At 56.6% G+C, this 57,671-nt stretch carries 51 protein-coding genes, 1 tRNA gene and 1 pseudogene (1 of these 53 running past the window's edge); 37 read left to right on the top strand and 16 right to left on the bottom strand.

All coding sequences use genetic code 11. The features are described from left to right. Positions 1 to 542, top strand: partial view of a 4-hydroxy-tetrahydrodipicolinate synthase gene (gene dapA, locus CLV88_RS15530; protein WP_106609332.1) — the 3' portion only. Its footprint begins 334 nt before the window's first position; the window shows 542 of its 876 coding nt (coding positions 335–876); its start codon lies off the left edge, out of view; the stop codon is at positions 540 to 542. Between the two features lie 128 nt (positions 543 to 670). Here dapA and CLV88_RS15525 read toward each other — a convergent pair whose 3' ends face one another. The 3 genes from CLV88_RS15525 to ubiE all read right to left on the bottom strand — a co-directional run bounded on the left by CLV88_RS15525 (position 671) and on the right by ubiE (position 4,184). Further along, positions 671 to 1,834 carry an NnrS family protein gene (locus CLV88_RS15525; RefSeq protein WP_106609407.1) on the bottom strand — a complete coding sequence of 388 codons (1,164 nt, stop codon included), beginning with the start codon at positions 1,832 to 1,834 and terminating at the stop codon, positions 671 to 673. Between the two features lie 68 nt (positions 1,835 to 1,902). Then, positions 1,903 to 3,435 carry a 2-polyprenylphenol 6-hydroxylase gene (gene ubiB / locus CLV88_RS15520; protein WP_106609406.1) on the bottom strand — a complete coding sequence of 511 codons (1,533 nt, stop codon included), beginning with the start codon at positions 3,433 to 3,435 and terminating at the stop codon, positions 1,903 to 1,905. Beyond that, the gene (gene ubiE / locus CLV88_RS15515) at positions 3,432 to 4,184 is read right to left on the bottom strand and encodes a bifunctional demethylmenaquinone methyltransferase/2-methoxy-6-polyprenyl-1,4-benzoquinol methylase UbiE (RefSeq protein WP_106609331.1); all 753 of its coding nucleotides are present in this window, start codon (positions 4,182 to 4,184) and stop codon (positions 3,432 to 3,434) included. The genes ubiB and ubiE overlap by 4 nt, the downstream gene beginning before the upstream one ends. 129 nt (positions 4,185 to 4,313) lie before the next feature. Between ubiE and mutM the strand changes: the two genes are divergently transcribed. The 3 genes from mutM (at position 4,314) to CLV88_RS15500 (ending at position 6,466) form a co-directional block, all read left to right on the top strand. Next, a complete protein-coding gene (mutM, locus tag CLV88_RS15510) occupies positions 4,314 to 5,165 on the top strand; it encodes a bifunctional DNA-formamidopyrimidine glycosylase/DNA-(apurinic or apyrimidinic site) lyase (protein WP_106609330.1) in 852 nt (283 codons plus the stop codon). 64 nt (positions 5,166 to 5,229) lie between these two features. Continuing rightward, positions 5,230 to 6,006, top strand: a complete 777-nt coding sequence (locus tag CLV88_RS15505) for an enoyl-CoA hydratase (RefSeq protein WP_106609329.1) — start codon at positions 5,230 to 5,232, stop codon at positions 6,004 to 6,006. Between the two features lie 28 nt (positions 6,007 to 6,034). Beyond that, complete coding sequence (locus CLV88_RS15500) at positions 6,035 to 6,466, top strand: glycosyltransferase (protein ID WP_106609328.1); 432 nt, start codon at positions 6,035 to 6,037, stop codon at positions 6,464 to 6,466. A 13-nt stretch (positions 6,467 to 6,479) separates the two neighbouring features. Here CLV88_RS15500 and CLV88_RS15495 read toward each other — a convergent pair whose 3' ends face one another. After that, positions 6,480 to 6,818 carry a hypothetical protein gene (locus CLV88_RS15495; RefSeq protein WP_106609327.1) on the bottom strand — a complete coding sequence of 113 codons (339 nt, stop codon included), beginning with the start codon at positions 6,816 to 6,818 and terminating at the stop codon, positions 6,480 to 6,482. Between the two features lie 304 nt (positions 6,819 to 7,122). Between CLV88_RS15495 and rpsT the strand changes: the two genes are divergently transcribed. The 9 genes and pseudogenes from rpsT to CLV88_RS15440 all read left to right on the top strand — a co-directional run bounded on the left by rpsT (position 7,123) and on the right by CLV88_RS15440 (position 17,663). Continuing rightward, entirely contained in the window at positions 7,123 to 7,386 is a 264-nt protein-coding gene (gene rpsT / locus CLV88_RS15490) for a 30S ribosomal protein S20 (protein ID WP_106609326.1), read from the top strand. A gap of 477 nt (positions 7,387 to 7,863) precedes the next feature. After that, positions 7,864 to 9,234, top strand: coding sequence for a chromosomal replication initiator protein DnaA (gene dnaA, locus CLV88_RS15485; RefSeq protein WP_106609325.1), 1,371 nt, complete (start codon positions 7,864 to 7,866; stop codon positions 9,232 to 9,234). Between the two features lie 224 nt (positions 9,235 to 9,458). Then, positions 9,459 to 10,577 (top strand): DNA polymerase III subunit beta, encoded by a 1,119-nt coding sequence (gene dnaN / locus CLV88_RS15475; protein ID WP_106609323.1) that lies wholly within the window; start codon positions 9,459 to 9,461, stop codon positions 10,575 to 10,577. Between the two features lie 53 nt (positions 10,578 to 10,630). After that, complete coding sequence (recF, locus tag CLV88_RS15470) at positions 10,631 to 11,737, top strand: DNA replication/repair protein RecF (protein WP_106609322.1); 1,107 nt, start codon at positions 10,631 to 10,633, stop codon at positions 11,735 to 11,737. A gap of 94 nt (positions 11,738 to 11,831) precedes the next feature. After that, complete coding sequence (gene gyrB, locus CLV88_RS15465) at positions 11,832 to 14,249, top strand: DNA topoisomerase (ATP-hydrolyzing) subunit B (RefSeq protein ID WP_106609321.1); 2,418 nt, start codon at positions 11,832 to 11,834, stop codon at positions 14,247 to 14,249. A 553-nt stretch (positions 14,250 to 14,802) separates the two neighbouring features. Beyond that, positions 14,803 to 15,512 (top strand): annotated as a pseudogene (locus tag CLV88_RS15460) (IS6 family transposase). Positions 15,513 to 15,596: 84 nt separating this feature from the next. After that, a complete protein-coding gene (locus CLV88_RS23790; protein WP_207797077.1) occupies positions 15,597 to 15,746 on the top strand; it encodes a catalase-related domain-containing protein in 150 nt (49 codons plus the stop codon). 747 nt (positions 15,747 to 16,493) lie between these two features. Further along, positions 16,494 to 16,958 carry a MarR family winged helix-turn-helix transcriptional regulator gene (locus CLV88_RS15445; protein ID WP_243403683.1) on the top strand — a complete coding sequence of 155 codons (465 nt, stop codon included), beginning with the start codon at positions 16,494 to 16,496 and terminating at the stop codon, positions 16,956 to 16,958. Then, positions 16,959 to 17,663 (top strand): MOSC domain-containing protein, encoded by a 705-nt coding sequence (locus CLV88_RS15440; protein ID WP_106609320.1) that lies wholly within the window; start codon positions 16,959 to 16,961, stop codon positions 17,661 to 17,663. Positions 17,664 to 17,922: 259 nt separating this feature from the next. On the opposite strand, the gene CLV88_RS15435 is transcribed toward CLV88_RS15440, so the two are convergent. The 5 genes from CLV88_RS15435 to CLV88_RS15410 all read right to left on the bottom strand — a co-directional run bounded on the left by CLV88_RS15435 (position 17,923) and on the right by CLV88_RS15410 (position 27,470). Then, a complete protein-coding gene (locus CLV88_RS15435) occupies positions 17,923 to 19,599 on the bottom strand; it encodes a thiamine pyrophosphate-binding protein (RefSeq protein ID WP_243403682.1) in 1,677 nt (558 codons plus the stop codon). A 204-nt stretch (positions 19,600 to 19,803) separates the two neighbouring features. After that, positions 19,804 to 22,215, bottom strand: a complete 2,412-nt coding sequence (locus CLV88_RS15425) for a GcvT family protein (RefSeq protein ID WP_106609317.1) — start codon at positions 22,213 to 22,215, stop codon at positions 19,804 to 19,806. Next, positions 22,208 to 24,643, bottom strand: coding sequence for a GcvT family protein (locus tag CLV88_RS15420; protein ID WP_106609316.1), 2,436 nt, complete (start codon positions 24,641 to 24,643; stop codon positions 22,208 to 22,210). The genes CLV88_RS15425 and CLV88_RS15420 overlap by 8 nt, the downstream gene beginning before the upstream one ends. Beyond that, positions 24,640 to 25,929 (bottom strand): aspartate aminotransferase family protein, encoded by a 1,290-nt coding sequence (locus tag CLV88_RS15415; RefSeq protein ID WP_106609315.1) that lies wholly within the window; start codon positions 25,927 to 25,929, stop codon positions 24,640 to 24,642. Before CLV88_RS15415 ends, CLV88_RS15420 begins: the two co-directional genes overlap by 4 nt. After that, a complete protein-coding gene (locus tag CLV88_RS15410; RefSeq protein ID WP_106609314.1) occupies positions 25,926 to 27,470 on the bottom strand; it encodes a trimethylamine methyltransferase family protein in 1,545 nt (514 codons plus the stop codon). The genes CLV88_RS15415 and CLV88_RS15410 overlap by 4 nt, the downstream gene beginning before the upstream one ends. A gap of 107 nt (positions 27,471 to 27,577) precedes the next feature. Between CLV88_RS15410 and CLV88_RS15405 the strand changes: the two genes are divergently transcribed. Beyond that, positions 27,578 to 28,444, top strand: coding sequence for a LysR substrate-binding domain-containing protein (locus CLV88_RS15405; RefSeq protein WP_106609313.1), 867 nt, complete (start codon positions 27,578 to 27,580; stop codon positions 28,442 to 28,444). Between the two features lie 80 nt (positions 28,445 to 28,524). Here the strand turns inward: CLV88_RS15405 and CLV88_RS15400 are convergent. The 4 genes from CLV88_RS15400 to CLV88_RS15380 form a co-directional block, all read right to left on the bottom strand. Then, a tRNA-Leu gene (locus CLV88_RS15400) sits at positions 28,525 to 28,611 on the bottom strand. A gap of 211 nt (positions 28,612 to 28,822) precedes the next feature. Further along, a complete protein-coding gene (locus CLV88_RS15395; protein WP_106609312.1) occupies positions 28,823 to 29,344 on the bottom strand; it encodes a CBS domain-containing protein in 522 nt (173 codons plus the stop codon). Between the two features lie 266 nt (positions 29,345 to 29,610). Further along, positions 29,611 to 29,862: a (Na+)-NQR maturation NqrM gene (gene nqrM / locus CLV88_RS15385; RefSeq protein WP_106609310.1), complete on the bottom strand. Its 252-nt coding sequence runs from the start codon at positions 29,860 to 29,862 to the stop codon at positions 29,611 to 29,613. Positions 29,863 to 29,886: 24 nt separating this feature from the next. After that, complete coding sequence (locus CLV88_RS15380; protein WP_106609309.1) at positions 29,887 to 30,915, bottom strand: FAD:protein FMN transferase; 1,029 nt, start codon at positions 30,913 to 30,915, stop codon at positions 29,887 to 29,889. Positions 30,916 to 31,088: 173 nt separating this feature from the next. Here CLV88_RS15380 and CLV88_RS15375 point away from each other — a divergent pair, with 173 nt between their 5' ends. From CLV88_RS15375 to CLV88_RS15345, 7 genes are all read left to right on the top strand, one after another. Continuing rightward, positions 31,089 to 32,441 carry a Na(+)-translocating NADH-quinone reductase subunit A gene (locus CLV88_RS15375; RefSeq protein ID WP_106609308.1) on the top strand — a complete coding sequence of 451 codons (1,353 nt, stop codon included), beginning with the start codon at positions 31,089 to 31,091 and terminating at the stop codon, positions 32,439 to 32,441. 3 nt (positions 32,442 to 32,444) lie between these two features. Next, on the top strand, positions 32,445 to 33,644 hold the full coding sequence (locus CLV88_RS15370; RefSeq protein ID WP_106609307.1) for an NADH:ubiquinone reductase (Na(+)-transporting) subunit B: 1,200 nt from the start codon (positions 32,445 to 32,447) through the stop codon (positions 33,642 to 33,644). After that, the gene (locus tag CLV88_RS15365; protein ID WP_106609306.1) at positions 33,637 to 34,452 is read left to right on the top strand and encodes a Na(+)-translocating NADH-quinone reductase subunit C; all 816 of its coding nucleotides are present in this window, start codon (positions 33,637 to 33,639) and stop codon (positions 34,450 to 34,452) included. The genes CLV88_RS15370 and CLV88_RS15365 overlap by 8 nt, the downstream gene beginning before the upstream one ends. Then, the gene (locus CLV88_RS15360) at positions 34,452 to 35,105 is read left to right on the top strand and encodes an NADH:ubiquinone reductase (Na(+)-transporting) subunit D (protein WP_106609305.1); all 654 of its coding nucleotides are present in this window, start codon (positions 34,452 to 34,454) and stop codon (positions 35,103 to 35,105) included. The genes CLV88_RS15365 and CLV88_RS15360 overlap by 1 nt, the downstream gene beginning before the upstream one ends. Continuing rightward, positions 35,105 to 35,713 (top strand): NADH:ubiquinone reductase (Na(+)-transporting) subunit E, encoded by a 609-nt coding sequence (nqrE, locus tag CLV88_RS15355; RefSeq protein ID WP_106609304.1) that lies wholly within the window; start codon positions 35,105 to 35,107, stop codon positions 35,711 to 35,713. Before CLV88_RS15360 ends, nqrE begins: the two co-directional genes overlap by 1 nt. Before the next feature lie 12 nt (positions 35,714 to 35,725). Further along, entirely contained in the window at positions 35,726 to 36,949 is a 1,224-nt protein-coding gene (nqrF, locus tag CLV88_RS15350; protein WP_106609303.1) for an NADH:ubiquinone reductase (Na(+)-transporting) subunit F, read from the top strand. Between the two features lie 162 nt (positions 36,950 to 37,111). Then, positions 37,112 to 38,305 (top strand): CaiB/BaiF CoA transferase family protein, encoded by a 1,194-nt coding sequence (locus tag CLV88_RS15345; RefSeq protein ID WP_106609302.1) that lies wholly within the window; start codon positions 37,112 to 37,114, stop codon positions 38,303 to 38,305. Here CLV88_RS15345 and CLV88_RS15340 read toward each other — a convergent pair whose 3' ends face one another. Further along, a complete protein-coding gene (locus CLV88_RS15340) occupies positions 38,306 to 38,989 on the bottom strand; it encodes a Crp/Fnr family transcriptional regulator (RefSeq protein ID WP_106609301.1) in 684 nt (227 codons plus the stop codon). It abuts the gene before it with no gap. A gap of 691 nt (positions 38,990 to 39,680) precedes the next feature. On the opposite strand from CLV88_RS15340, the gene napF reads away from it, so the two are divergent. The 16 genes from napF (at position 39,681) to CLV88_RS15260 (ending at position 56,536) form a co-directional block, all read left to right on the top strand. Beyond that, positions 39,681 to 40,181 (top strand): ferredoxin-type protein NapF, encoded by a 501-nt coding sequence (gene napF, locus CLV88_RS15335; RefSeq protein WP_106609300.1) that lies wholly within the window; start codon positions 39,681 to 39,683, stop codon positions 40,179 to 40,181. Then, positions 40,175 to 40,438, top strand: coding sequence for a chaperone NapD (locus CLV88_RS15330; protein ID WP_106609299.1), 264 nt, complete (start codon positions 40,175 to 40,177; stop codon positions 40,436 to 40,438). Before napF ends, CLV88_RS15330 begins: the two co-directional genes overlap by 7 nt. Before the next feature lie 12 nt (positions 40,439 to 40,450). Next, positions 40,451 to 42,940: a nitrate reductase catalytic subunit NapA gene (gene napA / locus CLV88_RS15325; protein ID WP_106609298.1), complete on the top strand. Its 2,490-nt coding sequence runs from the start codon at positions 40,451 to 40,453 to the stop codon at positions 42,938 to 42,940. 56 nt (positions 42,941 to 42,996) lie between these two features. Beyond that, positions 42,997 to 43,815 carry a ferredoxin-type protein NapG gene (gene napG, locus CLV88_RS15320; protein WP_106609297.1) on the top strand — a complete coding sequence of 273 codons (819 nt, stop codon included), beginning with the start codon at positions 42,997 to 42,999 and terminating at the stop codon, positions 43,813 to 43,815. Then, on the top strand, positions 43,815 to 44,735 hold the full coding sequence (gene napH, locus CLV88_RS15315) for a quinol dehydrogenase ferredoxin subunit NapH (protein WP_106609296.1): 921 nt from the start codon (positions 43,815 to 43,817) through the stop codon (positions 44,733 to 44,735). The genes napG and napH overlap by 1 nt, the downstream gene beginning before the upstream one ends. Positions 44,736 to 44,756: 21 nt before the next feature. Then, positions 44,757 to 45,191, top strand: a complete 435-nt coding sequence (locus tag CLV88_RS15310) for a nitrate reductase cytochrome c-type subunit (protein WP_106609295.1) — start codon at positions 44,757 to 44,759, stop codon at positions 45,189 to 45,191. A 23-nt stretch (positions 45,192 to 45,214) separates the two neighbouring features. Continuing rightward, a complete protein-coding gene (locus tag CLV88_RS15305) occupies positions 45,215 to 45,931 on the top strand; it encodes a NapC/NirT family cytochrome c (RefSeq protein ID WP_106609294.1) in 717 nt (238 codons plus the stop codon). Between the two features lie 4 nt (positions 45,932 to 45,935). Next, the gene (locus CLV88_RS15300; protein ID WP_106609293.1) at positions 45,936 to 46,193 is read left to right on the top strand and encodes a hypothetical protein; all 258 of its coding nucleotides are present in this window, start codon (positions 45,936 to 45,938) and stop codon (positions 46,191 to 46,193) included. Between the two features lie 171 nt (positions 46,194 to 46,364). Next, positions 46,365 to 47,402, top strand: coding sequence for a zinc-dependent alcohol dehydrogenase family protein (locus CLV88_RS15295; protein ID WP_106609292.1), 1,038 nt, complete (start codon positions 46,365 to 46,367; stop codon positions 47,400 to 47,402). Between the two features lie 297 nt (positions 47,403 to 47,699). Next, entirely contained in the window at positions 47,700 to 48,833 is a 1,134-nt protein-coding gene (locus tag CLV88_RS15290) for a LacI family DNA-binding transcriptional regulator (RefSeq protein ID WP_106609291.1), read from the top strand. 25 nt (positions 48,834 to 48,858) lie between these two features. After that, positions 48,859 to 50,214, top strand: coding sequence for an ABC transporter substrate-binding protein (locus CLV88_RS15285; RefSeq protein WP_106609290.1), 1,356 nt, complete (start codon positions 48,859 to 48,861; stop codon positions 50,212 to 50,214). Positions 50,215 to 50,278: 64 nt separating this feature from the next. Continuing rightward, positions 50,279 to 51,514, top strand: a complete 1,236-nt coding sequence (locus CLV88_RS15280) for a carbohydrate ABC transporter permease (RefSeq protein WP_106609289.1) — start codon at positions 50,279 to 50,281, stop codon at positions 51,512 to 51,514. Further along, positions 51,514 to 52,722: a carbohydrate ABC transporter permease gene (locus tag CLV88_RS15275; protein ID WP_106609288.1), complete on the top strand. Its 1,209-nt coding sequence runs from the start codon at positions 51,514 to 51,516 to the stop codon at positions 52,720 to 52,722. Before CLV88_RS15280 ends, CLV88_RS15275 begins: the two co-directional genes overlap by 1 nt. A gap of 5 nt (positions 52,723 to 52,727) precedes the next feature. Continuing rightward, the gene (locus tag CLV88_RS15270; protein WP_341477169.1) at positions 52,728 to 53,975 is read left to right on the top strand and encodes an MGH1-like glycoside hydrolase domain-containing protein; all 1,248 of its coding nucleotides are present in this window, start codon (positions 52,728 to 52,730) and stop codon (positions 53,973 to 53,975) included. Beyond that, a complete protein-coding gene (locus tag CLV88_RS15265; protein ID WP_106609286.1) occupies positions 53,975 to 55,021 on the top strand; it encodes an ABC transporter ATP-binding protein in 1,047 nt (348 codons plus the stop codon). Before CLV88_RS15270 ends, CLV88_RS15265 begins: the two co-directional genes overlap by 1 nt. A 267-nt stretch (positions 55,022 to 55,288) precedes the next feature. Next, the gene (locus CLV88_RS15260) at positions 55,289 to 56,536 is read left to right on the top strand and encodes an MGH1-like glycoside hydrolase domain-containing protein (RefSeq protein ID WP_106609285.1); all 1,248 of its coding nucleotides are present in this window, start codon (positions 55,289 to 55,291) and stop codon (positions 56,534 to 56,536) included. Positions 56,537 to 56,568: 32 nt separating this feature from the next. On the opposite strand, the gene CLV88_RS15255 is transcribed toward CLV88_RS15260, so the two are convergent. Continuing rightward, positions 56,569 to 57,447, bottom strand: coding sequence for a ribokinase (locus CLV88_RS15255; protein WP_106609284.1), 879 nt, complete (start codon positions 57,445 to 57,447; stop codon positions 56,569 to 56,571). 104 nt (positions 57,448 to 57,551) lie between these two features. After that, on the bottom strand, positions 57,552 to 57,671 hold a 120-nt coding region (locus CLV88_RS15250; protein WP_133169974.1), incomplete at its 5' end, for a hypothetical protein.

Raw genomic sequence — 57,671 nt, 5'->3', positions numbered from 1 at the left:
GCGGCCTCATCGCGCACTTCACCGCAGTGCATGATTGCTGCAGCCTGCCAATCATCATCTACAACATTCCCGGCCGCTCGGTTGTCGACATGACACCCGCGACCATGGGTGAATTGGCCAAACTTCCACGCATCGTGGGCGTAAAGGATGCAACCGGCGATCTTGCGCGCGTCAGCCAACAGCGCGCCAGCTGTGGTGCGGATTTCGTCCAGCTTTCTGGTGAAGACGCAACCGCACTGGGCTTTAACGCGCACGGTGGCGTCGGCTGCATCTCGGTAACAGCAAACGTCGCTCCGCGCCTTTGCTCCGAATTTCAGGCGGCAACGCTTGCGGGTGACTATGTCACGGCGCTGGAATACCAAGACCGACTGATGCCTCTGCATGAAGCAATCTTTATCGAACCCGGTCTTGTGGGTGCAAAATTTGCAATGTCGCGTCTTGGTCTGTGTAACGAGGAAGTACGTCTGCCGCTCACCTGCCTCAGCGATACAACCAAGGCACAAATCGACGATGCACTGCGTCACGCCGGTTTGATTAACTAAATCGACCACATTCTTTCCGGCATCGCCCACCTTTTAGTTCGGCGGTGCCGAAAACAAAGTGCTCCCGCTCCTTTTTGACGCAGCAAGCTGCGCCAAAAAGCGTTGGGCATAGCCGCGCTATGCGCGGCTCAGGGCGTGTTTAGTCTCGGTTGCGACACAATCGGCCAAACGGCCAGCGCGAACACCAGCATCGCGAGCGACCAAATCAATCCCGATCCGATCAACGCGCTTTGATGGCTCTGCGCCAGCCATCGCAAGACAGTCGCGAGAGCTATCAATCCGTAAACAAATGCAAAGCTGCGCCCTGCCACCAACGGTCTGCCCGTATGCCCCAGTGCGGCACGGCTCATGACAGCCACCGTCATCACGCCAATAGCCCCCAAACCAAGCACGTGAATCGCGCCACTTTCGCTTCCAATCCCCCCGGACGCCAATCCAAACAGGATCAACCCAAGCGCCAGAAACGCCATTCCAAGATGCAGCGACCACAGTATCGGCTGGTCAACAGTCCACAAACCGCGCCATTTCAGCATACGCAACAATTGAACCGTCCCTAATAAGCAAGCCCAGCTGCCGACCCAGAAAGGCGGCGCCATAATTGCCACCCAAGGCAACCCAACGGCCAGAACCATCGTCGCTTTGTTCAGGACACTTGGCGTGACCGGCCAATCAGCTTCCGCCACGCCCGCGCGCTTCATTGCATTGCGCGTAAAGGCCGGCGTTACCCGTCCGCCGAGCAGTGCGATCAAACCGGCAAGGCACAGCAATCCAGCCCGCAGCCCCTGTGTCGCGCTCTCGCCGGTGATGCCAGCCCACTCGAGATGCACCAACAAGTTCGCCACCCACAATGCACAAAGCATTGATAGAAAAACCATGTTTTGCGGTTTGGGGCGTTTTGACAACTGGCTCAATATCTTGCTCGCCAAAACCGGCACAAACAGTAGGTCCAGCGTCATGACCAGCCCACTCGGCAATACCGGTGCTGCCCAAACCGCCGCCCGGCCCAGCGCCCACAGTCCAAAAACCAAAATTACGAACCAAAGCGACGCAGCATCCGTGCCGGTCCAACTCGGCACCGCCGTCAGAAAGAAACCGCCAACTGCAGCAAGCCCGTAACCAAAAACCATCTCATGCGCGTGCCACTGATATGGCGCCGCCATACCATCCACGACGGAACGCACATCCAGCGCGAGCCAGCCAACCCAAACCAGCCCCAAAACGGCACCGAACAATCCCGCAGCAAAGAAAAATATGCGAAACCCTTCGCTGAACAAACGGATTACGGATGCCAATTCACACACTCCTTACGCCCAAGAAGCGTACCTTTGGCCCACCTTGTCCAAAGGCGGGTTTCTTGAAACTATGCCAAAAGAACAACGGCCACTCCGGCCGCAAACCCAATCCCTGCAGCGACGACACCACCCAGAATCAGCAAACTCCAACTACGCGATTTGACCGGTTCATCAGCCACTGCTTGCCGGATCAACGCACCTTCAACCAATCCCGGCAGACGGGGGCCAAACCGCATCAGAACCCGTGCCGTTTTCATCAGATCCTTACCAAGTGCCCTCGGCCCAATACTTTCCTCGATGTATCGCGCCACGACGGGCTTAGCGACATCCCAGATGTTCACTTCCGGGTCCAGCGACCTAGCCACACCCTCAACCACAACCATCGTGCGCTGCAACAGGATCAACTCGGTACGCGTCTCCATACCGAACCGCTCTGTCACTTCGAACAGATAGCTCAGCAATCGCCCCATCGAAATCCGCGTCGCGTCCATGCCAAAGATCGGCTCACCCACGGCACGCAACGCGCGCGCAAACTCGTCCACATCCCGATCCGCCGGAACATATCCTGCTTCGAAATGCACCTCAGCCACTCGCAAGTAATCACGCTGAATAAATCCATACAGGATCTCGGCATAAACCCGTCGAGTATACTCGTCGATATGCCCCATGATCCCGAAATCGTACGCAATTATATCGCCATTCGCGGCCACCTTCAGGTTGCCCTGATGCATATCCGCGTGAAAATACCCGTCCCGCAACGCATGGCTTAGAAACAACTCCAACACCCGGCTGCCCAAAGAATGCCGATGATGCCCCGCCGCATCCAGCGCTGCATTGTCGCCCATCGGCGCGCCCTCAGCCCAGCCCAGCGTCATCACCCGGCGCGCCGAATACTCCCACTTGACCTCGGGCACCTGAAAGCCCGCATCCTTAACCGTATTCGCCGCAAACTCGCTTGCCGATGCTGCCTCAAGCCGCAAATCCAGTTCACCCGTAACCACACCATCAAAGTGTTCAATTACGTCGCGCGGGCGCAACCGCCGCGAAGCAGGAGATAGGAATTCAATCGAGTCCGCAGCAAAATAAAATGCGTCTACGTCTTTCTGAAACGCACGCTCGATCCCCGGGCGTAGGATTTTGACCGCAACATCTTCGCCCGTCTCAGCCAATGTCGCGCGGTGTACCTGCGCAATCGATGCCGCCGCAACAGGCTCGGAAAAGGCGGAAAACACCTCGTCAACCGACTGCCCCAGCTCACTCTCTACGGCCCGTTTGGCCACAGCCAGATCAAATGGTGGCAACTTGTCCTGCAACACCCGCAATTCCGTCGCCAGATCACCGCCCACCACATCGGGCCGCGTCGACAGAACCTGACCAAACTTGATATAGGCCGGACCCAATGCCGTCAGGGCACGCGGCACCGGCGGCATGTCGGGATCACCCTTGTACCCCAGCCACTGAAACGGCCAAACCAACCCGCGCGCGGCCATCCGCACCAAAGGCGGTGTTTCAAACGCATCCATCACCACTTTCATGGCGCCAGTTCGTTCCATCGTCGCGCCCGTTCGGATCAGGCGCAGAATGTTATGCGGCCCTCTCAAAGCTTCCAACCCGAATGCAGTGCGGCGATGCCCAGCGACAGGTTCCGGTACTTCGCATTCCCAAAACCGGCAATCTTCACCATATCCAGAAACGTCTCCTGATCTGGAAAGTTACGGATTGATTCCACAAGGTACTGGTAACTGTCTCGGTCATTGGCAATCGCCTGCCCCATGCGCGGAATGACGTTAAAGGAATAAAGGTCATACGCCTTTTGCATCATCTCGTTCGGGATCTGGCTAAACTCCAAAACCATCAACCGCCCGCCTGGCCGCAATACGCGGAATGCTTCGTTCAGCGCCTCTTGTGGGCGCGTGACATTCCGAATGCCAAAGCTGATCGTGTAGACATCAAAAGTGTTGTCCTCAAACGGCAGCGCCATCGCATCACCAACCACCCAATCCAGACTTTCGGCCATGGCATCTGCCTCCGCGCGCTGACGTCCTTCGATCAACATCGGCTCGGTCAGGTCCAGAACAGTTGCATGGCCCGCACCCGCGCGCTTTAGAAAACGGAACGAAATATCACCCGTCCCACCCGCCACATCGAGCAATCTCTGGCCCGGACGTGGCGCCAGCCAATCCATCATCGCGTCTTTCCAGACGCGGTGGATACCCATGCTCATAACGTCATTCATCACGTCATATTTTGACGCGACTGAGTTGAATACACCCTGTACCCGCCCAGCCTTTTCGGCCTCCGGCACAGTGTCAAATCCGAAATGTGTGGTCTTGCTGGTCTGATCGCTCATGGCACGGGTCCATTCTTGATGTCGCAACCTTCTTATAGGCGCGGCAAACGGGGCACAATGCGGCGATTGCGTCTCTGCATGATCCCGTGCAAACCTCGCCGCAACGTGACCTAACCGGATCGACCCAGAATGCCAGAACTCCCCGAAGTCGAAACCGTTCGCCGCGGCCTGCAACCCGCTATGGAGGGCGCGGTGATCGCTAAAGCGCAGGTCAATCGACCCGACTTGCGCTGGCCCTTTCCCGACAATATGGCCAACCGCCTGACCGGTGCTAAAATCACCCAATTGCGCCGACGCTCAAAATACATCCTCGCAGATCTCTCCACAGGCGAGACGCTCTTGGTGCATCTGGGCATGTCCGGCCGCATGACTGTTTCTGGTGACCCGCTGGGACAGTTCGCACATAATCACCCACAGGCTCAGAAACATGACCATGTGGTCTTTGACATGGACAACGGTGCGCGCATCACCTTCAACGATCCTCGCCGCTTCGGCGCGATGGACCTCTTGCCCACCGACACTGCCGCCACCCACCCTCTGCTTGCCAAACTTGGCCCCGAACCTCTCGGCAACACTTTTGAAGAGGCCTATCTCATCGACCAGCTGTCCGGGCGCAACACTCCGATCAAATCGGCGCTTCTGGATCAAAGAATCGTCGCCGGGCTCGGCAATATCTACGTTTGCGAAGCACTGTTTCGTGCCCAAATTTCCCCCAAGCGCAAAGCTGGCTCCATCGCGGCGAAACGCGTAGCTCCCCTTGTTCCGATCATCCGTCAGGTGCTGCGGGATGCGATTACCGCTGGTGGCTCTTCACTGCGTGATTTCCGCCAAGCCGATGGAGAGCTTGGATATTTCCAACACTCCTTTGATGTATACAGCCGGGAAAATGACCCGTGCCGCACCCCATCGTGCACCGCCAAAATCGCCCGAATCATACAATCAGGAAGATCATCCTTCTATTGCCCGCAATGCCAAAGATAACTTGATCCGCTCCGCGCAAGTGGTAAGGAATCAGTTCTGACCAGAACAAAGGAAAGCTCAGTCCATGGCTTTTGAGACGATCAACGTCGACATCGAAGATCACGTCGCACTTATCAAACTGAACCGACCCGATGCTCTGAACGCTCTAAATCAGCAATTGCTGACCGAGTTGTTAAAGGCCCTCGGCGATGCCGACGGTAATGACAAGGTGCGCTGCATCGTCATTACCGGGTCTGACAAAGCGTTCGCCGCTGGTGCCGACATCAAGGAGATGTCCGAAATGTCCTTTGCGGATGTAAACGACGTCAATCTGTTTGCCACTTTTGGCGACGGCATTCAGGACATTCGCAAACCTGTGATCGCGGCTGTTTCTGGCTATGCTCTGGGCGGCGGATGCGAACTGGCAATGGCCTGCGATTTCATCATTGCATCCGAAACGGCCAAGTTTGGTCAGCCCGAAATTAACCTCGGAGTTATTGCTGGATTGGGCGGAAGCCAGCGCCTGACGCGTGCAGTGGGCAAAGCCAAATCAATGGACATGAACCTGACCGGTCGTTTCATGGACGCCGCTGAGGCAGAGCGCGCTGGCCTCGTCAGCCGTGTTGTGCCATCCAAAAAACTGATGGAGGAAGCGATGAGCGCGGCTCAAAAGATTGCCGAAAAATCGTTGATCGCCGCACGCTCTGCTAAAGAAGCGGTCAATCGGAGCTTCGAATCCACTTTGGCCGAGGGTTTGCTCTACGAACGCCGTGCCTTCCACGCACTTTTTGCGACCGAAGACCAATCCGAAGGCATGGCCGCGTTCATCGAAAAACGCGAAGCTCAATTCCGGGACAAATAGTGATCACTGAACCTACGAAACGGTCTGCATTGCGCTTTGCACATGTGACCGACCGGAATATTTGCGTTACTTACTTGAAACCTTCTGTACTGTCTTAGACGAACCTCGCCCAAAAATCTGCATCGCCGACAACGGCCAAAAACCCTTAGCGCATGTGGTTGAGGCGTTTCGCGATCGACTGACAATTCACTATTCCGTTTTCCCAGAGCCGAGTCTTTCGCCGGTGCGTAACCAAGTAATGAAGTCGGCGATAAACCTAAATACCAAGTATATCGCTTGCATTGACGATGATGAATGGCCCAGTCCGCAATGGCTTCCTAAACTTTTGCGCGCGGCTCGCGACACCAATGCAGAGTTTGTCAGTGGACCTGTGCTGGCTGACCGCAAAAACGGGTTGCCAAAGTGGCTCGAAAAAGGTGGTCTTCTCGATACCGACGCCGGAGATTTTGGGGGCTGGTAATCTGCTGATCCGCTCAGATAACCTTCACGGTCAGCCTGAAGACATCTACGACACCAAGTTTTCGGAAATCGGCGGCGAGGACTGGCAATTCTTTTATCGCCTTACTCAACGCGGTGCGCTCGTTGCGGCCGCCCCCGACGCTATCGCCCATGAACACGTTCCACCGGATAGAATGGGCATTCGTTTTTTCCTCAAGAAGGCCTTTAGAGGTGGGTATTTCTAAACCAAGATTTGTGACCATCGCTTTGAAAGCCCCGGCAAGGTTATCGGAGTGGTGTTCCTGAAAGGCTTTGTGAATATCGGTTACGCCGTTAATCACTTGATTCGAATTCCAGGCGGTGGTTGTTGGCATGTGGTACGCAGCTGTATGGACTTAACCACAAACATCGGTATGTTCTCCCGTCTTTTTTGCATCCCCGTACGATTCTATGGTCGGCGAAGCAGACTAAAACCCTAACTCGATCTCAATCAAAGCGAGGTGTTTCGGCAACGCCAAGAATTCTATTGGCATTCACTTTCGAAAAGGCTATACGCCGCCGTCATACATGCGCGTGCAGCCCGCTCTGGCTTGAATCGATTCTCTTGGAGTAGAGAGGCCTGTTCGGGACGTTGCACGCATCCACATACGAACCGAACCAAGTAAAGGTCACAGATTCATGGCAAATTCGCCCCAGGCAAAGAAACGCGCCCGTCAGAACGAGCGTCGCCTCGAAATAAACAAAGCACGCCGTTCGCGCATCCGCACACACCTGCGTAAAGTTGAAGAAACCATCGCATCCGGTGACAAAGACGCGGCTACCGCAGCTCTGCGCGCAGCACAGCCAGAATTGATGCGTGGCGTCACCAAGGGCGTTTACCACAAAAACACAGCATCGCGGAAAATGTCCCGTCTGGCCGCCCGCGTCAAAGCGATGGCGTGATTTTTCGGACAAACCATTGATAGAAAAGGCGCCCCGTCCGGTGGCGCCTTTTTTCATTTTGGACGCCTGTTAATCGGCCCAGAGATTCTTTTTGAGGAATCCCAGAGTCAAGATCGAAGATCAGTTGCCCGCGCCCCTCACCAGTTGCTAATTTCGGTCTTGCGATTCACATCGCCTTGGGGGAACAGACGCCAAATTGCTTTTGGCAATCAGCCGTGTTCGGCGCTGCAATGAGTTACTCTTTCGGTAGAGTGAGTCTTGCATGGGCAGAATGTATTTGGTCTGCGACTGTTCTTTTGGAGTTGCGCTCATGCGCGTAAGGCAAACGACTTTCTGAAGGTGAGAGCTTTTGGAAAGAGGGGTAGTGTTTGTCTTAGGAAGCGGTTTTCTTCCACCCTTTCAAGGTATTGTGTCGACGGAATACAGGAACGATCGGGCAAAGCCCGGCATGGCACGATTGAAGGAACTTGGGGACAGATGACAAAGGAACAATGGGGCGCGTTAAGACAGGACCTTCTAAATTCGGTCGGGCAAAACAACTTCAAAACTTGGATTGAACCTATCGAGTTTGCCGAACTTACCGAGGGTGTGGCGCGCTTTAACGTGCCTACAAACTTTATTGGCAACTACGTGACGCAAAACTACGGCGATTTGATCCTGCACCACCTCACCAAATCCGGCGAACGTGTTCAGCGCATCAGCTTTTCTGTCGTGGCTAATTCTCCAAAAACCCCGCCTGTTGCGCTCAAATCAGATGCATCAATCACAAATAGCTCGGACAAATCGTCCTCAGTTCGCGATACGGCAATGACCGGCGCGCCACTTGACTCGCGTTTCACTTTCGATCGCTTTGTCGTCGGTAAGCCAAACGAACTAGCCAATGCGGCCGCGCGACGGGTTGCTGAAGGAGGCCCTGTCACATTCAACCCGCTGTTTCTCTATGGTGGCGTCGGTCTAGGTAAAACTCACCTTATGCACGCCATCGCATGGGAACTGCAATCTCATCGACCCGACCTAAACGTGCTTTACTTATCCGCCGAACAATTCATGTACCGTTTCGTCCAAGCCTTGCGCGACCGCAAGATGATGGACTTCAAACAACTGTTCCGCTCCGTCGACATTCTGATGGTTGACGATGTGCAATTCATCGCCGGAAAAGACTCAACGCAAGAGGAATTCTTTCACACATTCAACGCACTCGTGGACCAGAACAAACAAATTATCATCTCAGCAGACCGCGCTCCGGGTGAAATCAAGGATCTTGAAGAGCGCATCAAGAGCCGTCTGCAATGCGGCCTCGTTGTTGACCTGCACCCAACTGACTACGAACTGCGACTGGGTATTCTGCAATCCAAGGTCGACGCCTATCGCGCCCAATACCCAGAGCTTCAGCTTCAGGACGGTATCCTCGAATTCCTCGCACACCGCATCTCTACCAACGTGCGCGTCCTAGAAGGCGCACTGACCCGCCTTTTTGCCTTCGCCTCGCTCGTTGGCCGCGAAATCACTATGGAACTCACGCAGGATTGTCTGAGCGACGTACTACGCGCATCAGAACGCAAAATTTCCGTTGAAGAGATCCAGCGCAAGGTGGCCGAGCACTACAATATTCGCCTCAGCGATATGATCGGCCCCAAACGTGTGCGCACCTTTGCGCGCCCGCGTCAGGTGGCCATGTTTCTGTGCAAACAGCTGACGTCGCGCTCTTTGCCCGAAATCGGCCGCCGCTTTGGCGGACGTGACCACACCACTGTCATGCACGGTGTAAAACGCATTGAGGAATTGCGCGGCCAAGATGGCCAGATCGCCGAAGACCTCGAAATGCTGCGTCGCGCCCTCGAAGCCTAAGTCAGGCAACGCTCCAGAACTTTGCTCGAAGGCGTTGCTCAATGTCTTCGGGTGCTTGAGGCACTCTTTGATGCCCGCGAAGCATTGTTTTTTCCTCAAATCCAGACTTCCAGCCGCGCCATCCCTTGACGCTCCCGTGAAACCGTCGGAAAAACGAGAAAATGCTTGAGCCGACGGGGGATTGCGCTACGTTGCCACTCCCGGCATGGATGAGGGAAGTGGACATGAAAATCAGTATCGAACGCAGCGTGCTGCTCAAAGCCGTTTCCCAAGCGCAATCAGTGGTGGAACGGCGCAACACAATTCCAATCCTCGCCAACGTGCTGATCGAAGCCGAAGGTGATACCGCTCAGTTCCGCGCAACGGATCTCGACATCGAAGTCGTCGACAAGGCCAATGCAATGATCGAGCGCGCCGGTTCAACCACAGTTGCCGCAACGACACTGCATGAAATCGTACGCAAACTGCCTGACGGCGCGCTGGTAACGCTGATCGACGACGGCGCGGCCGGTCGCCTCACAGTCGAAGCTGGGCGCTCGAACTTCTCATTGGCAACTCTGCCGAAAGAAGACTTCCCGGTAATGGCATCGTCCGAATACTCCAGCAACTTCTCGGCGCCTGCGCCGGTGCTGCGTCGCCTGTTCGACAAGTCCAAATTTGCCATCTCGACCGAAGAAACCCGCTATTACCTCAACGGCGTTTACATGCACGTCTCTGACGCGGATGGCGGCAAGGTATTGCGTTGTGTGGCCACGGACGGCCACCGCCTCGCCCGGATCGACGCGGATTTGCCAGAAGGCGCATCAGACATGCCTGGCGTGATTGTGCCACGCAAGACCGTGGGCGAACTGCGCAAGCTGTTGGATGATGACGACATGACCATCGCCGTGTCTGTGTCTGAAACCAAAGTACGCTTTGCCACTCCGGACATCACCCTGACATCCAAGGTAATCGACGGCACTTTTCCTGACTATTCGCGCGTCATTCCAGCCGGAAACACCCGCAAAATGGAGGTAGACGCAGCCGAATTCGCCAAAGCCGTGGATCGTGTGGCTACCGTGTCCTCGGAACGGTCACGCGCTGTGAAACTCCAGCTCGACGAAGACCGCCTGATTCTGTCGGTCAATGCACCTGACAGCGGTGCCGCCGAAGAAGAACTGGTTGTCGCTTACGGCGACGAACGGCTAGAAATCGGTTTTAACGCCAAATACCTGCTCGAAATCGCGAGCCAGGTTGACCGCGAGAACGCCGTGTTCCTGTTCAATTCTGCTGGCGATCCGACCCTGATGCGCGAAGGCAACGACACTAGCGCAGTCTATGTCGTGATGCCGATGCGGGTTTGATCGCTATCGGAACGCCTTTGGCGAGAGTATTTTCCCAATAATGAAAGTGCGGTATGAGCAGTCTTTATATTCAAAGGCTTGAGCTCTCTCACTTCCGCTCGCACAAACGGGCCGTCATCGAATGCGATGCGCGCCCGATTGCGATTCACGGTGCAAACGGGGCTGGCAAAACCAATATCCTCGAAGCGGTCTCACTGTTTTCTCCCGGTCGCGGCCTGCGTCGCGCCAGCGCCGAAGACATGGCAAGACGGCCCGAGGCACTGGGGTGGAAACTCGCTGGGCTTTTACAAGCCGATGGCGCACCACACGAGGTCGATATCCGGTCAGAGAACGGCGCAGCACGACAGCTGCGCATCGATGGCAAACCGACTCCCCAGAACGCGCTCGCCCGCCTGTCCCGCGTGCTCTGGCTGATCCCCGCCATGGATCGCCTCTGGATCGAAGGCGCCGAGGGTCGCCGCCGCTTTCTCGACCGACTGACCCTCAGCTTTTTTCCCGATCACGCTGACGCTACATTGGCGTACGAAAAGGCGATGCGGGAACGCAACCGCTTGCTCAAGGAACAGGTGCGCGACGTGCACTGGTACACCGCACTGGAACGGCAAATGGCCGAGGCGGGTCATCGCATCCACACCGCCCGTCAACAAACGCTTGCACGCCTCACAACAGCACAGGACTGCGCCAAAACTGCGTTCCCGACGGCACAACTGGAGCTGACCCAAAGTGAAGGCAGCATGCCCACCTCCGAGGCCGACCTGAAAGGGGCACTATCCGAAAGTCGCTTTCGCGACATCGCCGCCGGACGTACCCTTGTCGGCCCGCATCGTACCGACCTTTATGGCGTCTACGCGGCCAAGGGCGTCCCAGCCCGTGATTGCTCAACCGGAGAGCAAAAGGCGTTGCTGGTCTCACTCATCCTCGCCAATGCACGTGCTTTGCAAGCAGACATAAAAGCCCCGCCCATCCTCCTACTGGATGAAGTGGCCGCCCACCTTGATGAAGACCGCCGCGCAGCTCTTTATGACGAGATTTGCGCCCTTGGAGCACAGGCCTGGATGACCGGCACCGAGACCCATCTTTTTAGCGCCCTAGGCCCGCGTGCACAGTATTTGGAAGTCACTGAAAACGAAAACATTTCCAGCGTGCGACAAACCGGCTGAGGCCGGGCGCAAATCCTACGGAAAGTTTGGTCAATCGCGTGACATTCCCTGCCGAAAAAGCTATAAAATGACAAAATCATTAAGGACGGCATGAATGTCTGAAAACGCGCAGAATCCCGAGCAATACGGCGCGGAATCCATCAAGGTTCTCAAAGGGTTGGAAGCCGTCCGCAAGCGGCCCGGCATGTATATTGGCGACACCGACGATGGCTCGGGTTTGCACCACATGGTTTACGAGGTAGTCGACAACGGCATCGACGAGGCGCTCGCAGGTCACGCAGACGCGGTGAACGTGAAAATCCACGCCGACAATTCGATCTCCGTTGGTGACAACGGGCGCGGTATTCCTGTCGACATTCACCAAGAAGAAGGCGTTTCAGCGGCCGAGGTTATCATGACCCAGCTGCACGCCGGTGGTAAATTTGACAGCAACTCTTACAAGGTCTCGGGCGGCCTGCACGGCGTTGGTGTATCGGTTGTAAACGCTCTGTCTGTCTGGCTGGAACTCCGCATCTGGCGTGATGGCAAAGAACACTTTGCCAAGTTCGAGCATGGCGAAACGACAGAGCATCTGCGTATCGTTGGCGACGCCAATGGCCGCAAAGGCACCGAGGTGCGTTTTCTCGCCTCCACCGGCACGTTCTCGAACCTCGAATATTCGTTTGAGACCCTCGAAAAACGCTTGCGCGAACTGGCTTTCCTGAACTCCGGCGTCCGCATCATTCTAGAAGACGAACGCCCCGTCGAAACTCTTCGGAGCGAACTGTTTTATGATGGCGGTGTGAATGAGTTTGTAAAATACATCGACCGCCACAAGACGCCCATGATGGAGACGCCTATCTACGTCAAAGGCGAGCGTGACGAGATTGGGGTCGAAGTCGCGATGTGGTGGAACGACAGCTACCACGAAACCGTCCTGCCCTTCACCAACAACATCCCACAGCGCGATGGCGGCACCCACATGGCCGGTTTTCGCGGCGCACTGACCCGCACCTTGCAAAAATACGCTCAGGAAAGCGGGATCGCAAAACGGGAAAAAGTATCCTTTACCGGCGATGATGCGCGCGAGGGCCTGACATGTGTGCTGTCGGTGAAAGTCCCTGATCCAAAATTCTCATCCCAAACCAAGGATAAGCTGGTCAGCTCCGAGGTGCGCCCCGCCGTCGAAGGGTTGATGAACGAAAAGCTGACCGAGTGGTTCGAAGAAAACCCGGCGCAGGCCAAGATCATCGTCACCAAGATCGTCGAAGCCGCCCACGCCCGTGAAGCGGCCCGTAAGGCCCGCGAGCTCACCCGCCGCAAAACAGCGATGGACGTGAACTTCCTCGCTGGCAAGCTAAAGGATTGCTCCGAAAAAGACCCCTCCAAGACCGAAGTCTTTCTCGTCGAGGGTGACTCTGCGGGTGGTTCGGCCCAAACCGGTCGTGACCGCATGACCCAAGCCATTTTGCCGCTGCGTGGTAAAATCCTGAACGTCGAACGGGCTCGTTTTGACCGGATGCTGTCCTCTCAGGAAATCGGCAACCTTGTCATGGCGCTAGGCACTGGCATTGGCCGGGACGAGTTCAATCTCGAAAAGCTGCGCTACCACAAGATTGTCATCATGACCGACGCTGACGTCGATGGTGCCCACATCCGTACGCTGTTGTTGACCTTCTTTTACCGCCAAATGCCTGAACTCATTGAAAAAGGCCACCTCTACATTGCACAACCACCGCTGTTCAAGGTGGCCCGTGGCAAGTCCGAAGTTTACCTCAAAGATCAGGCCGCACTTGATGACTATCTGATTGAACAGGGTATAGATGGTGCAGTTCTCAAACTGGGCAGCGGTATGGACATGGTCGGTGCCGATTTGGCACGCGTGGTCAACGAGGCGCGCCAACTCAAGCGCGTTCTCGATGCCTTCCCCACCCATTACCCACGTCACATTCTTGAACAAGCCGCCATTGCAGGCGCCTTTGTGCCCGGTGCTGTGGATTCCGACCTGCAAGGTGTCGCCGACAAGGTCGCTGCTCGCCTCGACCTTATCGCGCTCGAATATGAACGCGGCTGGCAAGGGCGCATCACCCAAGACCATGGTATCCGTCTCGCCCGCATCCTGCGCGGCGTAGAAGAGGTTCGTACACTCGATGGCCCCCTGCTCCGCGGTGGCGAAGCCCGCAGGACCGGCTCCTTCACGCAATCCCTGCAAGAGGTCTACGGCACGTCCGCGTCCCTGCAACGCAAAGACCGGTCTCAGCTGATCAACGGCCCGCTTGACTTGCTGAATGCGATCTTGGGCGAAGGTGAAAAAGGCCTCAGCCTGCAACGCTACAAGGGTTTGGGCGAAATGAACCCGGATCAGCTTTGGGAAACCACACTTGACCCCGACGCGCGCACGCTGTTGCAAGTCAAGGTAGAGGACATGGCCGAGGCAGACGACCTCTTCACCAAGCTCATGGGCGACGTCGTCGAACCGCGTCGCGAGTTCATCCAGAAAAACGCGCTCAGCGTCGAAAACCTAGACTTTTGAATTCTTGTAGTTTCGGGCACAACTTTGCACTCGTGTAGTCATGTCTTCAAAGTGCCCGAACCCAATTTCATTGTAGGTAGAGGCACGGCAAAACCAAAAAAACGGTTTCGCTACTTGCGAACTAGATCCTGTTGAAGTTCTTATCTAGATTTCTGCTGAGGTTTGGAACGTTGGGTGGAGCGAAAATAATGTAAGACTGACGCGTAAAGTCAGCAGGCCTGCAATACCCAGTCCGGACCTATTAGCCGTATTCGGTCCGCAAATTTTGGGCCACCTTTGTCAGCAATTGCAGAGTCGAGATCAATGATTTCAGTGGCTACCTAGCAACAAATGCTGTTGTACCTTGGACGTATAGTCTGACTGCCTCAACGTATTCCGGACATTAGTTTCGCCATTGCAGGTGCCTCCATTTGCGACCTTATGAAAGCCCCCAGCTGTTGCAGATGTTTTGCGCGGCGATCGCTGTTGCGCCAAGTCAAATTGATGTGGCGTCCAAAGTTCCCGTCGGTATTGCCAAGTTGTTTGTACGGCTTGGCTCCGTCTTTACCTTTTGATGAAAATTCCGACCAGCATGCCACGCCTAAGGGGATTTCGCTATCCTCGAGAGGTGATTTCCTACGCGGTTTGGGCTTACCACCGCTTCGCCATGAGTACAGCAGATGTTGAGGACTTGCTCGCGGAGCGGGGAGTCATTGTCAGCCGAGAGGCCATTCTTCTATGGGTCATTCGTTTTGGACAGCATTTCGCTCAGTGCGTCCGTCGAGACCGTCCACGACCGAACGACAAGTGGCATCTGGGCGAAGTCGTCATCACGATCCACAGCAAAAAGCATTGGTTGTGGCGAGCCATCGACGCATCTGGCGATGTGCTTGATATTCTTGTGCAACCACGGCGGAACGCAAAGGCGGCAAAGCGGTTCTTCCGGCGCCTGATTGCTCAATTCGGCGAGCCTAGGGTTGTCATCACCGACAAATTGCGCAGCCAAATAAAGCCGGTCAGCGCGTTGGCATCGGGGGCTGACCATCGCGCCCACAACGGCTTCAACAACGCGATCGAAGCCTCCCACAGGCCGACCCGCAAAATAGAGACGATATTTGGCCGGTTCAAGTCACACCGGCAGGTCCAGAGGTTTCTATCGGCGCACGACCAGATCAACCATATTTTCCGCCCCCGCCGTTATCAACTCACTGCAGCTTCAATCGCCATGCTCGCAACGACGCTTTTAGCCTGTGGGTCGAATACACCGCCGAAATGGCAGCTTGAGCGTAGTCGACCGCCATGTTCCGGTCAGCCGAAAACAACTTCGCAATACCCGTTCGACTGATGTTGCCTGACCAGCAGTAAGCACTGTTTAAAAACACAGCCCGTGCCGTTGGCGGAGCAAGGGAAGACATTCAGTGCCGGCACATTGCGAACTGCCTGCAAGCCGATCCGGCCTATGGGGCCGAAGTTGCTAAGGCACTAGGGTTGAGCATTGGCAAGAACGAAGAGGAGTGATGATGCACTCAATCCATCAAGGCTAACGGGACAGCACAAACAACACCTGCACTGGCCGGGAACTTCGGGAACCGGCCTGTCACCCCGAAAATATTACTGACCTTTCCCAGGCACGTGGTCATGAAAGGGCGCGAAGACGGCACATCGGTTCGAGGCACCACCAACTCTTGCGTTAAGCAATGCAACCATTGTCGCCGCACTTTTGGGACCCTGTTGGTCTTGTTTCCAAAGGCGTAGGAACAGGCGTCCGAGCAAGGAGCTGACCAATCTCAGCCCCCAACTGCAATTCTGAGACACTTCCAAAATAATGCGCCGATATACGGCCACTCTGGTCCAAAAGCACAAGGCTGGGCGTACCGCGCATCCCGAATGTAGTCATTGTTTGTGGCAGCGGTCCGGCGCCTTGTTCGTCGTCTCCGATGGGAAACCTGATCTTGTATTCGTGCAAAAAGGCCTTCAACGATACCGGCGTCATCGCTTCGTGATGTTCAAAAACGGAATGCAATCCAATCACCGCAACTTTATCGCGGGGAAAGCCGCTGTAAGGACTGTACCAGTGGAATCCCGAGTAAAACGCACCATGGGCACAACATCTGGAAAGCCTCGATTAGAACAACTCAACCATGGAAATCTGAAAGCTTAAGGGTATCAGGCGTATTGACTCATTCGCTGACTTGCAGTTCTGGCGCTCGCATCTTGGTCAATCGTCTAGCTAGGATAGATACCTCTTCAGGCTGGACTGATGACTTGAACCCGGCACAAAGGGCTGCGCTGGAGTATCTGTCTGAGGCAAATCAGTTTTCCCGTTCGCCTTCGCATGTCGCCGAATATCTGGGAACAACGCGCGGGACGATGTCCCAGACGCTGAAAGTGTTGATGCGCAAAGGATACGCCGAAGAGCGCAGACAAAAATCCGACCAGCGATCAATTTCTTACGAGCTGACCGAGGCAGGCCTCGCTGCTGTGACAGAGGCCAATCCGATTGCAGACGCCATTGACAACCTGCCCACTGACGTTCAGGCCGCGCTCGAGAATAGCTTGCATCAAAGCCTGAAGCTGGCTCTTGCAGCCAACTGCGGCCAGTCTTTCGGGAAATGCAAGACCTGTGCCTATCATGACGCCGCCTCCGATAATGGCTTCTGCACTTTGTTGGAGCTTGGCCTGGGGCCTGACGAAAAACACAAAATCTGCATCGAACACAAAGGGGCTTAAATGATCCTTCCTGAACTATCGGCGGAAATCGGCGGCATCTTTCTAGGCAGAATCCGGGAACGCTGGCAGGGAAAATCACCTTCTGCCATTCAAAAAGACGCGGTATCCGGCCAACAAGTCATTTCACCAGCCGGATTTTCAGAAGATGCGCAGGCAGACCTGACCGTACATGGCGGCGAAGAAAAGGCCATTCACCACTACGCACAGGAACACTATGTGGACTGGCAGAGCGAGGGGCATATGGCCGCCGCTACAGCACCTGCCGCCTTTGGCGAAAACATCACAACAACTGGTTTGACCGAGGAAAACCTCTGCATCGGTGATATCTTGCGACTGGGCACAGCAACCGTTCAAATCAGCCAAGGCCGCCAACCCTGCTGGAAGCTAGGGCTGCACACCGGGAATGAAAAGATGCCCTACATTTTCCAAAAAACAGGTCGCACAGGATGGTACTACCGTATGCTGGAAACCGGCGTGGCTGAAGCAGGCAGCCGGATCACGCTGATAGAAAGACGCAACCCTGACTGGAATGTCCTGCGTGTGACACGTGCCCGGCTAACGCGCAGGGTATCGCGCGAACGTGCCGAAGCTCTGGCGGGTCTGGCAGAGCTCACTTCCGGCTGGCGGCTGGCATTCTCGCGCATGGCTGCAGGGGAAATCAGCGAAGACACAAAGGCGAGACTTGTCGACCAGAGTGGAAAATGAACACAGAGGTATGCTGCTTTGTCGAATGCGGTTACAGGAACAATCGAATTGATCGAAACATGAGGGCGGATTTTGCCCACCGCGGATCAAACCTTCTATCCACAGAACTTAAAGCGGTCCTAAGCCACTACCAGGGCGGCCACAGGATCGTTCGCGATCAAAATTCATGCTCGCGAACAATCTATTTTCTTTTTCTGCAAAAATGCCGCGTTTCCGTGACCAGTTTACGGCCCGGGATATCGCGGCATTCGGCGAGACGTCAGTCGTTGTCATCCTGTTTGGTGAACAAATCTTTGCGCAGGGTCATCAGGGCACCAGGGTCAATTTTGCATTGAATGACGGTGGTTTGATTGCTCGCGATCGCATCTTTCAGCGCTGGTCCCATCTTCCCTACTGCGTCGACCCAAATTCCCTTACCACCACACAACTCAGCAAACTTGTCGTACCGCGGCGACTGGATCTCCGCGCCGAGTAAGCGACCACCAAAGAACTCCTGTTGATAGGCTTTTTCCGCGCCCCACGCTTCATTATCGAGCACAATAATAACGATGGGCAGATTATGAGAGATTGCAGTTTGAATTTCGACCATAGTATAGCCGACGGCACCATCGCCCATGATCGCCACGACCGGGCGTTCAGGGCTCGCTGATTTTGCACCTATTGCGGCCGCCAGACCAAACCCTACAAGCCCGAAATCAAGCGGTGTGATCAGGCTAAGTGGCTCATAATGCGCCAACCGGTCGGCAGCTTGCAGACATGTGTTGCCCGTGTCGAGTGTGGTAATTGCGTCTGCCGGCAATGCATCGCGAATTTCAGCCAAAGCTCTGCGCGGATGCATCGGCCACGTTGCAATCTCAGCTTCCTCCGCGCGCTCTTTGGCAAGGCTCGCCATGTCGGCTTTAAACGCTTCGCGCCACACATCTGCGTTTGGCTTATTGGCCTTAGGCGCAAGTGCTTCGGCGGTTTGGCGAGCATCTGCTTGTACGGCAATCTCGGCCGGGAAATAACGACCCACTGCCGAGCCATCGATGTCGACATGTGCGATACGCGTATCCGCGCCAACATAATCATTGCTATGGAATGTCGAATTGAAACCCAAGCGCGCGCCGAGAACGACCAAAACGTCCGCCTCTTTAGTCAGTCGGCTGGCAACGCGGTTGCCACGCGGGCCAGCCTGACCCGCAAACCACGGGTGGCCATGGCGCATAACGTCGGCATGCCCGGTAGAGGCAACAACAGGCACCTCCAACGTTTCAGCAAGCTCGGTAAGTGCCTCTCTGCCTTTGCCCCACTTAAAACCGCCGCCAGCAAAGATGACCGGGCGGCTCGCGTTAGAGATCAGTGAGGCAATCGCGTCAACATCCTCTGGCGCCGCCGGTCCTGGGCGTGCAATGGCCACCGCCTTAGGTTCTACATCAGGCAACATGGCCGCAAACAAATCACGCGGGACATGCAATACAACCGGACCACGGCGCCCTGAGCTGGCAAGACGGATTGCGTCTTCCAACATCGGAGCAAGCCGCGACGGGTCCGTCACCATAACCGAACGTTTCGAGATCGGCGCAAACAGCGCGACCTGATCAACTTCCTGAAAGGTATCCTTACACTGGTCCGCCCGCGTGATCGCTCCAGCAATGACAACCATTGGAGAATAGGCCAGCTGTGCCTCGGCCACAGCAGTCACAATATTAACAACACCGGGACCGGCTTGCGCACCCAAGACCACACCGGGTTTGCCCGTCATGCGAGCCCATGCATCAGCCATATGTCCTGCGGCACGCTCATCCCGCGCACCAACATAGGAAATCTCACCGCCTTCATACATGGCATCATAAAGTTCCAGCATCGAACCGCCCAACAGGCCGAACACGGTGTCAATTCCGTTGGCCTTTAGCACTCGGTAGACGGCCTCACCGCCGTTGATCTGGTTACTCATCATTATTTCCTCTTTTTCGGGCACCGCTGCAAAGGATCCCCGTCCTTGCCGCTGGTCATCCATTTTGGTGACTGGAGCACAGCCAACCCTCTGTTTTCGCCAACAAATCGGCCATCCACAGCCTTGCCAGCCCAATGTGTTTTGTTTTGCGCAGCCGGGTGGACAGTCAGTTCTCCACTTTTTGTGGCCTTAACGTCCGTCATCTCAATCATCTGACCTTGGACGGGCGTTCTGCGGGTCAAAGATTGAGTTTGCGTGGACAGAGACCGGATATTGCTGATCCAAAATTTGCACCGACAACCCGGCCTGCGGCGTGCCCTTGCGTACAAAGAGCCAACCCAGCGACTTGCCCACGGTGTAGCCATAACCGCCCGACGTGGTCAAACCTACTGGTTTTCCATTCAAAAGAACCGGTTCGCCACCGTGAATGTCGATACCATCCGCGTGCAATTCGCAATAGAACAGCTCCCAACTCGGATCACGCGACATCAACGCGGCTTGACCCAGAAAATCGCGACCCTCTGTTACGACAAACCTGTCCAACCCAACGTCCAGCGGGCCAACATCCGTCGTCAGCTCCCCTGACGCGCGGTATGCCTTTTCCATGCGCATCCCGTTAAAGGCATAGGAACCCAGATCAACAAGACCGTGCTTTTCACCCGCCGCAAACAACGCATCGTAAAGCGCACAAATGTGTTCCAGCGGGGCGTGAAGCTCCCATCCCAATTCGCCCACAAACGAAACACGCAGCGCATAACAGGATATGCCAGCCACTTTGATTTCCTGGCCCGACAGCCACGGAAACGCCGCTTTGGTGAGATCAGCGTCGGTCAATTCTTTCAGAATAGTCCGAGACGCAGGTCCAGAGAGCGCCAGCATACCCCAATCATGGGACAGATTTACCATCTGTACATCTTCTCCGTCGCAGATATGCGACTTGATCCAGGCAAAATCCGGCGCGGCCCGTGCGATGGGCGATCCCGTGAAATAGCGATCCTCGTCAATCCGCCAGATCGTAATCTCCGTTTCGAACCGACCCTTTTCGGTCAACAGGTGGTTCAGGGTCATCCGACCGTGTTTCGCGGGTAGCTTGTTGGCTGAAAGACGGTTTAAAAGTGCGCCTGCATCCTTGCCAGTGATCTCGAACTGCGCAAATGCGCAAAGATCGATCACCCCAGCAGCTTCCCGCGTGGCTTTTGCTTCTGCGGTCGCGTTTTTATGCCATGCTTGATGGCCCCAGCCCAACGGCTCCACCTCACCCACTTCACCAAAGTATCGCGGACGCTCCCACCCGGCGATCTCACCAAATACTGCTCCCTTTGCCGCGAGCCGATTATAAAGCGGGTGGCGGTTCAGTGGCCGCAAGCTTTCGAACTGTTTGCCTGGACATGGGGTATCATGCCGACGCATAAATTCGTCTTTGGTGCGCTCGACGATAAAATGGTCCGTCGCAAAATTGCCGTACCGACGTGGATCGAACCCACGTGTGTTGATCTCGGCTTCGCCATGCACCATCCAGTCGGCCAAAACTTTGCCAGCTCCGCCGCCCCACGCAAGCCCGATTGACGACCCACAGGACAACCAAACATTCGGTGCGCCAGAAGGCCCAACCAACATACCGCCGTCCGGTGTGTGCGTAATCGCGCCCCGCACCACACGTTTGATACCTAACTCAGCAAGCACCGGCATTTTCTCTAGTGCAACCATCAAAAAGTCGCCAATCGAGTCATAATCCGCCTCAAAAAGCTCGTTTTCAGCAGCCCAGGGCGCGCCCTTTGGCATCTCCCAGACCGTCGGGCAAACATGCCCCTCATAAATACCGATTAACCCTGATTTCTGCTCCTGCCGGATATACCCCCCAAAGGAATTATCACGCATCACAGGAAGCTCGGGGCGATCGAGAAACTCTGGCACCGTGTCCGTGACCAGATAATGGTGCAGACAGCTGACCGATGGTATTTTCAAGCCGAACCATTCGCCCACCTGATTGGCATAGGAACCAGCCGCAATCACAACATGTTCGGCCAGAACATCTCCTTTTTCGGTTTTTAACAGCCACATATCGCCCTTGCGCGACGCGCCCGTCACCTGATTGTGACGCTCAATTTTGGCCCCGCTCGCGCGTGTCGCCGCGGCCAGCGCCATTGTCACCGAGGATGGATCGATATGACCGTCCTTAAACGTACGCACAGCCGCCTTAACGTCATCGACTTTGTAAAATGGGTTTCCTGCAGCTACTTCTTCTGGCCCAACCAATTCCATTGGAAGGTCCAGCAAGCGGCCAACACCCATGATAGACTTCATCCAGTCGACTTCGTCATCCGTAGTTGCGATGCGAAATCCACCAACCTCGTGCCAACCAATCGACTGGCCGGTTTCCTTCTCGACTCGCTTGTAGGTCTCGATCGACGTCTTGTTGATCCATCCGGCTAAACGGGATCCGACCGCGTGGGCGATCTGCCCGGCGGCGTGCCAAGTTGACCCACTGGTCAGTTCCGCTTTCTCAAACAGAATGGTGTCCGTCCAACCATTCTCGGCCAGCTGGAACTGGGCTGCAACGCCCATAATCCCACCACCAATAATGGCGACTTGCGTGGTGCGCGTAGTATCAGTCATGTGCAAACGCCTCTTTGGCGGGTTTCAGCGAAGCCTTGGCCGCATAGCGCGTACAGGCGATTTCAATTTCAAACCCTTCGACAACACGCCCATCCAACAGACCCAATGGTGCCCCCGAGTCTTCGGGTGTCGTGGCTGCGGGAACGTTGATCATGGCAAGCGCAACCGAGCGACCGAACCGATAACTCCATGCCGCCGACGTGATCTGACCTACAACTTTCCCGCCAAAATAAACTGGCTCATCATGGATAGGGATAGCCGATGGATCATCAAATAGAACCGACACAATGCGCCGCTCTGGTGCGTGCCCATTCAGCGCCTCTTCACCGACAAATCCGGTCCCAAAGGCACAAAATGCGCCTAGACCTGCCTCTTGTGGCGTGTTGCCGGGGCTAAGTTCGTGCCCAAAGGCGCGGAACCCACTTTCAATGCGCAAAGACCCACTGGCAAACAACCCGGCATGGCTCGCGCCCGCCGCGACAAGCGCCTCATAGGCGGCCATCGCCATGTCTGCGGGAATATAAAGCTCATACCCCTCTTCACCCGTAAAGCCCAGTCGGCCAGCCCAGCCCCGCGCCAAGCCGATTTCAATGGGAGCGAATTGAAACCGCTTCAAGTTTGGAACTGGGCTGTTCGTGGTGGCCTGCAGCGTTTCGCGGGCTTTGGCTCCCGCCAACCCAAGCACCGCATAACCACTTGTGACATCTGTGAATTCGACGCGATAATCACCCTTGGTCTCACGCATACGCTTAAGATCACGCACGACTTCGCCTGTACCCACAATCATCAGATACGTTTCTGGCCCATGGCGCTGCACTGTGATGTCGCTTTCCACGCCACCACGATCATTCAGAATCTGGGAGTAAGCAATGCGCCCCTCAGCGATATCCATCTGTGCAGCACACAGCCGGTTCAGGAATGCGCTGGCATCCGGCCCTTGGACCATGATCTTGCCAAAGGCGCTCTGGTCCAGAATGGCGGCGCCGACGCGGCAGGCGTCAACTTCTTGACCCACTTGTTCGCGCCACTGCGGCGCACCAAACGTCAACGGCAAATGCGCAGCGTGTCCGCCAAAATGTACAGCCCGCTCCCAGCCGCCCCGACTTTCAAACCGGGCGCCCGCCGTCACAAGACCTGCGTGGATCGGAGAACGTCGTTGACCACGCGCTGTCTCCATCGAGCGACCCGGAAAGGGGTTATCATAATGTCGACCCAAGACTTCCGGAATACGCGCTTCCAGCGCTCCTAGAACATTCATCTCAGGGCTGAAACGGCGTATATCCGCTTCGTTCAGTTCCATTGTCGGCTCGCCCGCTATGATCCATTCGGCCATCGCCTTTCCCGCGCCACCCGCCAGCGCAATCCCAGTCGAGTTCATGCCACCCATCAGGAAAAGCCCGGGCACCTCTGGGCTTTCACCCAACATGAACTGACTGTCCAAGGTGAAGCTCTCCGGTCCATTCAGAAGCATCCGCACTTCGGCTTTTTCCAACGCTGGAATGCGCTCCAGCGCATTCTCCATCATCGGCATAAAATGGTCCCAGTCCTCGTCCAGCAGGTCAAACGAGAAATCTCTGGGCAACCGGCTCATCGGCAACCCTTTTGCATGAGGCTCAAAGCAGCCAACCAACAACCCTTCGACATCGTCTCGGGCATACAGATAAGCATCCTGATCGTTCAACGTCGGCAGGTGGACACCCTTGCCCAACGCCTGCACTTCTTCCAGCGGCTTCGTCAGAATGTAGAAATGCTCACACGCATAAAGCGGCATATGCGCCCCGGCCATCTCGGCAACGTCGCGTGACCAAAGACCACAGGCGATCACCACCTCATCCGCTTGGATGACATGATCGCCCACTTCTACCCCTGATATCCGTCCACCCTTTTTCTGCAATCCTGTCACGGCCGTGTCTTCGAAAATCTGAACGCCCCGCGCCCGCGCGCCTTTCGACAATGCCAGCGCCACGTCTGACGGGTTCACACGGCCGTCCGAGGGCGACCAGACCGCACCAATCACATCGTCTGTCTTAAGAAGCGGCCAAAGCTCCTGCGTGCGTTTCGCGTCAACCACCTCAGCTTCCAACCCAAAGGCGCGCCCCAAAGACACTTGCCGTTTGATATTGGTCAATCGATCCTGATTGGTTGCCAATGTCAGCGAACCTGTTTGCGTCCAGCCAGTGGCCTGTCCGGTCTCGACTTCCAACTCGCCGTAAAGGTCAATCGAATAGTTGATCAGCTTAGTCAGCGTCGCCGACGGCCGCAAACGCCGAACCAACCCGGCGGCGTGCCATGTTGTACCAGAAGTCAGTTTGGACCGCTCCAGCACAACGATGTCTTTGCGACCCTCACGAGCCAAGTGATAAGCTATAGAACAGCCAATTACGCCGCCGCCAATAATGACGGTGCGGGCTGTGTCAGGCAAAGTCATTTTAGAACCCCGTCTCGGATCATGTCTGCAAGTGTTGCGCGAAACGCGTCCAGCGCCTCGTCGATCAACTCAGGTGTATGGGCACCACTGGTAAGGCCGGACGTATACGCCATCATATCGACGCCCCGATGCAACATCCCATCGCGATAGGCTTTGACCTGCACGGGTGGCAAACTGCGTATCTGAGCAGGTGTCATCCCATCAATAGTGTCGCGTCCGAAATGGATGTGAAAAATCGAACTGTCGCCATAGGCCAATCCTACAATTCCTGCATCTGCCATTGCTGTGTTCATACCGGCGCGCATCCGGTCCGCCATCGCATCCGCCTGCGCCTGAATTTCACCAGTTGCCAAAATAGGCATGGCCGCACAGGCCGCCGCCGCAACGAGGGGCGAACCGTTAAACGTGCCCTTGTGACTGACTGCCGGGGCAATCCCGTTCCGTTTGGTGGCGTTGCTCATCAACTCCATGATATCCGCGCGACCGCACACAGCACCGCCGGGCAGACCACCTGTCACGACCTTGGCCAGCGTTGTCAGGTCCGGCACAATCCCATCCCGCGCTTGCCGTCCACCAGGCGACCAACGAAAACCAGTGATGATCTCATCAAAGATTAGAACTACCCCAGCTGCTCGGGCCACATCGTGCAATGCACGTAGCGTGTCAGTTGCCAATGGAACACAGCCGTAATTTGCTCCCGACGCTTCAATGATGACCGTGCCAATACGCTCATCTTCCAATGCCTTTTGCATCGCATCGGGTTCCGCCGCACACACATCGATCAATTCATTAATGGCCTGCGGTATGCCCAGACTAGGTGTTGTATCACTTCCGGGTTTTGCACCCTTAAGCGCATGATCGTGCCACCCATGGAAATGCCCATCCACACGCAAAACCCGGTCCTTGCCAGACCACGCGCGCGCCAACCGAATGGCAAGCATCGTCGCCTCGGTGCCAGACGATGTAAATCGCGCCCGCTCTGCCGACGGGTAAAGCCGGTTTACCCATTCAGCCCATTCCGTTTCCAGTACATGACAATCCGCGCTAAAGATCGAACGCTCGGCTTGTCTCTGTACCGCCTGCACGATTTCAGGGTGGCAATGACCCAGCATCTGGCTCGCACTACCCATCTTGAAATCTAGATATCTCTTGCCGTCCACATCCCATTTCTCGGCGCCTTTAGCGCGGTCAATGAAAACCGGATGCGGCGCGCGATAGCGCAACTCATGACTAACTCCGCCGGGCAACGCTGCACGGGCTTGTTCAGAAAGTATTTGGCTGGTCATACGCTTCGCCCAATTTGAGCCCGGCTGAGCTGAATATCAAATCGGTCCCGTAGAACCTGATCAACCTCGTCAGAAAGGTGAGTCGGAAAATACTCGCTCAACAACTCTTTGGCCTTTTCCTTGGCCACCTCGCCGACATCCTTTGAGCCGTCTTCGTGCCATTCAGTGGGCGTACGCCGATCACCGATATGGGGGTAAAAATAGTCTGATTTCATGCGGTTAAACGTGTGCTTTTCCCCCAGGTAATGCCCCGGCCCCAAGCACACCTGCGCGATCACATCTGCAGCAATGTTCTCTGGCGTCGCCTCGACACCTCGCACCGTGCGCAAGATGTTTCCAAGCAGATCGTTATCACTGACATAGCCCTGCAACGAAACGCCCAGCAAACTGGCGTGAATTCCGGCCGCCTGAGTTACAATGTTTGATCCAGCATGAGCCGCCATAGCCACCGCCAAACTCTTCTCTGCGCCATATTGCGCGTCTAGCGTCTTAGCATCGGTAATTCCGGCAATGGACGACGTCGGCAGATCAAAATGCCGTCCCATCTGGGCCGCAGCCGCCATAAGAATGGCCTGTTCACCGCCGCCACCCGACATCGACCCGGTCCGCAAGTCAGCAACCAATGGCTTGGGTGCAAAAATGGCCTTGGCCTCAGGGTCAATCAGACGCGCAAACACCAATCCGGCCAACGTTTCCGCAACCGCCTGCACCAGCGATCCGGCAATCGTCGCCGGACTTGTCGCGCCGGCCTGCCCCGCGCTGATCAACTGAACTGGAAAACCCGCGTTGATTGCCGCTTCCAAAACTTCACACGCTTCTTCGGCAAATCGCATCGGCGGCACGACGTGGCACACCATAACCGTCAAAAACGGTCGCGCCCGAAACGCCTCCTCACCTCCAGCGATCGCATAACAAAGCTCGGCAATTGCAGGCACATTCTGCGGCTCGGTGATCGAAATCGATACGTGCTTGGACGTACCCGCCAGACAGGCATACGCCGTATTAATGTCCATCAAGGCATTGTCTTCGACATCGCGCGCCACAACCGGGCGGCTAAAATGGTGGATGTTTTCCATGCAATCCACCAACCGCGCCGCGTCATAGAGATCGGCCAGAGTCGCAGGTCGATATTCACCCGAATCCATATCAAACACACCGGGTGCCGCCCCGCCTGTCGACATATGCACACGCGCCTTTTCCAAACACAGGTCCCGCTCAGACACCTGCCCACATAGCGTGAAATCGCGCTTCGCTTCCGCAATTGCCTTTTTGACAAGTGCTCGTGGAAAGAGAAGACGGCCATCTGCCGTCATCGATCCACCTGCGGCCACGACTTTTTTCTGCATCGAGGGGATCGCTTGGCTAAGCCCCAAAGTCTCCAACAACGTGAACATGGCTTCTTCCACCAATGCCACCTCTTCGCTGGAAAGAGGCTTAAGACGTCCCCCCATGACCCCGGGCCAAACAGGTGGGCTGGGGTCAGGCGCCGCCGCCTGCTTCATGCGGCCTTCGCGACCGCGCCGTTTCGATGGTTTTGACATGTCTCATGAGCTCAATTTGATATTTGGCGGAGCATCCCAAAAAGAATGCTTGTTTACAAAGGCGATTTTCTCAGCATTAGATGAGCAAAACTTATCTATAGGCCATCATGAACTATTCACTCCCCGCGCTTCGAGCCTTTGACGCTGCCGCCATGCAGGGTAGTTTTCGTGCTGCCGCAGCAACACTCTCAGTCACGCCGACGGCCATAAGCCACCACATCCGCGGATTAGAGGATCAACTGGGCGTCAAACTGTTTGAACGCGCTGGGCGCGACGTCGTTCTAACCGAAGATGGCAGGCGACTGGCCGAGTCCACGGCCAAGGCCTTTGGAATACTCGATGATGCTGTTCAAACATTACGCAGAACGTCCCGCAAGGCCGTACGCCTTGCGGCAGGCCCGATTTTCACAGCTCGGTGGCTGATGCCCCGTCTCAGCGACTTCTGGGAAGCACACTCAGATATTGAGCTTGAGGTGGTCCCTTCTTATCAACCCGGCGCCATTGATCAGTCCGGAGTAGACATTGTCATTCGCTGGGAGCGTACCGCCTCAATGCCAAAGGATGCCATTAAACTTCTGGAACTAAACCCTGTGGCAATCGCGAGTGAGGAGTTCATGGCAAGGTTTGGCGCCGTCGAGTCTCCCAAAGATCTCCTGGGATTGCCACTCTTGCACCAAAGGGATCATTGGGGTTGGCTAGATTGGTTCGATGCCATGGGCGTACGTGTGCCAATGCCTCTTCGAGGTCCATTGTTTCAAGACGCCAATGCCCTTATTCGAGGTGCCACAGAAGGGCAAGGCGCGATTGTCGGGTGGCTCCCGCTGATTGATCAGGACTTGCGAGAAGGCCGCGTCGTGCGGCTTTTTGACGAGCAAATAACCCCAACTCACGGCTATTTCGTGGAGACCGGATCGGGCAACCGCGCTCGCCGCGAAACCGAGAATGTAATGGCGTGGCTTCAAGGCGCGGCCTAAAGCAAACTCAATAATGCCCGGGTGCTCCCAAAAGAATGTCCCTTGACCAACTTCAAGTCATCAAAATTGTCGAAAAATTTTGGTGCCCAGAAGAGGACTCGAACCTCCACGTCCATACGGACACTAGCACCTGAAGCTAGCGCGTCTACCAATTCCGCCATCTGGGCACGGGTTGGTGAGGCTGGGATTTAGACCTGCCTCAAGGGAGTGTCAACGGCGATTCTGTGAATAGTTCAAAATATTCATCCGCCCTTCCTGCACGACGCACAATACTCACAGTACCCACACACAACCAGAGAAACACGCGCAAAATCCTCGCGGGAAAAGCACACCGCCGTTCTCACCAAATGACCGCAACAGAGCAGATTTCTGCTGACGTCAGCCTACAATCAGCTGCTTCAACTGAAGCGCTTCATGTTCCAGCTCAGTCAGGCGGAAATTGATCACGTCTCCGATTGTCACCATACCCAAAAGGCCCGTGTCGCTGACTACCGGCATGTGCCGGAACCGCCCGGCTGTCATGCGTTTCAGAACTGACACCAACGGTTCCTCGGGGGTACATGTCTCTACATTCTGGGTCATCACGTCACCCACCAACTGCGGCAATGTCTGCCCTGGCGTGTCGGCCAGCTTCCGCACGATGTCGCGTTCCGACAAAATCCCGCACAGCGCGCCATTTGCGTCTGTCACCATCAGCGCACCGATGCCCTTATCCTTTAACGCATCCACCGCGTTCTTAAGCGTTTCTTGTGGCCTGATTGCAAAGACATCCCTACCTTTGCCTTTCAGAATATGCCCAACAGTCGCCAGCTCGGATTTGGTATTCGTTTCCGAACTTTGACTGCGGGTGCGGGTATCGGTTTGATCTTTGCGCATAGGTGCCTGATAAGACGTTGGCATTGCGGCACGTTCCTCCCAGAATGAATTGCCATTGGTTACAACCTACAGCATAACCCAGATTCTGGTTAAGCGGAGATAAATTTGCCAGATTTGACCCTGACCCCGCTCATTGCGACCACGATTTTTGTCGCAGCATGCCTCATGGGCTACCAGTATCGGCGCGTCTGGAAGTCCGAAGGCCCTCGCTGGCAGCTTTGGATTTATGGGGTTTTGGCAGCGTCCGGACTCTTGGTGCTCGGCTTTATACCGCTAGCAACCGGATAGACTCAGCTACGTGCGTTTTCCACATCCATCTGAGCACGTTCCAGCATCTTTTTCGCCCGCGGACAGGCCAACCGCTCGCGCAGCGGGCTGTCCGGGTCGATATCTTTCTTGCAAACCAGACACTGATCCGCATCCGCAATCGCGTTTAATCCGCCGCAGCTTCCCTTGATCGACTTGTTCATCAGAATCACGCCAAGCGCCATGCCCAACATGATCAAGAGTAACAGGCTGAAAGTCAGAAAAAACGTAGCCATTGCTGCAACGCTCCCAAGGTTGGTTTAGGCCTTAAGGTCCGCGAAACGTTTGCTTGCAACCGACTTGAATCGCAGATCAGCGGCTTCTGCGTCTCTTTCGACAAACAGCACAGCCAGATCGTTTTTCTCTGCAATCTCAAGCCCACGCTCGCGACCAAGGATCAACATAGCCGTCGCCCAGGCATCTGCAAGCATACCGTTCTCAGCCAAAACAGTGGCCGAAGCGGTTTTGTGCGTGATCGGACGGCCGGTCACAGGATCGATGATATGCGAGAAACGCTCACCGTCTTTTTCGAAATAGTTGCGATAGTCGCCCGACGACGCCAGCCCCAGACCGGACACGCCAACAACGTCCATCACACCACCAGAAAGTGCCGCTGGTTTCTCGATGCCGATCTGCCAAGGCAGACCATCTGCATTCACACCAGAGGCATAAATGTCGCCCCCGATTTCAACCATATAGCTTGTGATTCCAAAGGCTTCCAATGCGCGACCCACTTGGTCAGCGCCAAAGCCCTTGCCGATTGCTGACAGATATACCTGCGCGTCAGGCTGCTTTTTCTGCAACGCCGACGGCGACACCGTCAAAGTATCACGATGTCCCGAACGGGCCTTTGCAGCAGCAATAGCATCCGCATTGGGCACCTGTGTCTGACCGTTTGCGCCAAAACCCCACAGCTCAATCAGCGGACCCATTGTGGTGTCAAACCGGCCCTCGCTGGCAACGTTTACGTCTTCCGCCGCCCGCATCACATTTGCGAGATCGGTAGAGACCGAAACGGGTGCGCCACCAGTTTGGGCGTTAAACCGCGAAATCTCTGATCCTGCATCCCAGTTTGACATCTGATTGTTCACCAGCGCTAGAGCATTCTCTACGCCTACTTTGACCTCCGCTTCGCTCAACGAGCGATTCGCGTCCAACGCGACAACGTTATACGTTGTGCCCATCGTCAGGCCGGTAATTTTCAAGACTTCAGCACCCGGCTTACATGCGGCAAGTGCAAGAGACATCAAAACAAAAGAGCGACGATTCAGCAGGATCGATTTGGACACGGTGGCACCCCTTTTTGTGGGTAAGTAAGCTTCTCAAGGATTGGCAGGTGGCTTGTCGACGACATTACGGGCTATTTCAACCAAAAAAAGGGCAGTATAAGTAGATTTTCCTACTTTCGCTAGACTGACACATATCGCATAAGCCAGTGAAAAATCGTTAGGGGTTCGAAACTTTGAAGTGCTTTCCGCTACGCAAAGGCCTGAACGTGCCCATCCAAGGAGCACCCAGGACCGAGATCGAAGCTGCCCCAAAGGTGGAAACCTTTGGTATTCTTGGCAATGACTATATCGGATTGAAACCGCGCATCCTCGTTGCCGAGGGTGATGTTGTTGGTGCCGGTACGCCGATCATGATCAACAAGGATCTGCCGGATGTGCAGATCGTTTCACCGGTTGCCGGTCGCGTCAAGGCGATCAACCGGGGCGCGCGTCGCCGCTTGATCAGTATCGAGATCACCGCGCAGGACGACGCGGCTGATGCGGTTGATGCGGTTGATTTCTCTAACGTAGGAGACATCAGCACACCCGAAGGTCTGACAGAGCGTCTATGCGCCGCGGGCTTGTGGTCTGCATTCCGCACGCGCCCCTACTCAAAGGTGCCCGACCCGGCCAGCCGCCCGGCGTCCATTTACATTACAGCACTTGACACAGAACCGCTCGCCGCGAACCCGACACCCATCATTCAGGAAGAAGCGGACGCCTTTTCCAAAGGGGTTGAAGCTATCGCAACGCTGAGCGAAGGCAAAACCTATCTCTGTCAGGAAGAGGGCGCCAACCTGCCCGGTTCTGATCTCGCAAATGTTGAGCCTGTCGCCTTTACCGGTCCACACCCTGCGGGTCTCGCGGGCACCCACATGCACTTCCTTGAGCCTCCAACCGGCTCCAAGACCGTGTGGACCATCGGCTATAGCGACGTCCTGATGATTGGTCGCCTCTTGCTGACCGGAAAATATGACGCGTCCACCGTGATCGCCCTGACCGGTCCGGTCTGCGCCGATCCGCGTCTCGTTCGCACCATATCTGGCGCCTCCATGGAAGAGCTGAGCGCAGGCGACAAGCCTACCGATCTTCCGGTGCGGATGGTGTCTGGTTCGGTTCTTAGCGGAACCGCTGGTGATGGTGTTGACGCTTACCTGGGTCGCTACGCCCGCCAGATCACGCTGATCGAAGAGGATCACAAACAGATCCCAATGGGCTGGATTCGCCCGATGTTCGCGAAATACGCGGTTCAGCCAGTGCTGGGGTCTGCCTTGTCCAAGGTCAAATTCCCACTCACGACAAACCTGAACGGCGGGCGCCGCGCCATGGTACCTTTGGGCACCTTCGAAGAGCTGATGCCACAGGATTTCCTGCCAACCCAGCTGATGCGCGCCCTGCTCGTGATCGACACGGATCAGGCCCAATTGCTTGGTGCACTGGAACTGGCCGAAGAAGATCTCGGCCTGATTGGTTTCGCGTGCCCGGCCAAGTATGAATACGGAGAGGCGCTTCGCGACTGCCTCACCAAAATCGAGAAAGAGGGCTGACCAGTGGGGCTTAGAAACTTCTTTGATCGGATCGAGCCGAACTTTACCAAGGGCGGCAAGTGGGAAAAATACTTCCCCATCTACGAAATGGTAGAGAGCTTCATCTACACACCCAAGACCGTGACGACGGCCGCGCCGCACGCACGCTCTTATGTGGATATGAAGCGCATCATGACCTACGTGGTGATCGCGACGATCCCATGTATCCTGATGGCGCTCTACAACACAGGCTACCAGACCAACCTCGCCATAGCCGAGTTTGGCGCATCCGGTTGGCGCGCATCCATAATCGATGCACTTGGTATCGGCTTTAACGCCGCCAACCCGCTCGCAAACATGCTGCACGGGCTGATGTACTTCCTGCCGATCTATATTGTGACGCTCGTCGCAGGCGGCATCTTCGAAGTTGTCTTTGCCACCATCCGCAAACACGAGGTAAACGAAGGTTTCCTTGTTTCTTCGATGCTCTATGCACTGATCGTTCCCGCCACCACGCCACTCTGGCAGGTCGCGCTGGGGATCATTTTTGGTGTTGTGATCGGCAAAGAGGTATTTGGCGGTACCGGCAAAAACTTCCTCAACCCCGCTCTGACCGGTCGTGCGTTTCTGTATTTCGCCTACCCCGCACAGCTTTCGGGTGACAGCGTCTGGGTGCCTGTTGATGGCTTCACCGGCGCAACCGCGCTGGCCGTCTCCGCCTCTGATGGTTTCCAGGAACTGGCCGCGCGCGGCATGACATGGTGGGACAGCTTCTATGGCTTCATCCCCGGCTCCATGGGCGAAACATCCACGCTGGCCTGTATCCTTGGCCTGATCTTCCTGTTGGCCACCAAGATCGCCAACTACCGAATGGTTGTTGGCTGTATGGCGGGAATGATCGGCTTTTCGCTGCTCCTGAACTGGATCGGGTCCGACACCAACCCAATGTTCGCCATGCCATGGTACTGGCACCTTGTTGTCGGTGGCTACGCCTTTGGTCTGGTCTTCATGGTGACCGAGCCTGTTTCCGGTGCACACACCAATATGGGTCGCTATATCTATGGCGCGCTGATTGGTTTCATGGTTGTGATGATCCGTGTGATCAACCCGGCCTTCCCAGAAGGTATGATGCTCGCCATCCTCTTCGGCAACGTATTCGCACCTTTGATCGACTACTTCGTCGTACAAGCGAACATCAAACGCAGGGCAAAACGACATGTCTGACGATTTGAAAGATGACGCCCCCAAAGGGGCAATCCGCCGCTTCTTGGCTGCACCCCCCGATTCCGTCGGCAAAACAATCTTTGTCGCCGTGTCGGTCTGCCTTGTGGCCTCCATGATCGTGTCCGCCGCCGCCGTGGCGCTGCGCCCGATCCAAGAGGTGAACGCGCTCAAAGACAAACAGATCAACATTCTGCAAGTCGCTGGCATTTACGATCCAAACCAAGACGTTCTGGAATCTTTTGCCGCGTTTGAGCCTCAAGTGCTTGAACTCGCCACCGGCACCTTCTCGGATCAGTTCGACCCGGCCACCTTTGATGACCGCACCGCAGCCGACGATCCCGCCACTTCCGTCGCGCTGGACAATGACCCGGCTGGCATCGTGCGTCAGGGCAAATTTGTCACCGTCTACCTGCTGCGCGACGACGCCGGCGCGGTCGACAAAGTGATCCTGCCGATCCACGGCTACGGCCTCTGGTCTACGCTCTATGGCTTTATCGCGCTGGAAGAGAACGGTAACGACATCTTTGGCCTTCAGTTCTACCAGCACGCCGAGACACCAGGCCTTGGTGCCGAGGTGGACAACCCGCGCTGGAAATCACTCTGGAACGGCAAAAAGCTGGCCGACGCCAATGGCGAGCTGCAAATCAGCGTGACCAAAACCGCGCCCGCCGCCGGTGCCGATCACCATATCGACGCTTTGGCCGGGGCAACACTCACCACTGTCGGCGTCCACAATCTAGTGAACTTCTGGATGGGCGAAAGCGGCTATAAACCATTCCTGGATAACCTCAAAGCGGGGGGCGTGTAATGGCGCATAAACGTAGAGAAATGCTGATCGACCCATTGGTCGACAACAACCCGATCACGCTCCAGGTCCTTGGCATCTGCTCCGCCCTCGCGGTGACATCTTCGTTGCAGGTCGCCTTTGTGATGTCGGTCGCCGTGACGCTTGTCACCGGGTTCTCATCGATGTTCATCTCGATGATCCGCAACCAGATCCCCGGCTCGATCCGGATCATTGTACAGATGGTCATTATCGCCTCGCTGGTGATCCTCGTAGACCAGATGCTCAAGGCATACGCGTTTGAGATTTCCAAGACGCTTTCGGTCTTTGTGGGCCTGATCATTACCAACTGTATCGTCATGGGCCGCGCTGAGGCGTTTGCGATGAAAAACCCACCTGTCGCCAGCTTTATCGATGGGGTCGGCAACGGGCTCGGCTATGGCCTGATCCTGATGATGGTCGGCGTGATCCGCGAACTTTTTGGCGCAGGAAGCCTGTTTGGCATCACCATCCTAGAAACCGTGAACAACGGCGGCTGGTATGTGCCCAACGGTCTCTTGCTCCTGCCACCATCGGCATTCTTCATCATCGGTCTGATCATCTGGGCGTTCCGCACATGGAAACCTGCCCAAGTGGAAGAGCGTGAATACAAAATCCAAGTTGCAGAGGCGCACTGATGGAAGGTCTTCTCTCTCTCGCCGTAAAGGCTATCTTTGTTGAAAACCTTGCCCTCTCCTTCTTCTTGGGCATGTGTACCTTTATCGCCGTATCGAAAAAGATCTCGACGGCAATTGGTCTGGGTATATCGGTAATGGTGGTTCAGTCGATCACCGTACCTGCCAACAACCTGATCCTGAACTACCTGCTCGCGCCCGGTGCGCTGGCATGGGCCGGGTTCCCTGACGTGGATCTGACATTCCTGGGCCTGATCTCCTATATCGGGGTGATCGCCGCGCTGGTTCAAATCCTCGAAATGGTGCTCGATAAGTACTTCCCGCCGCTCTACAACGCGCTCGGTGTTTTCTTGCCGCTGATCACCGTGAACTGCGCCATACTTGGTGGTTCGCTCTTCATGGTCGAACGCAGCTATGACCTCGCAGAATCTGTGACCTACGGCATCTCTTCGGGCTTTGGCTGGGCACTGGCGATCACCGCGATGGCTGGCGTACGAGAAAAGTTGAAATATTCCGACATCCCCGACGGGCTTCAGGGCCTTGGGATCACCTTCATCACCGCAGGACTGATGGCTATGGCCTTCATGTCCTTCTCCGGCGTGAAACTCTGAGGAGCTGACACTATGGCAACATTCGGCCTTGGCATTGCCCTCTTCACCGCAATCGTTCTGGCGCTGGTCACAATCATTCTGGCCGCCCGCTCCAAACTGGTGTCCAGCGGCAATGTGAACATCGTCATCAACGGCGAGAAAACCATCTCTGTACCCGCCGGGGGCAAACTGCTGCAAACCCTCGCAGAACAGAAACTGTTTGTCCCCTCCGCCTGCGGCGGCGGTGGCACTTGCGCGCAATGCCGCGTGAAAATCCACTCGGGCGGCGGATCGATCCTGCCAACCGAAGAAGGCCACATCACCAAGCGGGAAGCGGCCTGTGGCGACCGCCTGTCCTGTCAGGTGGCCGTAAAACAAGACATGGAAGTCGAAGTTCCCGAGGAAGTATTCGGCGTCAAAAAATGGGAATGCACCGTTCGTTCGAACGAAAACGTTGCCACTTTCATCAAGAACCTCGTTCTTGAACTGCCCGAAGGCGAAGACGTAAACTTCCGCGCTGGTGGTTATATCCAGATCGAGGCACCCGCGCACTCGCTCAAATACACCGATTTCGACATTCAGGAAGAGTACCGCGAAGACTGGGACAAGTTTAACCTGTGGCAATACGATTCCACTGTGTCCGAACCGATCGAGCGCGCCTATTCCATGGCAAACTACCCGGACGAAAAGGGCCTTATCATGCTCAACGTCCGCGTCGCCTCGCCTCCTCCGGGTTCGCAAGGCATCCCTGCGGGTCAGATGTCGTCATACATCTTCAACCTGAAGCCAGGTGACAAGGTCACTATCTCCGGTCCGTTTGGCGAATTCTTCGCGCGCGAAACCGAAAAAGAGATGGTCTTTGTTGGCGGTGGCGCCGGCATGGCCCCTATGCGGTCTCACATCTTTGACCAGCTCAAACGCCTCAAGAACAAAGATCGCAAGATCACGTTCTGGTACGGTGCGCGCTCCAAGAAAGAGATGTTCTTTGTCGAAGATTTCGACCAACTTGCCGCAGAGTTCCCGAATTTTACATGGCACGTCGCCCTGTCTGATGCTCTGCCCGAGGATGACTGGGACGGCCATACAGGGTTCATTCACAACGTGCTCTACGAGGAGTACCTCAACGCCCATCCGGCACCGGAAGACTGCGAATTCTACATGTGTGGCCCACCCATTATGAACCAGTCGGTGATCAATATGTTGGTCGATCTGGGTGTAGACCGCGAAGACATCATGCTGGATGACTTTGGCGGCTAACCAAACGCTCAGAACCAATTCCAAACGTGGGGTATTATCCCCGCGTTTTTCGTTTGTAGCAAACTGTCTGAGAATCGCCAGCGGCATTCCCTCTTGATCGCCCCGCATCCCTGCTCCACCATTCGTTGACGTCCGGGTCGTCAAACGGACAAGGAGGCGCTGATGTCCAAACCCCTTGCCAAAGTCAGAGTTCTCGACCTGACCAACGTCCTCGCTGGCCCGTTCTGCTGTCACCAACTGGCCCATCTCGGAGCCGAGGTGATCAAGGTGGAAACCGTCGGTCGTGGCGACCTCGCCCGCCAGCTCGGCGCAGACCCAGACCTGAACTCTCGAGGCATGGGCGTCTCCTTCCTGGCTCAAAACGCAGGAAAAAAATCCGTCACGCTAAACCTCAAGGACCCACGCGGCAGGGATCTGTTCCTACGCCTCGTCAAAACTGCCGATGTCGTTGTCGAAAACTTCCGCCCCGGCGTGATGGACCGGCTCAAGGTCGGCTATGAGACCCTTCAACACGCCAATCCGCGATTGATCTACTGCGCCATCTCTGGCTTTGGCCAAGACGGGCCGTGGGTACATCGCCCTGCCTATGATCAAATTATCCAAGGCATCTCTGGTGTGATGTCCATCACGGGCGACACCCAAAGCGCGCCTTTGCGCGTCGGCTACCCTATCGCCGATACAGTCGGCGGCATGACAGCCGCCTTTGCCATCGCCGCCGCTCTAAACGCTACACCGCGTGGCACGATGATCGACGTCTCGATGTTGGAATCCGTGCTGGCCACCATGGGTTGGGCCGTGTCCAACCACTTGATCGCGGGTGTCACTCCCACTGCCAACGGCAACGAAAACCTCACCTCCGCCCCCTCCGGCGCATTTCAAGCGCGTGATAGCCTGATCAACATTGCTGCCAACAAGGACGAGCAATGGCAGATCTTTGCCCGTCACCTTGGCCTCGAACACCTCTGCACCGTACCAGAATTCGCCACACGCGAGGCGCGCAAACAAAACCGCCTGACCCTCAAGGCACATCTGGAAACTGTTCTCACCACTCGTATCGCCGCCGAATGGGTCGAGGAACTGAACCACCTCGGCGTGCCCTGCGGCCCGGTCCTCAGCGTGCCAGACGCCCTGACGACCCCACAGGTAGCGGATCGCGGCTTTCTCGCGACATACTCAGACGTGCGCGGCGTTGAGCGCGACATCAGCGTGGTCACAACCGGTATCAAACTAGACGGAGCTGCACCTACGGTTTCTAGCCCGCCGCCCACTTTGGGCAAACACAACACGTCTATTTGGTCGGAGCTCGGCCTGACCTCGTCTGACCTTGAAACACTTAAAGGCGACGGCGTGATCTAATCAATCATCAGCCTCTGCATAGGACCGCAACGCATCAATATCCCCAATTCTCGCCCGGTCCCGCTCCACAATCACACCGGCTTGCCGCAACTTGGAGAACGACCGGGACAGGCTTTCAGGTGTCATACCCAGACGCCCGGCAATCAGCACCTTGTCATATGGCAAACGCACTGTGCATTGCCCCGTCTCACAATCACACAGGCTCAGCAGAAACTCCGCAATCCTTTGCGCGCCATTCCGTGATTTCAGCATTTCCAACTGCTGCACAAGCTGGTGCAAATGCCCAAATGTCGAGGACAGGATTGTCAATCCAACCTCACTATCCCCTCGGATCAAATCAACCAGCGTCGATGACGGAATACACATGATGTCGCTCGCCGTCACCGCCTCCGCCGAGACTGGATACGGTAACGCGCGCAGCGCCACCGCCTCCCCAAAGCTTTCGCCGCGGGTAAATACGCTGACAACAGCCTCCTTGCCGCCGGGGGTCATCCGATACAGCTTGACCCACCCCGCCACGACAATGTGGATCACCTGCGCGCTGTCCCCTTGCAAAAATATGGTTTCGCCCCGGTCAAACCGCTGCCAGACCGCTTTGGACAGGATCGTCTCAACGTGCCGCTCCGGAAGTGCCTGAATCAACAAAGCCCGCCGCGCGATTTCTTTGTGCGCCTCATGATTCATTGCTCTTTCCCCCTGACGTCAAAGCGCTACGGCCTGGCTTCATCACGCACTTTCGCAACGTGGCCCAACACACTTGACTAATGTCAAGTCGCGTCGCGGTCGTTTCTATTATGCATCAACGACTACTTGGAAAGTCCGCAATGCACAATTCGTGTACCAGTCAATTCAGATTACCGCGCCGCATGATGCGATGGGCGTCAGATCCGTGTGGCCAACGTGTTGTCACTCCTGCCTACCTTACTCGCTCAAAAGGCACCGGCACGAACCAACCTCGAATCAATGATGCAAATGCAAGAATCCGTCGCGCACCCACAACCGCAAGCACAGCGCTGAAACGTGCGGGTGGCTCGATAATACTCTCTACTTTCGGCCGATTGGATCATACTGAATCCGGTGCAAAAACCGCTCTAGGAAGTCTCGAAAACCCGCTTAGCCTGGGCAGCGTGACCTCACGGAAACTTCACGCCAAATCACGGGAATTTCATAAAGGTGACAAAGAGATACATGGTTTTGGCTCCTCGTCTGAACACGCTCGAAACAATGCGCGACCTACCGACAGTTCGTGCGCCGAAATGGGAAAACTGAACGTTTCCAAAGATATACTGGAGCGAATTGAAAATTCTGTGCTACGCTTCAAACGTTATTTCAAAGTTTTGTTTCAAACCAGCGTGCAATTGTCAGAGGAAATCCTATGACGCACCAGCCAGAAAGACGTTCGTTTCTAAGGGGCCAGTTCCGGCACAAAACTGTCATGCGCCCGCCCGGTGCTGTACCCGCTGACGCCTTCCCAGAGGCGTGCTCCGCTTGCGGTGATTGTCTCGCTGCGTGCCCCGAATCCATTCTGCTCAAAGACGAAGACGGCTTTCCCAAAGTGGACCTTTCCCTTGGCGCCTGCACCTTCTGCGGCGATTGCGCAAGTGCCTGCGAAACTGGCGCACTGCTGCCTACCACCGTATGGGACTGGCGCGCCAAACCCACCGCGGAATGCCTCTCGCTTCAGGGTGTCACCTGTCGCACCTGCGAAGATCACTGCGATGCGCAATCCATCCGCTTTCGTCTGGCCACCGGCGGGCGATCAGAGCCTCGGATGGACCCTGACACATGCACGGGCTGCGGTGCCTGCCTAACGGCGTGCCCCACCAACGCCATCACCTTTTTCCAACACCAGCCCAGCGAGGAAACGCCATGCTGAATATCTGCGGATGTCTGGTTCAGACCATGCCCGACATGACCCAGCAGGTCATCGACGCCATTAACTCGACTGAGGGCGGCGAGGTTCATGCGCACGAAGATGGACGCGTTGTCGTGACCGTTGAAGACACATCTGACAAACGCGCCTCTGAACAGATCATGGACATGCACCAGATCCCCGGCGTGCTGACTGTCACGCTCACTTATCACCATTTCGAACCGGTCGGCCCTGAAACGGCCGTCACGCATACGCTCTGAGGAGGCCCAGCCATGACTTTGCCAACTTCCCGACGCTCCTTTCTAAAGGCCACCGCCGCCGCGGCCACCGCTTCGGCTGCCGGTATCTCCATGCCTCAAGCCGCTACGGCACAGGTCGGCACACCCGACATCCGCTGGGACAAGGCCGCCTGCCGCTTCTGCGGCACTGGCTGCTCTGTTCTGGTTGGGGTCAAGGATGGCCGCGTTGTCGCCACCCAAGGCGACCCAAAGGCGCCGGTGAACCGGGGCCTGAACTGTATCAAGGGCTATTTCCTGTCCAAAATCATGTACGGTCAGGATCGCCTGACAACTCCCCTCTTGCGAAAGTCCAATGGTGCCTATGACAAGAATGGCGAATTCGAACCCGTAAGCTGGGACGAAGCCTTTGACGTCATGGCCGAGAAATGGAAAGCAACCCTCAAAGAAAAGGGCCCTACCGCCGTTTCCATATTTGGCTCCGGCCAATGGACCCTGTGGGAAGGTTACGCCGCAGCCAAATTCATGAAGGCCGGCCTGCGGTCCAACAACATCGACCCAAACGCGCGGCACTGTATGGCTTCCGCCGTGGTCGGCTTTATGCGCGCCTTTGGCATCGACGAACCAATGGGCTGTTATGATGATTTTGAACATGCCGATACGTTTGTACTCTGGGGCTCGAACATGGCCGAGATGCACCCCATCCTCTGGTCGCGCCTCACCGACACCCGCTTGACCAAACCCGGTGCCGAGGTGCACGTTCTCTCGACCTTCGAACACCGCTCGTTCGAACTGGCCGACAACGGCATGATCTTCACACCCCAAACCGATCTCGCGATCCTGAACTACATCGCAAACTACATCATCGAAAATGACGCGGTGAACTGGGACTTCGTGAACAAGAACGTCAACTTTACCAAAACCGCCACAGATATCGGATATGGCTTACGTGACGAACACGAATTGCAAAAGGCCGCAGCGAACCCCAACTCGGGCAAACTCGAAAAAATCAGCTTCGAACAATACAAAGAGTACGTCTCTGAATATACGCTCGAAAAGGTTTCGGAACTCTCCGGTGTTCCTGAAAACAAACTGCTGCACCTCGCTCAGCAATATGCCGATCCCGACCGCAAGGTCATGTCCTTGTGGACTATGGGGTTCAACCAGCACACCCGTGGGTCTTGGGTGAACGGACTGATGTACAACGTCCACCTACTCGTTGGCAAAATCTCGGAACCGGGCAACTCGCCCTTCTCGCTCACAGGTCAGCCCTCTGCCTGCGGCACCGCACGCGAGGTGGGCACCTTTGCTCACCGCCTGCCCGCCGACATGGTTGTTGCAAACGAAGAACACCGCAAAATCGCCGAGGAAAAATGGAAACTTCCAGACGGCACAATCCCACCTAAGCCCGGCTTTCATGCTGTTCTTCAGCACCGCAAACTCAAGGATGGCGAACTGAATTGTCACTGGGTTCAGTGCAACAACAACCTGCAAGCGTCCCCGAACATGAACGAAGAAGGCTATCCCGGCTATCGTAACCCGGACAACTTTATCACCGTGTCGGACCCTTATCCAACCGTAACCGCGCTGGCCGCCGACCTGATCCTACCCACCGCCATGTGGGTCGAGAAAGAGGGCGCCTATGGTAACGCAGAGCGCCGCACCCAGTTCTGGCGCCAACAGGTCGACGCCCCCGGAGAGGCCAAATCAGACCTCTGGCAGATCATGGAGTTCTCCAAGCGGTTCACCATCGAAGATGTCTGGCCCGAAGAACTCATCGCACAAATGCCCGAGTATCGAGGCAAAACCGTGTATGAGGTTCTGTACGAAAACGGCAAGGTCAACAAATTCCCACTGTCCGAAACAGCCGAAGGGTTCAATAACGAAGAATCCAAAGATTTCGGCTACTACGTTCAAAAAGGCCTGTTTGAAGAATACGCAGACTTTGGCCGTGGCAAAGCCCACGATCTGGCAGATTTTGATGACTACCACCAAGCCCGCGGAATGCGCTGGCCCGTGGTGGACGGCAAAGAAACGCTCTACCGTTTCCGCGAGGGTTATGACCCCTACGTCAAAGAAGGCGAGGGCGTCAAATTCTACGGCAACGCGGATGGCCGGGCCAACATCATCTTTGCTCCGTTTGAACCAGCGCCCGAAGAACCGGATGAGGATTACAACCTCTGGCTGGTCACAGGTCGCGTTCTGGAACATTGGCACTCTGGCTCAATGACCCGCCGCGTGCCCGAGCTGCACCGCTCTTACCCTTCAGCACAGGTGTTCATGCACCCCGAGGATGCGCGCGATCGTGGCCTGCGCCGTGGGCAGGAGATCACGCTGTCTACCCGCCGGGGCGAGGTAATCAGCCGCGTCGAAACCCGTGGCCGCAACAAGATGCCTCGTGGCGTCGTGTTCATGCCGTGGTTCGATGAACATCAGCTGACCAACAAGCTGACGCTGGATGCGACCTGTCCGCTCTCCAAAGAGACCGACTTCAAAAAATGCGCCTGTAAAGTCGAGCGCGCCTGAACCGGTAAGAGCGCGCCCAGCGCGCTCTCCACTTCTCGAAAACGAAAGTCAAAGCCATGTCCGCTCCGCAGACACAGCCAGAAAACCGCGCCCGCCGCCGCTTCCTTCAGGATGCAGCGCGCGGCACGGCGGGCTGTGCAGTGGCGGGCATGGGGCTTGTGTGGTTGGTTCAGGATGCGCGTGCCCTGCCGCAACGTGCCATCCGACCACCCGGCGCCTTGCCCGAAAACGATTTCCTCGCCGCCTGCATCCGTTGTGGCCTTTGTGTGCGCGACTGCCCCTACGATACGCTGGTTCTGGCGGAACTGGGCGTTGATGGTGCGGCGACCGGCACACCTTTTTTCACCGCCCGCGACGTGCCGTGCGAAATGTGTGATGATATCCCTTGTGTCGTCGCCTGCCCCACCGGCGCACTTGACCATGACCTCACCAACATCGACGATGCGCGTATGGGCGTCGCCGTCCTGATCGATCAGGAAAACTGCCTCAACGCGCTCGGTCTGCGCTGTGACGTCTGTTATCGCGTCTGCCCTGTCATCGACGAGGCGATCACCCTTGAACGCAGCCACAACGAACGCTCTGGCCACCACGCCATCTTCATGCCCACTGTGCACGCCGACGCCTGCACAGGATGTGGAAAATGCGAAAAATCCTGCGTTCTGCCTGACGAAAGCGCGATCAAGGTTCTGCCCTTCCGTACCGCCCGCGCCGAAGCCGCCGATCACTACAAACGTGGCTGGGAGGAAAACACTCCACTGGTAGATGAACTCATCGATCTGCCCGACCGACTGCCCGGCCCGGGCACAGATAACCTTGCCGCGCCCGGTGGATTTGAACCAGCATTCCAGCTGCCAACGCTTGGGGGGTCCAACTGATGAGTGACACAATACACCTCCCGGTGGGCCGCGAAGCTGTGTTGGAAAATGGTTGGTGGCACGCCCACCGCTTTCTGATCCTGCGACGTATCAGTCAGACGTTCTTTCTCTCGCTTTTCCTTTTGGGTCCATGGTTCGGCATCTGGTGGGTCAAAGGAAACCTGTCCGGTTCGCTGACCTTCGACATTCTGCCCCTGACCGACCCGTTTATCGCGGTGCAATCCGTTGTGGCGGGCCATTGGCCGGAACTCACGGCTCTTATCGGCGCACTCGTCATTGGTGTTGCCTATGCGCTCATTGGTGGGCGTGTCTATTGCTCTTGGGTGTGTCCCATCAACCCGGTGACCGACGCCGCCAGCTGGCTGCACCGCAAACTCGACCTACCCAAAGGCTGGCAACCCAAACGTGGTACGCGCCTCTTTATGCTCGCAATGGTACTGGTGGTCTCGGTACTGACCGGCACCATCGCATGGGAAGTCGTAAACCCGATCTCGATGCTGCACCGCGGCCTGATCTTTGGCATGGGATTTGCCTGGACCTTTGTGATTGGCGTCTTCCTGTTTGACTTGCTGCTGGCGCGTCGCGGTTGGTGTGGCCACCTGTGCCCTGTCGGTGCATTCTACGGCCTCTTGGGGCAAAAATCCCTGCTCCGCGTCACTGCCAATAACCGTGCAGACTGCGACGATTGCATGGACTGCTTCGCTGTCTGCCCCGAGATGCATGTCATCACCCCCGCCCTGCGTGGTCAGGACAGCGACACTCCGCTGATCCTGTCCGCAGATTGCACCAACTGCGGCCGCTGCATCGACGTCTGCGCGCCCAAAGTTTTTCAATTCACCCATCGTTTCGACGACACCCCCGCGCCGGGGCGTGTCCGAACGCGATCCAACCCTGCGCCAAAGGTCGGCAAAGCCGCCTGAGCAAGCAATGGAGATAGCAAGATGAAAACAATACGCCTCATCAGCGCCCTGACCATCGGGGCCCTTGTCGCCATAGGTGGCATTGCCGTGGCTCAGCAGGCCGGGACCGTCAAATCCCTGCGCGGTGTGCAGGTCGACGAGTACGTGCCACTCGAGTCTAACCACAAACAGGACGAAAAACGCTTTCCACGCGCCTACCGTCAACAGCCGCCACTGATCCCGCACTCCATCGAACAGCACCAGATCGACCGCAACGCCAATGAATGTCTGGCCTGCCACGACTGGTCCGTGGCCGGAGAACGCGGCGCGCCAACTCTGTCGATGACCCACTATCTGGATCGCGACGGCAATCAGCTTGATCAGGTCGCCGGCACTCGCTGGTTCTGCAACCAGTGCCACGTCCCTCAGGTCGACGCCCTGCCACTTGTCGACAATACATTCGAGCCGTCCAAGTGAGACGCATGGAAAGGAACTGACCCATGACCGACCACGACAAAAAGCGCGGCCCAATCGGACGCCTCTGGAACTGGTTCTGGACACCCACCGGTGTGCTCAGCGTTGGCTTCACCCTGATCGCGGGCTTCCTTGGTGGCATCCTGTTCTGGGGCGGCTTCCACTGGGCGATGGAAATGACCAACACCGAGGAATTCTGCACCGGGTGTCACACAATGGAAACCAACCTTGGTGAGTATCGCGAGACCATTCACTACAACAACCACTCCGGTGTTCGTGCAATCTGTTCAGACTGCCACGTGCCCAAGGAATGGAACCACAAGATCAAGGCCAAGGTGATGGCGGTCAAGGATGTCTATCACGAGGTGATGGGCACCATCAGCACAGAAGAGAAATACGAAGATCACCGCCTGCACATGGCCGCCCAGACATGGCGCAAGATGAAACAATCTGACAGCCGCGAATGCCGCAACTGTCACAACTTTGACTATATGGACTTTACGCTTCAGGAAACCCGCGCCTCAAACGAACACCAGCGCGCAATCGACAACGACATGACCTGCATCGATTGCCATCAGGGCATCGCCCACAAGTTGCCCGAGGGGTATCTCGAAGAATACAAACGCGTTGTCGAGGAACTCGCGCTCGAAGATGGCCCCAAGCCGCTCAAAGCAGCAGCGGCCGATCCAGAGGCGATCCGCGACTACCTGAACGATACAACAGATACCAAACCCGGAGGCTGAGACCATGCTTGATCTACTTGGAACAATTGGCGGCAACGTCCTCAGCTTACCCGGCATCCTTGGCCTTGCGCTGGGCATGATGACACGAAACGTCTTTCTTGGCGCGGCGCTGGGTGGAGCGGTCGGGATATTTGAAACTCTGGTGTTTGCAGGGTTCCAGATGGCCGATGTCGACATGATCGAAGCCTTCATCGCCGTCGTCGTCGGTCTGATGGCTGGCACGGTGGGAACGGCGATCCGCATCAAGGGCACAACGGTCTGACGCCCTAACATTTTCCACGAACAAAAGGGCGGGTTTTAACTCGCCCTTTTTCGTGACTGTCCGAATCTTTCGCCGCGCACGTCCCCGGCCCGTGTGCCACACCCAAACTCTTTCGCATCTCCCAGACCGTGCTATGTCTCAGCTGGCTAAGTTCAACAAAGGTCTCCACTCGTGAAAGCTGTTCTCTACGAAAACTTTAACCAGTCCCCCAAAGTCACCACCGTTGATGACCCAACACCGGCGCCGCATGGTGTAGTTCTCAAGGTTCAGGCAACCGGCGTTTGCCGCAGCGACTGGCACGGCTGGGTCGGGCATGACCCCGACATCGAACTCCCCCATATCCCCGGCCACGAACTGGCTGGCATCGTTCAGGCTGTCGGCAAAGACGTTACCAACTGGAAGGTCGGCGACCGCGTCACCGTTCCCTTTATCTGCGGCTGCGGAGCTTGCTCTGAATGTCACGCTGGACATCAACAGGTCTGCCCGCAACAGGAACAGCCCGGCTTCACCCATTGGGGCAGCTTTGCCGAATTTGTCGCCATTCATCAGGCCGACCTGAATGTCGTCGCCCTCCCGGAAACCATGGATTTTGCAACCGCCGCCAGCCTTGGCTGCCGCTTTGCAACTTCGTTCCGCGCGGTGATCGATCAGGGCAAGATCTCAGCCGGTCAATGGGTCGCCGTCCACGGCTGCGGCGGTGTCGGGCTTTCTGCGGTGATGATCGCAAATGCTGTCGGCGCCAACGTGATCGCCGTAGACATCACACCAGAAAAGCTCGCTCTGGCCGCTGATCTTGGCGCAATTGCGACCGTTAACGGTGTGCAAAACGACGTCCCCGAAGCGATCAGGGAAATCACCAAGGGCGGCGCAAATGTGTCTTTGGACGCGCTTGGGCACTCTGTCACTATGACCAACTCGATCCTGTGCCTTCGCCCACGTGGCAAGCATGTTCAGGTTGGTTTGATGCTTGGCGAACACGCGACCCCTGCGGTCCCAATGCCCAAGATCGTAGGGCAGGAAATCGAACTGCTAGGCTCGCACGGAATGCAGGCTCATCGCTACGGCGCCATGCTGGATATGGTCAAAAACGGCAAGCTCAACCCAAGCCTTCTTGTTGGCGATCAAATCAGCCTGTCTGACGCGCCCGCCGCCTTGATGAACATGGACAAGTTCCAATCGGTCGGAGCAACGGTCATTACCCGTTTCTAAGCACGCCCCAGTCTGATCCTGGCACCGGTCCATGACTTACATGGCCTCCATGTCCGGATCCGAAGAATCCTTTGGTGTGCGGCAACATGACCGCTGTACAATGTCCAAATTTCACCTGCTTTTGACCGCTCCATTTGGCGGCATGGGTCGATTTGTTTTCAGCCTAAAATTATGGCTCCATTCGCGGTAGAATTGGGGCATTCTCCTTTAATATGCTGAAATATAACGGTTATATCCACCAGCAAAAAACTAACTTTACTATTGCCGAAACCGGTTTCGGAGTGGAGGCTTTAGGGCATGACAACGAATCCCGCTGTGCAAAACACTGATCCTTTGGCCAAACGCCCACCCGTCACAGGGCGCGTGAAGCTTGATGAATTGGCGGCGCATCTCAAGTTGTCCAAGAGTACCGTGTCCCGCGCGCTGAATGGCTACAAAGATATTTCTCCCGCCACTCGCAAGCGCGTCGAAAACGCCGCCCGGCAATTTGGGTATCGCCCGCTCAGCCACGCCCAGGCGATCCGCACCGGCCGTGTGCGCGCCATAGCCATGGTGCTGAACAGCGATGAACCCGATGGGCATAATCCCTTTTTGCGCGATTTCATTGCCGGTGCCTGCGAAGCGGCAGGCGAGAGTGACTGGACCGTCACAATTTCAACCGCCAAATCCGAACCGGATATGCTCGACATCCTTGGTCGTCTGTTCGAAGAGCGCAAGGCCGACGGCTTTATCCTGCCGCGTACGGCGGTCAAGGACCCACGTGTGGCCCACCTTCGTGCGCTCAACGTGCCGCATATTCTCTATGGGCGCACCGGGTACGGCCAGCGCACACCGCCCGCCGATACATCCTGGTTCGACATTTCCGGCGAGACAGCGATCCACAAGGCAGTCAAACGCCTCGCTGGATTTGGCCACACCCGGATCGGGTTTGTCGGCAGCGACCTCAAGTTCAACTACACCCACCTGCGCCGCGAAGGTTATGCCAACGGGCTCTCCGCTGCGGGTCTGTCATATGACCCTGATCTGGTGCGCGATGGTGCCCGCACCCGCGAAGAAGGCGCCGTCGAGGCGCGCGCCTTGTTGAAATTGGACAACCCACCAACCGCTATCATCTTTGCGACGGATCTGGCCGCGCTTGGGTTCTACCCGGTCGCAGCAGAGCTGGGTCTGGAAATAGGGCGCGACGTCTCGGTTGTTGGCTATGACGGCATTCCCGAATGCCAATACGCCCACCCGCCCCTCACGTCCTTCAACGTGGATTCGCGCATGGCCGGTTCCCGGCTCGCAACCTTGTTGATCCGCCAAATTCGGGGGGAACACCCCGAAACGCTTCGCGAATTGAGCGAGGCGGTCCTGATCGAACGGGCCTCGGATGGCCCGCCGACTCTGACGTCAGAACAGCTGGCACAGAAAATTCTTGAAAACCACTGACCAAAATCTTGGGAGGAAACCAAAGATGAAACTCACACCCAAAGCCGCAAAGCTGATGCTTAGCTCATCGCTTGCGCTTGCGCTGACGGCGATGTCCGTTCAGGCGGACACGATCCGCTTCTGGACCACAGAAGAACAGCCCGAGCGTCTTGCCAAGCAGCAGGAAATGGCGGACCAGTTCAAAGCTGAAACCGGCACCACCGTTGAAGTTATCCCTGTCAGCGAAAACGATCTTGGCACACGTGCCACAGCTGCATACGCCGCTGGCGATCTGCCTGACGTTATCTATCACACGCTGCAATACGCCCTGCCTTGGGCCGAAGCAGGTATCCTTGATACCGAAGCAGCCACCGAAGTGATCGAAGATCTCGGCACCGACACATTTGCCCCCGGCGCGCTTGCCATGGCAGCGTTCAACGACGAAACCGCATCGGTTCCCGTTGATGGCTGGACCCAAATGGTTGTCTACCGCAAAGACGCGTTTGACGCGGCTGGCCTCGAGGCCCCCAACTCCTACGCAAACGTTCTGGCCGCGCTGGAAAAACTGCACAACCCGCCAGAAATGTACGGCTTTGTTGCCGCCACCAAAGTTGACGAAAACTTCATGAGCCAGGTTCTGGAACATGTCTTCCTCGCCAATGGTGTCAGCCCGGTTGGCCCCGATGGGTTCCAGCCACTGGACGTTGCTGCAACAACCGAAGTTCTGGATTTCTACAAAGCCATCGCAAAGGCATCGCCTCCCGGTGAGCTCTACTGGAAACAATCGCGCGAACTCTACTTTGCTGGCAAAGCTGCGATGATCATCTGGTCGCCCTTCATCCTTGATGAACTGGCTGGTCTGCGTGACAGCGCTCCGCCCACCATCAACGACGATCCAACCTCGCGTGATCTGGCCGCCAAAACCGGCATCGTCACCACCTTCTCTGGCCCATCTAACCCTGATGGCGCTGCATGGGGTGACGTGCGTTACTTCGGCATCACCAACGACGCCGACACAGACGCGGCAATGGACTTCGTGAAATACGCCATGGATCAGGGCTACACACAAACCCTGTCGATCGCACCCGAAGGCAAATTCCCGGTACGTCGCGGTAATGCCGACAACGCAAGCGCGTTCTCCGATGCATGGGCTGAACTGCCCGTCGGTGTGGATCGCAAAGCACCGCTTGGTGAACTCTATGACCAGGCAATGATCGACGAGATCGTTGGCGGTCTGGACGTTGCCCAGCGTTGGGGCGTCTCCGAAGGACAGCTGTCGCTGGCCTCTAAGATGATCAACAGCCAGGCGATCAACCGCGTTGTCCGTGAATACATCGACGGCGAAGTTGACGCAGCTGCAGCAGTTGCAGCAATGAACGAAGAACTCGCCAAGGTTCAGTAAACCTACCTTTTGGCTTTCCGCAGCGGCGTCCGCGCCGCTGCACTTACCCCTTCGAGGTTCCCCCATGTCTTCGGCTACTCCACCGACCGGCACGGGAGCGCTTGCGAAACGCGAGGCGCGTTTGGCATGGGCGCTTCTGGCCCCTACGCTCGTCAGTGTATCACTTGTTGTGGTCCTGCCCTTGTTAGCGATCTTCTGGATCAGCTTTAAACCCTTTTCCCTGTCCGACCTGCGCCCCCCGGCTCCGGTCGTCCGCGAGAGCTTGCGTGGCTCAGGCGACGACCTGCGCATCGAATACCGCCTGCGGAATTCAAGTCAGGACATCGATGTCACCGGCGTCACCCTCAGCGATACGCTGCCCGATGGCGTGACCGCGACCGCGGGCGTCACTGCTCCGTGCCAGCTCAATGGCCGGGACTTGTTCTGCGATTTTGGCACCCTGACCGGCGGCCAACGCGAACGCATCCGCGTTCCCGTCACGCTTGATGGCGACCCGGACGCGCTCGAACAACAGATCGAAGCCTCCGAGCCCAAGCTCACCGGCAGCGGTCCCAATATTCTGACAAACCTTGATTTCAGCCTGGAAAACTACGCCCGCGTCTTTGACGGGTCCGAGTTCTGGGGCGTCTTCTGGGTGACACTGTTTTACACTGTCTTTGGCACCATTGGTGCCTTGCTCATGGGCCTTTTCGCGGCACTTTTGCTGAACAAAAGCTTCAAGGGCCAAGGGTTCATTCGCGGCCTCTACCTGTTCCCCTATGTTGCCCCGGTCATTGCCGTTGCCTTCACTTGGGTAGCCCTGTTTGACCCGTTTTCCGGATCAGCAAACGCACTACTGGTGCAGATGGGCCTGCGAACAGACCCGATCAACTTCTTCGGCGAACGCCCATTGGCGCTGATCATGGTCACAGTGTTTGAAATCTGGCGTTACTTCCCGCTGTCCTTCCTCTTCATTCTGGCGCGTATGCAATCCATCGACTCCAGCATGTACGAGGCCGCGGACATGGACGGCGCGTCTCCGTTCCAGAAATTCTGGCTGCTCAGCATCCCACAGCTTCTAGGCATCCTGTCGGTACTGTTCCTGCTGCGCTTCATCTGGACGTTCAACAAGTTCGACGACATCTTCCTGCTGACCGGCGGTAACGCGGGCACACGAACGCTCACCGTGAACGTCTACGAACAGGCATTTGCGATCTCCAACATCGGCGCAGGTGCGGCGGTGGCGGTGGTGATCCTGATGTGCCTGCTTGTCTTCAGCTTCGTCTTCTTCCGCTTCATCAGCCGCGAGGAGGGTCTCTGATGCGTAATGGTTTTATCACCGGCCCGGTTCTCGGCGCCCTTTGGCTTGTGGTGATCTCCACCACAATTGCAATCACCATGTCCTTTGCGACGGGCGCAGCGTTTCGTCCGCAGGTTCTCATGAGCCTGCTCTGGGGCGCTGCGGCAGGGTTGGCTTATGTTCGCTTCCCGGCGCGTCACGCGCCGGCGCGACTGGCCGTCTCAGCGCTGCTCGGGCTTTCTTGCCTGACATCGCTTGGCCCTGTGGTCATCGGCCCGGAAACGTCCCTACAGGCCACGCTTGTCACCATCCTCTCGATGGCGGCGGTCATGCACGTGTCCCTAGCCCAGATCCTCAAGGAATTGCCTTTTGGAGAACTGACACGACACGAGTTCGAAGATGCCGTGATCCGGTTTTGCACCGGGTTCGGCTATATCTTCTTCACCGCGATTGTGGTCATCCCCTTCTATGTGATGGTTATGACCAGCCTGAAATCCCAGCAGGCGCTGCTGCAAAATCCTCTGGATTTTTCAATCGACCTCACACAGGGCACCGCGCTGTTCCGCAGCTACATCGAGCTGTTCCGCGACTTTAACTTCGGCAGCTACTTGTGGACATCGTTCTTCGTGTCCGTGCTGACCGTGTTCATCACACTGGCCTTCAGCGTTCCCGGCGCCTACGCCGTAGCGCGGTTCCGGTTTCAGGGCCAAAAGGCGTTCTCGCGCTCGATCCTGCTGATCTACATGGTGCCCATGATCGTTCTGGCGTTGCCGATTTACATCGCGTTCTCGCTGACCGGATTGCGCAACTCGATCCTTGGGATTGTGATGATCTATCCGGTCACGACGATCCCAGTCGCTCTCTACATGCTTCAAGGCTACTTCCGTGGCTTGCCAACCGAAGTGGAAGAGGCTGGGCTCATGGATGGTCTGTCGCGTCTGGCTGTGATCTGGAAAATCACCCTGCCGCTCAGCCTTCCGGCGCTGGCCTCTGTGTCGCTCTATGTCTTCATGATCGCCTGGAATGAATTCCTCTTGGCCTTCATGCTGCTTGATGATCCATCAAAGTTCACGCTGACCCGCGGGGTCACAATGCTGAACTCCTCTGAAATCCCCCGTCAGCACCTGATGGCCGGTGCTGTGATCGCCACCGTTCCAATCATGGCGCTGTTCCTCGGGCTTGAACGCTTCATGACCAAAGGTCTGACAGCGGGCTCCGTCAAAGGATGACTTCTATGAACCAACAAACCAACCCCGACCGCGAGGCGCGCAATATCCTTATTGCCAACGACCGTGGCGGTTACACCATCCCAACCGAGGGGCTCTACCCCTATCAATGGAACTGGGACAGCGCAATTGCCGCGCTCGGCTTTGCCGAGTTCGACAACGACCGCGCCTGGACCGAACTAGAGACGTTGTTCTCCGGCCAGTGGTCCGACGGCATGGTGCCCCATATTCTGTTCCACAAATCCGATCCCGGCTATTTTCCGGGGCCGGACGTTTGGGGCTGCAACGGTCCGATCCCATCCTCTGGGATCATCCAACCCCCCATCGCCGCCACCATGGCGCGGCGCATTTGGGAAAAGGACCGCACCGTAGGCGAAGCGCGCGTGCGCGCACTGTTCCCGGCCATGCTTGCATGGCATCGCTGGGTGATGAAATGGCGTCTGGATGATCGCGGCGCCGTCTGCACCACCCACCCCTGGGAAACGGGTCGCGACAACGCACCCGACTGGGACAACACAATGGCACGCATCGACGCGTCCGATGTGGGCGAATACCAGCGCCGCGACACCAGCCACGTCAACAGCGAGGATCGCCCAACCAAATTCGACTATGACCGCTACATCAAACTGGTGCAGATCGGTCGCCAATCGAACTGGGATCAGCAAACCCTGCTGAGCGCAAACCCATTCCGTGTTGCGGACCCGACAATGTCGTTCACCAGCCTGCGCGCCGCGCGCGACCTGCTGGCGCTCAGCGCGGCACTCGGAATCGAAGCGGACGGGTTGGAAGACGACATCGCCCGCCTCGAAGCCGGCGCGCTTTCCCTCTGGAACGATGACCTCGGTTCGTTTGACTCGCGCGATGCGCATTCCGGCGAATGGTCCGAGAGCGTCTCAAACGCCTCTTACATGTGCTGGTTTGCCGGAATCGACTCTGAAAAGATGCTCGACCGCTTGCGCCACACGTTGGACACCGTCCCGTATCCGATCCCAAGCTACGATCCCGACATGCCCAAATTCGACGCGCGCCGTTATTGGCGCGGGCCGACATGGGCGATCATCAACATGATGGTTGGCATCGGACTTAACGACATGGGCCACACCAAAGAGGCCGAACAGCTGCGCGCCAAGACCGGAGATCTGATCTCGGCCTACGGCTTTGCTGAATATTTTGACCCAACAACCGGCAGCCCGGCTGGCGGTAATGCATTTACCTGGACAGCCGCTGTTTGGCTGCACTGGGCAGGGAGGAACTGATGGGTAGCATCGAACTTAAATCCGTCGAAAAATGGTTTGGCACAGCCCAGGTCATCAAAGGCATCGACCTCAAAATAGAAGAAGGCGAGTTTGTTGTGTTCGTCGGCCCCTCCGGCTGTGGCAAATCAACATTGCTCCGCATGATTGGCGGCCTCGAAGACATCTCTCGCGGTTCTCTTGAGATCAACGCCAACGACGTCACTGATCACCCGCCATCCAAACGCGGTCTGACCATGGTGTTCCAGTCCTACGCGCTCTATCCGCACCTGACCGTCGCAGAGAACATGGGTTTCTCACTCAAGGTCGCGGGCGTACCAAAGGCAGAGATCGACAAACAGGTGAACGCAGCCGCCGAGATCCTCAAACTTGGCCCCTTCCTCGAACGCCGCCCCAAGGATCTCTCAGGTGGCCAGCGCCAACGCGTCGCCATTGGCCGCTCCATCGTGCGTGACCCCACCGCGTTCCTGTTTGACGAACCATTGTCAAACCTCGACGCGGCCCTACGAGTCGAAATGCGCTACGAAATCGCCAAGCTGCACCAGAATCTCAAGCGTACAATGATCTACGTGACCCACGATCAGGTCGAAGCCATGACACTGGCTGACCGGATTGTTGTTCTCGAATATGGTCACATCGCTCAGGTCGGCACTCCGCGCGAACTCTATGAACGCCCCGCCAACCTGTTTGTGGCGCAATTTATCGGCAGCCCGAAAATGAACATCCTGCCTTGCACGACCAAGGGGGATACCTATCAGCTCGATAACGGCGGCAGCGGCAGCTACGACCGAACCGGCGACGCGACCAAGCTGGGCATCCGCCCCGAACATATCGGTGTCGTTGCGGCTGGTACGGGTCAATGCGACGGTACTGTCGAAGTGATCGAATACCTTGGCGCAGATACGTTCCTGATTGTTGATTGCGGCGTCGAAGAGCGGGTGACTGTCCGCCTGAATGGCGACACCGACCTCACGCCGGGCACCACGATTGGCCTGCACTATCCGGGCGAAATGTTGCACTTCTTTGACAAAGACGGACAGGCCCTGTGATCTGCCAAACCGCAGTTGTCTGAGCGGGCCTGTGGCATGCATACAGTCACGCGCCCAATCACTCTGCGGTTTCAAATGAATAAAACTCCCCGGCCAGAAACCTCTGACCGGGGAGTTTTTCTTTCTATCATCTTGCAGCAAAAAAACCACCGAAATGCCCTTGCCGAAATCGGTTTCGGATCCTCCTATTCAGAGAACAAGATTCGATCCGGCCCGGTCCAGAACCACCACAAAACAGGCCGCATTCGGCACACAGGATAAGCAGCAATGACAACAACAGACGTGGTCACACAACGCGCCATCGACGTATTGAAAGCCAACGATCGCGGCGGGTATACCATCCCCACCGACGGGCTTTATCCCTATCAATGGAACTGGGACAGTGCGATCAGCGCCCTCGGTATCGCCGAGTTCGATCTTGAACGCGCGTGGCAGGAAATCGAAACCCTCATGTCCGGCCAGTGGGCCAGTGGCATGGTCCCGCAAATCCTGTTCCACAACCCGGCAACCGGTTACTTCCCCGGCCCAGAAACATGGAGATGCGACGGCCCCGTACCCTCTTCAGGTATCAGTCAACCGCCCGTAGCAGTCACCGCCGCTCGCCTGATCTGGGAAAAAAACCCAGCTCAGGGACGCGACCGGCTGAACGCGCTCGTCCCTAAACTGCGCGCTTGGATCGACTGGTACATGGCTTGGCGCCTCGACGACCAAGGCGCGATCTTTACGGTCCACCCATGGGAATCCGGCCGCGACAATGCCCCCGATTGGGACAAGGCCATGGCCCGCATCGATACATCCGGTGTCGAAAGCTACACGCGCCAAGACACTAAACACGTAAACAGCGCTCATCGCCCCACGCAAAAGGACTACGACCTCTATGTCTGGCTCCTGCAAATTGGTCGCAGCGCGCAATGGGACGACGCCGAGATTGCCCGGATCAATCCTTTCCGCGTCTCTGATCCGTTGATGACCTTCATCACCCTGCGCGCCGTGCGTGACTTCTTGCATATCAGCAACGAACTCGGCCACGACACCACGTCGCTTAACCAGTACATCGAAACGCTCGAACAGGGCGTTCAAACGCTCTGGAACCCCGACATTTCCGCCTTTGACTCCCGTGATACATCGTCCGGCGAATTCTCTGGTTCGATCAGCTGCGGCTCCTACCTGTGCTGGTACGCCGGCGTTGATCACCCCGGAATGCGCGCGCAACTTCAGAACGCGCTCGCAGTCTCCAAATACCCGATTGCCAGCTATAACCTGAACGGCGAGGCATTCGATCCGCACCGCTACTGGCGCGGCCCGACATGGCCTTGCATGAACCTACTGATCGGCCTTGGTCTGGCAGAACGCAACGTGCCCGAAGAACCCGAACTGCGCGCACGCATTCGAGAGCTTTTGGCAACCCAAGGCTTTTCGGAATACTTCAACCCGATCGATGGCGATCCGGCGGGCGGCAAGTCATTTTCATGGACAGCGGCCACTTGGCTCTACTGGGCCCGCCACGACACCTGATGCGCTCCAGCGCCTGGTCAACGCGCCGGGCGCTACTCCGAAACAGAACGCAAAAACACTCGCACCTCTTCGGCCTTCGGAATCGCCTTTGCCGCGCCCTTGCGTGTGACCTTCACCGCCGCCGCCGCGCTTGCAAACCGCATCGCCTCTTTGATGCCTGCACCCGCCGCATGCTGCGCTAGAAATGTCCCGAAAAACGTATCACCAGCTGCCGTTGTGTCCACTGCATCCACTGCAAACGCCGCCACCCGCGTCTCGCTCTCGCCGTCAATAAACACTGATCCCTCGGCCCCATAGGTCAACAGAAACGCCGGTCCCTGCACCTCTCGCACAGCCTGCCCCAAAGCCGCTTCATATTGCGCCGTTTCGGTCCGGTTCATCGACACCAGATCAACCTGCCCGATCAGATCCACCAACGCCCCGGTCTCAAAAGGTGCCGCCACCAGCGCCACCTTCATGCCCTTCTCCCGCGCGATCTTCAGGCCCAGTTCATTCGCGTTGGTCTCGTTCTGCAACAACAACCAATCGCCCGGTCCGGCTCCATCCAAACCTGCCCGCACATTTGTTTCATCAATCGCCTGATTGGCACCGCCAAAAATCACAATACTATTCTCGGATGCCGCATCCACATAAACAACCGCGTGCCCTGTTTGCGCCTCGACACCAACAACACGCGTATCATCCACGCCCAACTCCGCCAGCATCCGGCGCACCACTGCATCATCGCGCCCAACCGCCCCCACATGTCGCACATCTGCCCCCGCACGCTGCGCGGCAACACTCGTGTTCAACCCCTTGCCGCCCAAATTCACCATGTACTCAATGGCCGAAATCGTCTCGCCGGGTGCGGGCAAATGCTCCACCTGATAGAAATAATCGATGTTGATCGAACCAAGATTATAGATCGCCATTCCGCACCTCCCAAAAACGAAACGAGGCCCGCGCTTGCCACGGGCCTCGTCACTTGTGTCTCAGAATGTGCAAACTCGCGCCATCGCGCAAGGCAGCAAGCTGCTTACTGCGCCTTCAAAATGCTTTTCCCCGCATATTCCGCGGTTTCGCCCAGTGTTTCTTCGATGCGGATCAGTTGGTTATACTTGGCCAACCGGTCCGAGCGCGACAGTGAGCCGGTTTT

It is taken from the genome of Shimia abyssi (assembly GCF_003014475.1).
In the GTDB taxonomy this organism is placed as follows: Bacteria; Pseudomonadota; Alphaproteobacteria; order Rhodobacterales; family Rhodobacteraceae; genus Shimia; species Shimia abyssi.
Note: the sequence above shows the minus strand (reverse complement) of the source record. Positions and strands in the feature narration are given on the sequence as shown.

Bases quoted from the DNA above. Each gene is read 5' to 3' on its own strand.
- CLV88_RS15275 (WP_106609288.1), top strand. From the start codon at position 51,514: ATGCGTAATGGTTTTATCACCGGCCCGGTTCTCGGCGCCCTTTGGCTT.
- rpsT (WP_106609326.1), top strand. From the start codon at position 7,123: ATGGCAAATTCGCCCCAGGCAAAGAAACGCGCCCGTCAGAACGAGCGT.
- CLV88_RS15260 (WP_106609285.1), top strand. From the start codon at position 55,289: ATGACAACAACAGACGTGGTCACACAACGCGCCATCGACGTATTGAAA.
- CLV88_RS15505 (WP_106609329.1), top strand. From the start codon at position 5,230: ATGGCTTTTGAGACGATCAACGTCGACATCGAAGATCACGTCGCACTT.
- ubiE (WP_106609331.1), bottom strand. From the start codon at position 4,184: ATGAGCGATCAGACCAGCAAGACCACACATTTCGGATTTGACACTGTG.
- CLV88_RS15305 (WP_106609294.1), top strand. From the start codon at position 45,215: ATGACCGACCACGACAAAAAGCGCGGCCCAATCGGACGCCTCTGGAAC.
- gyrB (WP_106609321.1), top strand. From the start codon at position 11,832: ATGTCTGAAAACGCGCAGAATCCCGAGCAATACGGCGCGGAATCCATC.
- CLV88_RS15285 (WP_106609290.1), top strand. From the start codon at position 48,859: ATGAAACTCACACCCAAAGCCGCAAAGCTGATGCTTAGCTCATCGCTT.
- mutM (WP_106609330.1), top strand. From the start codon at position 4,314: ATGCCAGAACTCCCCGAAGTCGAAACCGTTCGCCGCGGCCTGCAACCC.
- CLV88_RS15360 (WP_106609305.1), top strand. From the start codon at position 34,452: ATGGCGCATAAACGTAGAGAAATGCTGATCGACCCATTGGTCGACAAC.
- CLV88_RS15365 (WP_106609306.1), top strand. From the start codon at position 33,637: ATGTCTGACGATTTGAAAGATGACGCCCCCAAAGGGGCAATCCGCCGC.
- CLV88_RS15495 (WP_106609327.1), bottom strand. From the start codon at position 6,818: ATGCCAACAACCACCGCCTGGAATTCGAATCAAGTGATTAACGGCGTA.
- CLV88_RS15415 (WP_106609315.1), bottom strand. From the start codon at position 25,929: ATGACCAGCCAAATACTTTCTGAACAAGCCCGTGCAGCGTTGCCCGGC.
- CLV88_RS15345 (WP_106609302.1), top strand. From the start codon at position 37,112: ATGTCCAAACCCCTTGCCAAAGTCAGAGTTCTCGACCTGACCAACGTC.
- CLV88_RS15255 (WP_106609284.1), bottom strand. From the start codon at position 57,447: ATGGCGATCTATAATCTTGGTTCGATCAACATCGATTATTTCTATCAG.
- nqrF (WP_106609303.1), top strand. From the start codon at position 35,726: ATGGCAACATTCGGCCTTGGCATTGCCCTCTTCACCGCAATCGTTCTG.
- CLV88_RS15425 (WP_106609317.1), bottom strand. From the start codon at position 22,215: ATGACTGATACTACGCGCACCACGCAAGTCGCCATTATTGGTGGTGGG.
- CLV88_RS15340 (WP_106609301.1), bottom strand. From the start codon at position 38,989: ATGAATCATGAGGCGCACAAAGAAATCGCGCGGCGGGCTTTGTTGATT.
- CLV88_RS15405 (WP_106609313.1), top strand. From the start codon at position 27,578: ATGAACTATTCACTCCCCGCGCTTCGAGCCTTTGACGCTGCCGCCATG.
- CLV88_RS15300 (WP_106609293.1), top strand. From the start codon at position 45,936: ATGCTTGATCTACTTGGAACAATTGGCGGCAACGTCCTCAGCTTACCC.
- CLV88_RS15290 (WP_106609291.1), top strand. From the start codon at position 47,700: ATGACAACGAATCCCGCTGTGCAAAACACTGATCCTTTGGCCAAACGC.
- CLV88_RS15270 (WP_341477169.1), top strand. From the start codon at position 52,728: ATGAACCAACAAACCAACCCCGACCGCGAGGCGCGCAATATCCTTATT.
- napA (WP_106609298.1), top strand. From the start codon at position 40,451: ATGACTTTGCCAACTTCCCGACGCTCCTTTCTAAAGGCCACCGCCGCC.
- napG (WP_106609297.1), top strand. From the start codon at position 42,997: ATGTCCGCTCCGCAGACACAGCCAGAAAACCGCGCCCGCCGCCGCTTC.
- nqrM (WP_106609310.1), bottom strand. From the start codon at position 29,862: ATGGCTACGTTTTTTCTGACTTTCAGCCTGTTACTCTTGATCATGTTG.
- dnaA (WP_106609325.1), top strand. From the start codon at position 7,864: ATGACAAAGGAACAATGGGGCGCGTTAAGACAGGACCTTCTAAATTCG.
- CLV88_RS15310 (WP_106609295.1), top strand. From the start codon at position 44,757: ATGAAAACAATACGCCTCATCAGCGCCCTGACCATCGGGGCCCTTGTC.
- CLV88_RS15280 (WP_106609289.1), top strand. From the start codon at position 50,279: ATGTCTTCGGCTACTCCACCGACCGGCACGGGAGCGCTTGCGAAACGC.
- nqrE (WP_106609304.1), top strand. From the start codon at position 35,105: ATGGAAGGTCTTCTCTCTCTCGCCGTAAAGGCTATCTTTGTTGAAAAC.
- CLV88_RS15440 (WP_106609320.1), top strand. From the start codon at position 16,959: ATGATCCTTCCTGAACTATCGGCGGAAATCGGCGGCATCTTTCTAGGC.
- napF (WP_106609300.1), top strand. From the start codon at position 39,681: ATGACGCACCAGCCAGAAAGACGTTCGTTTCTAAGGGGCCAGTTCCGG.
- CLV88_RS15435 (WP_243403682.1), bottom strand. From the start codon at position 19,599: ATGAGTAACCAGATCAACGGCGGTGAGGCCGTCTACCGAGTGCTAAAG.
- CLV88_RS15265 (WP_106609286.1), top strand. From the start codon at position 53,975: ATGGGTAGCATCGAACTTAAATCCGTCGAAAAATGGTTTGGCACAGCC.
- dnaN (WP_106609323.1), top strand. From the start codon at position 9,459: ATGAAAATCAGTATCGAACGCAGCGTGCTGCTCAAAGCCGTTTCCCAA.
- CLV88_RS15330 (WP_106609299.1), top strand. From the start codon at position 40,175: ATGCTGAATATCTGCGGATGTCTGGTTCAGACCATGCCCGACATGACC.
- CLV88_RS15395 (WP_106609312.1), bottom strand. From the start codon at position 29,344: ATGCCAACGTCTTATCAGGCACCTATGCGCAAAGATCAAACCGATACC.
- recF (WP_106609322.1), top strand. From the start codon at position 10,631: ATGAGCAGTCTTTATATTCAAAGGCTTGAGCTCTCTCACTTCCGCTCG.
- CLV88_RS15420 (WP_106609316.1), bottom strand. From the start codon at position 24,643: ATGACTTTGCCTGACACAGCCCGCACCGTCATTATTGGCGGCGGCGTA.
- CLV88_RS15410 (WP_106609314.1), bottom strand. From the start codon at position 27,470: ATGTCAAAACCATCGAAACGGCGCGGTCGCGAAGGCCGCATGAAGCAG.
- napH (WP_106609296.1), top strand. From the start codon at position 43,815: ATGAGTGACACAATACACCTCCCGGTGGGCCGCGAAGCTGTGTTGGAA.